This is a genomic window from Deltaproteobacteria bacterium, from assembly GCA_003194485.1.
GTDB lineage: Bacteria > Desulfobacterota > Dissulfuribacteria > Dissulfuribacterales > UBA3076 > UBA3076.
Genome location: PQXD01000004.1, coordinates 88,506 through 146,176 on the forward strand (window position 1 = coordinate 88,506; position 57,671 = coordinate 146,176).

At 47.1% G+C, this 57,671-nt stretch carries 55 protein-coding genes and 1 pseudogene (1 of these 56 only partly in view); 25 read left to right on the forward strand and 31 right to left on the reverse strand.

Going from position 1 to position 57,671, the window contains the following annotated elements; translation table 11 throughout:
• The 4 genes from C4B57_03460 to C4B57_03475 form a co-directional block, all read right to left on the reverse strand.
• On the reverse strand, positions 1-258 hold a 258-nt coding region (locus C4B57_03460), incomplete at its 3' end, for a hypothetical protein (GenBank protein PXF55317.1).
• Entirely contained in the window at positions 259-1,299 is a 1,041-nt protein-coding gene (gene cobT, locus C4B57_03465) for a nicotinate-nucleotide--dimethylbenzimidazole phosphoribosyltransferase (GenBank protein PXF55392.1), read from the reverse strand.
• Between the two features lie 20 nt (positions 1,300-1,319).
• Positions 1,320-1,853: a bifunctional adenosylcobinamide kinase/adenosylcobinamide-phosphate guanylyltransferase gene (locus C4B57_03470; protein ID PXF55393.1), complete on the reverse strand. Its 534-nt coding sequence runs from the start codon at positions 1,851-1,853 to the stop codon at positions 1,320-1,322.
• A gap of 95 nt (positions 1,854-1,948) precedes the next feature.
• Complete coding sequence (locus C4B57_03475) at positions 1,949-2,938, reverse strand: oxidoreductase (GenBank protein PXF55394.1); 990 nt, start codon at positions 2,936-2,938, stop codon at positions 1,949-1,951.
• Between the two features lie 175 nt (positions 2,939-3,113).
• On the opposite strand from C4B57_03475, the gene C4B57_03480 reads away from it, so the two are divergent.
• The 7 genes and pseudogenes from C4B57_03480 to C4B57_03510 all read left to right on the forward strand — a co-directional run bounded on the left by C4B57_03480 (position 3,114) and on the right by C4B57_03510 (position 10,292).
• Complete coding sequence (locus tag C4B57_03480; GenBank protein PXF55318.1) at positions 3,114-3,314, forward strand: hypothetical protein; 201 nt, start codon at positions 3,114-3,116, stop codon at positions 3,312-3,314.
• 105 nt (positions 3,315-3,419) lie between these two features.
• Positions 3,420-4,175: a 5'/3'-nucleotidase SurE gene (locus tag C4B57_03485; GenBank protein PXF55319.1), complete on the forward strand. Its 756-nt coding sequence runs from the start codon at positions 3,420-3,422 to the stop codon at positions 4,173-4,175.
• A 454-nt stretch (positions 4,176-4,629) separates the two neighbouring features.
• Positions 4,630-4,842: pseudogene (locus C4B57_03490) on the forward strand (MarR family transcriptional regulator).
• 860 nt (positions 4,843-5,702) lie between these two features.
• A complete protein-coding gene (locus C4B57_03495) occupies positions 5,703-7,133 on the forward strand; it encodes an Asp-tRNA(Asn)/Glu-tRNA(Gln) amidotransferase GatCAB subunit B (protein ID PXF55320.1) in 1,431 nt (476 codons plus the stop codon).
• Positions 7,130-8,233 carry an S-methyl-5-thioribose-1-phosphate isomerase gene (mtnA, locus tag C4B57_03500; GenBank protein PXF55321.1) on the forward strand — a complete coding sequence of 368 codons (1,104 nt, stop codon included), beginning with the start codon at positions 7,130-7,132 and terminating at the stop codon, positions 8,231-8,233. Before C4B57_03495 ends, mtnA begins: the two co-directional genes overlap by 4 nt.
• Entirely contained in the window at positions 8,202-9,122 is a 921-nt protein-coding gene (locus C4B57_03505; protein ID PXF55322.1) for a hypothetical protein, read from the forward strand. Before mtnA ends, C4B57_03505 begins: the two co-directional genes overlap by 32 nt.
• Before the next feature lie 126 nt (positions 9,123-9,248).
• On the forward strand, positions 9,249-10,292 hold the full coding sequence (locus C4B57_03510) for a rod shape-determining protein (GenBank protein PXF55323.1): 1,044 nt from the start codon (positions 9,249-9,251) through the stop codon (positions 10,290-10,292).
• A gap of 10 nt (positions 10,293-10,302) precedes the next feature.
• On the opposite strand, the gene C4B57_03515 is transcribed toward C4B57_03510, so the two are convergent.
• From C4B57_03515 to C4B57_03550, 8 genes are all read right to left on the reverse strand, one after another.
• Positions 10,303-11,292: a diguanylate cyclase response regulator gene (locus C4B57_03515; GenBank protein PXF55324.1), complete on the reverse strand. Its 990-nt coding sequence runs from the start codon at positions 11,290-11,292 to the stop codon at positions 10,303-10,305.
• Positions 11,293-11,320: 28 nt separating this feature from the next.
• A complete protein-coding gene (locus C4B57_03520) occupies positions 11,321-11,704 on the reverse strand; it encodes a two-component system response regulator (GenBank protein ID PXF55325.1) in 384 nt (127 codons plus the stop codon).
• 67 nt (positions 11,705-11,771) lie between these two features.
• Positions 11,772-12,773 (reverse strand): galactose-1-phosphate uridylyltransferase, encoded by a 1,002-nt coding sequence (gene galT, locus C4B57_03525; protein ID PXF55326.1) that lies wholly within the window; start codon positions 12,771-12,773, stop codon positions 11,772-11,774.
• A 10-nt stretch (positions 12,774-12,783) separates the two neighbouring features.
• A complete protein-coding gene (locus C4B57_03530; protein PXF55327.1) occupies positions 12,784-14,952 on the reverse strand; it encodes an alpha-amlyase in 2,169 nt (722 codons plus the stop codon).
• On the reverse strand, positions 14,952-15,314 hold the full coding sequence (gene dksA, locus C4B57_03535; protein PXF55328.1) for an RNA polymerase-binding protein DksA: 363 nt from the start codon (positions 15,312-15,314) through the stop codon (positions 14,952-14,954). The genes C4B57_03530 and dksA overlap by 1 nt, the downstream gene beginning before the upstream one ends.
• A gap of 14 nt (positions 15,315-15,328) precedes the next feature.
• The gene (gene moaC, locus C4B57_03540; protein PXF55395.1) at positions 15,329-15,811 is read right to left on the reverse strand and encodes a cyclic pyranopterin monophosphate synthase MoaC; all 483 of its coding nucleotides are present in this window, start codon (positions 15,809-15,811) and stop codon (positions 15,329-15,331) included.
• The gene (gene dnaJ / locus C4B57_03545) at positions 15,811-16,950 is read right to left on the reverse strand and encodes a molecular chaperone DnaJ (protein ID PXF55329.1); all 1,140 of its coding nucleotides are present in this window, start codon (positions 16,948-16,950) and stop codon (positions 15,811-15,813) included. The genes moaC and dnaJ overlap by 1 nt, the downstream gene beginning before the upstream one ends.
• Positions 16,951-17,025: 75 nt before the next feature.
• Positions 17,026-17,286, reverse strand: a complete 261-nt coding sequence (locus C4B57_03550; protein ID PXF55330.1) for a DNA-directed RNA polymerase subunit omega — start codon at positions 17,284-17,286, stop codon at positions 17,026-17,028.
• Between the two features lie 348 nt (positions 17,287-17,634).
• Between C4B57_03550 and C4B57_03555 the strand changes: the two genes are divergently transcribed.
• From C4B57_03555 to thpR, 8 genes are all read left to right on the forward strand, one after another.
• On the forward strand, positions 17,635-20,124 hold the full coding sequence (locus C4B57_03555; GenBank protein ID PXF55331.1) for a hypothetical protein: 2,490 nt from the start codon (positions 17,635-17,637) through the stop codon (positions 20,122-20,124).
• A gap of 463 nt (positions 20,125-20,587) precedes the next feature.
• Complete coding sequence (locus C4B57_03560) at positions 20,588-21,601, forward strand: nucleoside-diphosphate sugar epimerase (protein ID PXF55332.1); 1,014 nt, start codon at positions 20,588-20,590, stop codon at positions 21,599-21,601.
• Between the two features lie 103 nt (positions 21,602-21,704).
• Entirely contained in the window at positions 21,705-23,636 is a 1,932-nt protein-coding gene (locus C4B57_03565; GenBank protein PXF55333.1) for a hypothetical protein, read from the forward strand.
• The gene (locus C4B57_03570) at positions 23,614-25,047 is read left to right on the forward strand and encodes an aminopeptidase (GenBank protein PXF55334.1); all 1,434 of its coding nucleotides are present in this window, start codon (positions 23,614-23,616) and stop codon (positions 25,045-25,047) included. Before C4B57_03565 ends, C4B57_03570 begins: the two co-directional genes overlap by 23 nt.
• Before the next feature lie 26 nt (positions 25,048-25,073).
• Positions 25,074-26,699 carry an L-aspartate oxidase gene (locus C4B57_03575; GenBank protein PXF55335.1) on the forward strand — a complete coding sequence of 542 codons (1,626 nt, stop codon included), beginning with the start codon at positions 25,074-25,076 and terminating at the stop codon, positions 26,697-26,699.
• A 101-nt stretch (positions 26,700-26,800) separates the two neighbouring features.
• Positions 26,801-27,304, forward strand: coding sequence for a phosphatidylglycerophosphatase A (locus C4B57_03580; protein PXF55336.1), 504 nt, complete (start codon positions 26,801-26,803; stop codon positions 27,302-27,304).
• 49 nt (positions 27,305-27,353) lie between these two features.
• A complete protein-coding gene (locus C4B57_03585; protein PXF55337.1) occupies positions 27,354-28,628 on the forward strand; it encodes a hypothetical protein in 1,275 nt (424 codons plus the stop codon).
• On the forward strand, positions 28,582-29,151 hold the full coding sequence (gene thpR / locus C4B57_03590) for an RNA 2',3'-cyclic phosphodiesterase (GenBank protein ID PXF55338.1): 570 nt from the start codon (positions 28,582-28,584) through the stop codon (positions 29,149-29,151). The genes C4B57_03585 and thpR overlap by 47 nt, the downstream gene beginning before the upstream one ends.
• Before the next feature lie 509 nt (positions 29,152-29,660).
• Here thpR and C4B57_03595 read toward each other — a convergent pair.
• The 4 genes from C4B57_03595 to C4B57_03610 are packed head-to-tail and all read right to left on the reverse strand — an operon-like array spanning position 29,661 to position 34,389.
• A complete protein-coding gene (locus C4B57_03595) occupies positions 29,661-31,751 on the reverse strand; it encodes a type II secretion system protein E (protein ID PXF55339.1) in 2,091 nt (696 codons plus the stop codon).
• Positions 31,744-33,321: a hypothetical protein gene (locus tag C4B57_03600; protein PXF55340.1), complete on the reverse strand. Its 1,578-nt coding sequence runs from the start codon at positions 33,319-33,321 to the stop codon at positions 31,744-31,746. The genes C4B57_03595 and C4B57_03600 overlap by 8 nt, the downstream gene beginning before the upstream one ends.
• 46 nt (positions 33,322-33,367) lie before the next feature.
• A complete protein-coding gene (locus C4B57_03605) occupies positions 33,368-33,985 on the reverse strand; it encodes a gliding motility protein (GenBank protein PXF55341.1) in 618 nt (205 codons plus the stop codon).
• A complete protein-coding gene (locus tag C4B57_03610) occupies positions 33,976-34,389 on the reverse strand; it encodes a dynein regulation protein LC7 (GenBank protein ID PXF55342.1) in 414 nt (137 codons plus the stop codon). Before C4B57_03610 ends, C4B57_03605 begins: the two co-directional genes overlap by 10 nt.
• Positions 34,390-34,677: 288 nt before the next feature.
• Between C4B57_03610 and C4B57_03615 the strand changes: the two genes are divergently transcribed.
• Both C4B57_03615 and C4B57_03620 read left to right on the forward strand, forming a co-directional pair.
• The gene (locus C4B57_03615; GenBank protein ID PXF55343.1) at positions 34,678-34,887 is read left to right on the forward strand and encodes a hypothetical protein; all 210 of its coding nucleotides are present in this window, start codon (positions 34,678-34,680) and stop codon (positions 34,885-34,887) included.
• Positions 34,872-35,237: a hypothetical protein gene (locus C4B57_03620; GenBank protein ID PXF55344.1), complete on the forward strand. Its 366-nt coding sequence runs from the start codon at positions 34,872-34,874 to the stop codon at positions 35,235-35,237. Before C4B57_03615 ends, C4B57_03620 begins: the two co-directional genes overlap by 16 nt.
• A gap of 61 nt (positions 35,238-35,298) precedes the next feature.
• Here C4B57_03620 and C4B57_03625 read toward each other — a convergent pair whose 3' ends face one another.
• The 4 genes from C4B57_03625 to C4B57_03640 form a co-directional block, all read right to left on the reverse strand.
• Positions 35,299-37,248: a transketolase gene (locus C4B57_03625; protein PXF55345.1), complete on the reverse strand. Its 1,950-nt coding sequence runs from the start codon at positions 37,246-37,248 to the stop codon at positions 35,299-35,301.
• Positions 37,249-37,399: 151 nt separating this feature from the next.
• Positions 37,400-37,960 carry a hypothetical protein gene (locus C4B57_03630; GenBank protein ID PXF55346.1) on the reverse strand — a complete coding sequence of 187 codons (561 nt, stop codon included), beginning with the start codon at positions 37,958-37,960 and terminating at the stop codon, positions 37,400-37,402.
• A 182-nt stretch (positions 37,961-38,142) separates the two neighbouring features.
• The gene (gene pal, locus C4B57_03635) at positions 38,143-38,556 is read right to left on the reverse strand and encodes a peptidoglycan-associated lipoprotein Pal (protein ID PXF55396.1); all 414 of its coding nucleotides are present in this window, start codon (positions 38,554-38,556) and stop codon (positions 38,143-38,145) included.
• A 444-nt stretch (positions 38,557-39,000) separates the two neighbouring features.
• Positions 39,001-40,878 carry an N-acetylmuramoyl-L-alanine amidase gene (locus C4B57_03640; GenBank protein ID PXF55347.1) on the reverse strand — a complete coding sequence of 626 codons (1,878 nt, stop codon included), beginning with the start codon at positions 40,876-40,878 and terminating at the stop codon, positions 39,001-39,003.
• A gap of 355 nt (positions 40,879-41,233) precedes the next feature.
• Here C4B57_03640 and C4B57_03645 point away from each other — a divergent pair, with 355 nt between their 5' ends.
• The 3 genes from C4B57_03645 to C4B57_03655 all read left to right on the forward strand — a co-directional run bounded on the left by C4B57_03645 (position 41,234) and on the right by C4B57_03655 (position 43,789).
• Positions 41,234-42,244: an octaprenyl diphosphate synthase gene (locus C4B57_03645; GenBank protein PXF55348.1), complete on the forward strand. Its 1,011-nt coding sequence runs from the start codon at positions 41,234-41,236 to the stop codon at positions 42,242-42,244.
• 19 nt (positions 42,245-42,263) lie between these two features.
• On the forward strand, positions 42,264-42,989 hold the full coding sequence (locus C4B57_03650) for a hypothetical protein (GenBank protein PXF55349.1): 726 nt from the start codon (positions 42,264-42,266) through the stop codon (positions 42,987-42,989).
• A gap of 80 nt (positions 42,990-43,069) precedes the next feature.
• On the forward strand, positions 43,070-43,789 hold the full coding sequence (locus C4B57_03655; protein ID PXF55350.1) for a pseudouridine synthase: 720 nt from the start codon (positions 43,070-43,072) through the stop codon (positions 43,787-43,789).
• Here the strand turns inward: C4B57_03655 and C4B57_03660 are convergent.
• Genes C4B57_03660 through C4B57_03670 form a run of 3 tightly spaced genes read right to left on the reverse strand, consistent with a single transcriptional unit; the run spans position 43,786 to position 46,142 of the window.
• On the reverse strand, positions 43,786-44,571 hold the full coding sequence (locus C4B57_03660; GenBank protein PXF55351.1) for a prepilin peptidase: 786 nt from the start codon (positions 44,569-44,571) through the stop codon (positions 43,786-43,788). The two genes, C4B57_03655 and C4B57_03660, sit on opposite strands and share 4 nt — an antisense overlap.
• Entirely contained in the window at positions 44,568-45,005 is a 438-nt protein-coding gene (locus C4B57_03665; protein ID PXF55352.1) for a hypothetical protein, read from the reverse strand. Before C4B57_03665 ends, C4B57_03660 begins: the two co-directional genes overlap by 4 nt.
• A gap of 6 nt (positions 45,006-45,011) precedes the next feature.
• The gene (locus C4B57_03670; GenBank protein PXF55353.1) at positions 45,012-46,142 is read right to left on the reverse strand and encodes a hypothetical protein; all 1,131 of its coding nucleotides are present in this window, start codon (positions 46,140-46,142) and stop codon (positions 45,012-45,014) included.
• Between the two features lie 53 nt (positions 46,143-46,195).
• On the opposite strand from C4B57_03670, the gene C4B57_03675 reads away from it, so the two are divergent.
• Positions 46,196-47,542: a sigma-54-dependent Fis family transcriptional regulator gene (locus tag C4B57_03675; protein ID PXF55397.1), complete on the forward strand. Its 1,347-nt coding sequence runs from the start codon at positions 46,196-46,198 to the stop codon at positions 47,540-47,542.
• Between the two features lie 38 nt (positions 47,543-47,580).
• Here C4B57_03675 and C4B57_03680 read toward each other — a convergent pair whose 3' ends face one another.
• Entirely contained in the window at positions 47,581-47,802 is a 222-nt protein-coding gene (locus tag C4B57_03680; GenBank protein PXF55354.1) for a hypothetical protein, read from the reverse strand.
• 558 nt (positions 47,803-48,360) lie between these two features.
• Positions 48,361-48,582, reverse strand: coding sequence for a hypothetical protein (locus C4B57_03685; protein ID PXF55355.1), 222 nt, complete (start codon positions 48,580-48,582; stop codon positions 48,361-48,363).
• Here C4B57_03685 and C4B57_03690 point away from each other — a divergent pair, their 5' ends adjacent.
• Complete coding sequence (locus C4B57_03690) at positions 48,583-49,179, forward strand: 5-formyltetrahydrofolate cyclo-ligase (GenBank protein ID PXF55356.1); 597 nt, start codon at positions 48,583-48,585, stop codon at positions 49,177-49,179.
• Between the two features lie 10 nt (positions 49,180-49,189).
• Here C4B57_03690 and C4B57_03695 read toward each other — a convergent pair whose 3' ends face one another.
• The 3 genes from C4B57_03695 to C4B57_03705 all read right to left on the reverse strand — a co-directional run bounded on the left by C4B57_03695 (position 49,190) and on the right by C4B57_03705 (position 52,455).
• A complete protein-coding gene (locus tag C4B57_03695) occupies positions 49,190-50,200 on the reverse strand; it encodes a potassium channel protein (protein PXF55357.1) in 1,011 nt (336 codons plus the stop codon).
• A 6-nt stretch (positions 50,201-50,206) separates the two neighbouring features.
• Complete coding sequence (locus tag C4B57_03700; GenBank protein PXF55358.1) at positions 50,207-51,892, reverse strand: phosphoheptose isomerase; 1,686 nt, start codon at positions 51,890-51,892, stop codon at positions 50,207-50,209.
• A gap of 314 nt (positions 51,893-52,206) precedes the next feature.
• Entirely contained in the window at positions 52,207-52,455 is a 249-nt protein-coding gene (locus tag C4B57_03705; protein PXF55359.1) for a hypothetical protein, read from the reverse strand.
• Positions 52,456-52,526: 71 nt separating this feature from the next.
• Between C4B57_03705 and C4B57_03710 the strand changes: the two genes are divergently transcribed.
• The 3 genes from C4B57_03710 (at position 52,527) to C4B57_03720 (ending at position 54,130) form a co-directional block, all read left to right on the forward strand.
• Positions 52,527-52,994, forward strand: a complete 468-nt coding sequence (locus C4B57_03710) for a YbhB/YbcL family Raf kinase inhibitor-like protein (GenBank protein PXF55398.1) — start codon at positions 52,527-52,529, stop codon at positions 52,992-52,994.
• 132 nt (positions 52,995-53,126) lie between these two features.
• Entirely contained in the window at positions 53,127-53,348 is a 222-nt protein-coding gene (locus tag C4B57_03715) for a hypothetical protein (GenBank protein PXF55399.1), read from the forward strand.
• A complete protein-coding gene (locus tag C4B57_03720) occupies positions 53,345-54,130 on the forward strand; it encodes a hypothetical protein (protein PXF55360.1) in 786 nt (261 codons plus the stop codon). The genes C4B57_03715 and C4B57_03720 overlap by 4 nt, the downstream gene beginning before the upstream one ends.
• A gap of 10 nt (positions 54,131-54,140) precedes the next feature.
• Here the strand turns inward: C4B57_03720 and C4B57_03725 are convergent, their stop codons facing one another.
• From C4B57_03725 to C4B57_03735, 3 genes are all read right to left on the reverse strand, one after another.
• Complete coding sequence (locus C4B57_03725) at positions 54,141-55,790, reverse strand: hypothetical protein (protein PXF55361.1); 1,650 nt, start codon at positions 55,788-55,790, stop codon at positions 54,141-54,143.
• Positions 55,791-55,919: 129 nt separating this feature from the next.
• Positions 55,920-56,240 (reverse strand): sulfite reductase, encoded by a 321-nt coding sequence (locus C4B57_03730; GenBank protein PXF55362.1) that lies wholly within the window; start codon positions 56,238-56,240, stop codon positions 55,920-55,922.
• A 236-nt stretch (positions 56,241-56,476) separates the two neighbouring features.
• Positions 56,477-57,671, reverse strand: partial view of a hypothetical protein gene (locus C4B57_03735; protein PXF55363.1) — the 3' portion only. Its footprint extends 530 nt past the window's final position; the window shows 1,195 of its 1,725 coding nt (coding positions 531-1,725); its start codon lies beyond the right edge, outside the window — the gene reads right to left on this strand; the stop codon is at positions 56,477-56,479.

Below are 57,671 nucleotides of genomic sequence, written 5' to 3' on the forward strand. Positions count from 1 at the left end.
GAAAACTACGGGGGCTTCCGTTAAACTGTTCAAAGAAATATCCCCTTCCCGTGAACGGTTGCCATCCGTGCCCTGCCGCAGGAGCGGTTTGCCTTTTGCAGGGTTTCGATCGCGGGCCAAATTGCACTGCCTCTCCGGTCTGCGATGAGTGAGCTTTGAAACCCGGAAAAAGGCAACCGCTTCAAGGCAGGATATAGCAGGATATAAAGGGTTCATAAGAATATTTACAAGAGGGGCATCCGGAATCTGCGTTATCACTCAAACATTTCCGGATGAGACCTGTGCTCCTTGGAACGTGGCCATTTCAAGGTATATCTTGAGGCCGGCCTCTATAATTCCCATTGCCAGGGCTGCACCAGTGCCTTCCCCGAGACGGAGATCGAGATCCAGAACGGGCTTCAGTCCAAGGTATTCGAGTTGGACCCTGTGACCGCACTCGACTGACTGGTGAGAGGCAAACAGATAATCCCTGATCAGGGGTTGAAGGGCATAAGCTGCAAGGGCACCGGCAGTAGAAATAAAGCCGTCCGTCACTATTGGTGTCTTTCTTGAGGCCGCACCGATAATAACCCCGCAAATGGCCGCGATTTCAAGACCACCCACTGCGGCAAGCGTTTCGATAGGGTGATGATGAGGATCCGGTCTGTGCCTCTCAATGGCCTTTTCGACAATCTCTGTCTTGTGCGACAGGGCCTCAGAACTGATACCTGTCCCCCTGCCGGTTACATCACGTGCTGCCTTGTCACAAAACACGGCAGTGAGGGCGCTGGCAGGGGTCGTGTTGCCGATTCCCATTTCCCCTGCGGCAAGAAGAGTGGCCCCATTTGAAATGGCCTCTTCTGCCAATTCCGCACCTATCAGAATTGCCGAAACAGCCTCTTCTCTGGTCAAGGCAGGTCCCCTGATCATGTTCCTGGTCCCGTGGGCCACTTTGCGGCGAATTAATCCCGTCAGTTCCGGGAAATCGTAATCCACCCCTATATCCACCACCATAACTTCGGCGCCCACATGTCTTGCAAGGACATTTATCCCGGCGCCACCTGAAAGGAAATTGTAAACCATCTGGTAGGTGACTTCCTTTGGAAAGGCGCTTACGCCCTCTTCAGTTACACCGTGGTCTCCGGCAAACACTAAAATGGTTTTTTGGGGAAGAGGCGGCCTCAGGTCACCGTGAATCAGGATATATTTTTTTGCAAGCTCCTCCAGCCGGCCGAGGCTGTCTTTAGGCTTGGTAAGATTGTCGAGGTGAGACTGAATCCTGTGTTCTTGACCGTAGTCTATAGGATCAATCGATTGCAGAAGTTCCTCTAATCTCTGTTTCACTTATTGCTATTTCCTTTCAGTTTCAATGGCAACCCCGCCACGATAAGGATTACCTTGTCGCAGATTTCTGCAAGCTTCTGATGGAGCCGGCCGGAAAGATCCCTGTATCTTCTGCCCACAGCTTTCTCTGGTACCAGGCCCAGTCCAATTTCATTGGATACCAGAATCGCAGGTGTAGTTATTTCTGAGAGTGCTTCAAATAGATCCAGGACTGAATGCTCAACAGAATCCGGTTTGTGCTTCATAAGGTTTGACAGCCAAAGGGTCAAACAATCAACGAGAATCACCGGGCATATTCCTGAGCATTGACGTATAATTTTCGGGATCTCTGTCGGCTCCTCCACTGTCTCCCATTGAGGCCCGCGTTCCAGTCTGTGTCTCCGGATCTTTTCTTTCATCTCTTGATCCAGGGGCTGGGCAGTAGCCACATACAGTCCTCTGGCCGCACCCTTATTTGCCTCTATATACTCTTCACCCAGCCTCAAGGCATACTTGCTCTTGCCGCTCTGTGCCCCTCCGAGGATCAGGATATTAAATGCCATTGTGATAATGCCTGGGGTATTCCCGGCCTCATGTGGTCAAGTAAAATGGGGCCCCGAAGATATACTGGACATCTGTATCTGGATTAAGTAAATATCCCTTTTCCCTGATTCTTGAGCAGGTCTCCATAACGGGCCAGTATCCCATCTATTACCTTTTTACCTGAGTTGAAGGCCACCATGATAGTACCCTTTTGGGCTACCAAATCTCCTGCCAGGAATAATCTTGGAATATTGGTTTCGCCATATTCATCCGTCATCGCCCTGTTTCTATCAAATTTTATCCCTATTTTCTCGAGAAATTTCCTGGGAGTCATGCCTCCGAGGCAATAAAATACAGCATCAAAGTCTATATTCCTTCCATCTTTAAAGTTCACCAGGACCTTATCGCCTTGTGGCTCCAGACCTTTTATGTCCGTTGCCATCATCGTGTTGATGGTGCCCCTGCGGACGCATTCATTTACATTACATATGTTGATTTCATTCAGGCGAAAGAATTCAGGACGTCTGTAAGACAGAGTTACGTCATTATGTTTTGACAAGAAACACGCTATCTCCGCAGCGGTATCTCCACCTCCTACTACAAGGATTTTTCTTTTTTTTATGGGTGCTTCAGGCAGGCTGTAATAGATTTTGTCCTTTATTGCTTTTGGAATGGGATATCTGGGCTTTACCGGCTTTCCGAATATTCCAATAGCCATCACAACAATCGGGGCCTGAACCTCCAGCCCTCCTCCAGTACGAATGTGGAAATTTTCTTCACGCCGTATCACATCTTGCGCCTCATTCCAGTAGCGGATATCCAAATCATTTTCTCTTACGACCTTCTTCATTCTGTCGAGAAAGGCCTCTCTGGTCTCTGTATTGAAGGACAGCTTACCTATAGGCTCGACCTTGACTTTTCGGTGAACCGGATCTACCCGTTTCCCTGCCGGATATAGGCTTTCAATCGTATCACAAATATGACCTTTTTTTTCCAGGACCATAACCGGGCCAATGTTGGCCTCCTTTGCCTCGACAGCAGTGGCTATCCCGGCAGGACCAGCTCCTATGACAGCTAATTTTACCTGCTCCATTGCAACCATCTCTTGATTTTTCCTTTATATGAGGACATAATAAAAATTTTATATGATTTTAATCTTATCTATGACTGAGTATGAAAGAGCAAATTTTCTGCCAAAAAGACAGCCGCCGGACCGATATCAATAAAGGATGTCCACATCCCAAGAATTTTTGTCCCTATCGGCAGTCATGTATAATAAATTATTTAGACCAAGAAAAGATCAGTTCATCAAAAAAAACAGAAATCCGGAAAGTAAATATCCGGTGAACCCGTGGTCCACTGTGGAAGTTGCCATCCGTGCCCTGCCGCAGAAGCGGTTTGCCTTTTACAGGGTTTCAACCGCGGGCCGGATTGCACTGCCTCTCCGGTCTGCGATGAGTGAGCTTTGAAACCCGGAAAAAGGTAACCGCTTCAAGGCAGGATATAACGGGTTCACCGAATATTTACATCCGGAAAGTAAATATTCGTAAAATAGGCAAGTAGTCCTTGGTTAAATGAATATTCTTCTTACAAACGACGACGGAATATATGCCCAGGGATTGTACTCACTTTATGAGGTCCTTAAGGATGAGCATGAGGTGTTTGTTGTCGCTCCTGATAGCGAATGTAGTGCTGTGGGCCATGCAATTACCCTGGCAAATCCACTCAGAGTCCGTTCTGTAAAGCGCAAAGGTTCAGTTTTCGGATGGGCTCTGAATGGTACACCGGCAGACTGTGTTAAGCTTGCAGTACATGATTTAATTAAGAAGCCTATTGATCTTGTCATTTCAGGAATTAACCATGGTGCCAACATTGGTATAAACGTTCTTTATTCAGGAACAGTTTCTGCTGCTGCAGAAGCAGCTATACTCGGAATAAAATCTGCTGCTGTTTCCCTTGACACATATCGGGCCCCTGATTTTTGCTTTGCAGCAAATTTTACAAAACGGCTTATTGCATGGCTTAATGAAGTCGATTTATCATCCGGAGTAACGATTAATGTTAATGTGCCAGCCTTGCCCCCTGATCAAATATTGGGTGTGAGAGCAACTAGACAGGGAACTTCAGGATTTGTTGAACAATTTGATAAGCGAGTAGATCCCAGAGGCAATATCTATTATTGGCAAACTAATAGTGAGACATCAGCTATCCATAAAGACGATGACATAGACAGTATCGCCTTGAAGCAGGGTTTCATCACCATTACTCCTATCCATTTCGATCTCACATCTTACACAATATTAAATTCTCTCCCTGTACCGCAAATTTAGTGCGCTTCCTGTCTGGATGGTCACTTTTCGAAGACTTACTGAAACAAGATAAACTTGTATTAACAACATTTTTTATTTCATTTTTTCTATTCAATCTCTCAGCTACTGGTCCTTGATTTTAGCGTATTTCCATTATCTTAGCCTGGTGATCTACATTTGGTGCTGATATTTCATATCTATTGACAAGTCCGAATTATTTCTGTATTTATATTGTCGAGTTTGTTAATTGGCTAATCCATATCAAAATCTGGAAGGAAAGATTCTGTTGATTTATTTATATAAATTTTGCATTTATTTTGGACATATTTGACAATCATAATATTAAATTAGAAATTAAAATCAATACATTCAAATCTCTAAAATCACAATTTTCTTTGATGTAATCAGCAAAGGAATGGAATTTACTATACAATAAATGTATATTTATGCTTGAAAAATCAGAAAGGAGCTTATCATGACTGGAAGAAAGAGAAGCAGGCCCTATAATGTAGATGACGTACGATATGTACATAACCATTATATAGAAATGACGGCTTCCGAGATAGCCGATAAGCTTGGTATCAGCAGATTTCAGGTATCAAAGATTGTCAGTGAGCTCAGGAAGCACATAGATTTGCCCAAGAAGACTGTACGTCGGCCTAATCCCATTCTTAAGTTTCTTGAAGAAGAAGGTATTAAGCCAAAAGAGGTGACCAAGACAAAAAATACCAGGGGGAAGAAGAAATCTTAGCATCCTAATAAGCATACCTGAAAAATTTTAATGCAGCTGTATCATTATTTGACACAGCTGCTTTTTTTATTTATATGACTATTGAGTTAGCTCCGCTTCGATATATAGTCTTTGATTATTGGTTAATCATCCCTTGTCCCTCCAATGCTCTCATCCCTTGTTTTCTGAGGCTTTTGCAGCATGGGACCCTCCCTGTTCTCCTCCGCTGCGCTCCGGAGCCAGGGTTTTCCGTACTGCAAAAGCCAGGAAAACTACGGGACTTCCGCAAGTCGCTCCAAGGGATAATTACCCAATAATCCGTTACAATCAGCATATGATGCGGAGCTATACACGACGTCAGACATAGCTGCCGAAAATTGATAGATCCCTTTCAACAATTAATGTGTAATTCAAAATACTTATGCGAAATAGCAATTGCAAAAATCGGCAATTACTTATGACGCTGTATATAACTCAATAGTCATATTTATTTACCAAATTAGACCCGTGTTTGTATAATATCCCGGATTGCGTCCTGTTGATCGAGATAGCATGGCATGTTAGGTTAACTCAGTCTCGAAGTAAATATTCGGTGAACCCGTGGTCCACTGTGGAAGTTGCCATCCGTGCCCTGCCGCAGGAGCGGTTTGCCTTTTGCAGGGTTTCGATCGCGGGCCGGATTGCACTGCCTCTCCGGTCTGCAATGAGTGAGCTTTGAAACCCGGAAAAAGGTAACCGCTCCAAGGCAGGATATAACGGGTTCACCGAATATTTACGTCTCGAAGTGAAGATATATCCGTTGTGAAGGAGCCTGTTTTATGGAATATGAGGCGGTAATAGGCCTTGAGGTCCATGTTCAGCTGCAGACTGAAACGAAGATTTTCTGCCCTTGCTCAACTACGTTTGGTGCCCAGCCCAATACGCATTCATGCCCGGTGTGTGTGGGTATGCCCGGAGTTCTGCCTGTACTTAACAGGAAAGCGGTGGAGTTTGCCATGAAAATGGCGCTGGCTACTAATTGCAGAATAGCCCCTCTCAGTATTTTTGCGAGAAAGCACTATTTTTATCCTGATCTGCCCAAGGGCTATCAAATTTCTCAATATGAGCTGCCTCTGGCTGAGAGCGGTTGGGTCGAAATCACTATAAACGGACAGGCCAAAAGGATCGGCATTACACGCATCCACCTGGAAGAGGATGCCGGCAAATTGATACATGATGAAAACAGTCCTGTCAGCTATGTGGATTTCAATCGGACAGGTGTGCCTTTGATTGAAATCGTGAGTGAGCCTGATATCCGGAGTCCTGAAGAGGCTGCTTTATATCTCAGGAAAATCAGACAGCACGTCCGTTACCTGGAGATCAGCGACGGAAATATGGAAGAGGGCAGTCTGCGCTGTGATGCCAATATCTCCCTGAGACCCAGAGGCCGGAAAGACTTTGGCGTCAAGGCAGAGCTCAAGAATATGAATTCTTTCCGTCATGTGCAGAAGGCTTTGGAGTTTGAGATAAGACGCCAGACAGCTATCTTGCTTGACGGTCATGAGATAGTACAGGAGACCCGTCTTTGGGATGCGGCCAAGAGTATTACGGTCCCGATGAGAGGTAAAGAAGAGGCCCACGATTATCGATATTTTCCTGATCCGGATCTGGTTCCGGTCGAGATTGATAATGACTGGATAGCCGAAATAAAGGCGGAAATGCCTGAGCTGCCTGATGCAAAATGCACTCGCTTCAAGGAGCAATACGATCTTTCAGACTATAACGCAGGAACCCTCACAACCTCAAAGTCCCTGGCTGATTACTTCGAAGAATGTGTGGCCCTGTTTCCCGCCCCAAACATTGTCAGCAACTGGATAATGGTTGAATTGCTCCATCTTCTGAAACAGGATGAGCGGGAAATAGACGATTGTCCGATATCTCCCGCCGGCCTGGCAGAGTTGCTCAAGCTGATAGATGAAGGCACTATCAGCGGCAAGATGGCAAAAGACATCCTTGAGCAGGCATATGATTCAAAAAAGAGTCCCAAAAGGATCGTGGAAGAACAGGGACTTGCCCAGGTAAGTGATGAATCCACACTTGGTGCTGTGGTTGATAAAGTAGTGGAGGCCCACCCAAAAGAGGTGAAAAAATACAAGTCCGGCAAGACAAAGATCCTGGGTTTTTTAGTTGGACAGGTTATGAAGGCGACAAAGGGACAGGCCAATCCCAAAAAGGTAAACGAGTTGTTGCAAAAGGCCCTGGGCTTATGAAAGACATTGCTGCTGGAGACAACGACTCGCCATTAACCCTGCTCCAGAGAGAAGGCAATACATCTATAGTGCCGCTCCATTGGGAAAACCATGTTCTTTATTTATTGGACCAAAGGTTATTACCCCATGAGGAGACCTGGCTTGAGTATAGATCTGGAAGAGATGTTGCTCAGGCTATAGAAGATATGGTGGTAAGGGGAGCACCGGCCATAGGGATTGCCGCCGCTTTTGGCATGGTTTTGGACGCCTACTGGCTCAAGGACGAAGAATACAGGGACAACTTTGTGGAGAAATTGCTGGAGGAAGCGGCTTTCATGCTTCAGGCCCGGCCTACGGCAGTAAACTTGAAGTGGGCAATAGAAAAGCTTACAGGGCTTGCGCGCAGGCATTCCGGGTTGAATCCGGACGATCTCGCAGCCATTTTGGAAAAGGAGGCCATTTCTATTTGGACAGAAGACATAAAGGCAAACCTGGCCATAGGATTTTATGGTCAGGCCCTTTTACCGGAAACCGGCGGCGTACTCACTCACTGTAACGCAGGCGGCCTTGCTACCGGTGGATATGGAACCGCCCTTGGAGTTATCAGGGCCGCTCTTTCCGAGGGAAAGGAGATCGATGTTATTGCCGGTGAGACCCGCCCCTGGCTCCAGGGTGCCAGGCTTACCGCCTGGGAGCTTATCAAGGACGGGATAGCGGTTACCCTGATTGTGGACGGGGCAGCGGGTTTTTTGATGCAAAAGGGGCAGGTCAAGGCAGTGGTGGTCGGGGCCGATCGCATTACAGCAAACGGTGATGTTGCCAACAAGATCGGGACCTACACTATAGCTGAGCTTGCCAGGGCTAATCACATTCCTTTTTATGTGGCTGCCCCTGTCTCCACTATTGACCCTGTCACCCCGTCCGGAGATCAGATCCCCATAGAAGAGCGTATATCCCTGGAAATCACCACTTTTGCCGGAAAGGAGATCGCTCCTTTGGGTGTAAAGGTTCGCAATCCAGTCTTTGATATTACTCCTCACCATCTCGTAACTGCGATAATCACCGAGTTGGGTGTGCTCACCCCGCCATATGGTCCTGCAATTTATGCCTGTTTCTCTTGATAATTTTATCCGGTTGGTTGCAAACGTCTTTGATTCATTCACTGCTGCCCTGTTTATCCGCAGTGACCAGGGAGATGATCTCCGTCTGGTGGCATGGGAGAGTCTCAGCCCCTATATAGTGCCCGGATGCAATATCGGGATCGGACAGGGACTTATAGGCTGGGTTGCACGGGAGGGAAAGAGGCTGCATGCGACCTGTTTTGATAGAGATACCAGGACTCTTGGCATTTACAGCAGAGACATTGATATAAAGGCATTTCTCGCAACCCCCTTGCCAGGCGGTGCAGGGGTCCTGATGGTCGACAGCAAAAATCGCTATTCTTTTCCTGAAAAGAAACAGCGCATTTTAGAAGACTGTGCAGTAGTTGCTTCTGATTTATGGTCTTCATGGAAAAGCTCCCGTGAACTCAGGTTCTATAGTCGTTGGAACAAATGGCGCCACGGCCTTTCAGGGGAAATAGAGCATCTGTTAGCAAGCCTGAAAGAATTGTTGGGGCTTAAGTGCGGTCTTGTAGCCTTTCATGAAAGGGGCAATAATATCTTCATAATAAAGGCCACCATCGGACTGCCTCAAAAAGTTCGTCTGGAAGGTGAGAGTTTTGACATGAGAAAAGGCCTTGTCGGCTGGCTTCTGAGATACAAAAAGCACTTGATTCTCAGCCGTTATGGAGCGGATAAACATAAGTCTTATTTTTTATGGCCTGGTGAGCCTTTTGACAGAGGTCCGGTGGCAATAGGGCTTTTTCAGCCAATCAAAGCAGGTGCATTGGTATGGATTCTTACTGGAGACACGGACTTGTCAGGGTGGCCGGAAGGTCTTGCCGAACTCTTGGTTTTTTCTCTTGATCGAGTCATTAATGATTACACTGCAAAAATTCCTGAAATATGATTCCGCTCAAAATGCTTCAGATGCAAGGCGCGAGATTTCCGAGGAATGAGGCGTACTCAACGTACGTCGCAGTGACGAGGAAATCGAAGCAACGCAGCAGATGGGGCATTTTCAGCGGAATCATTAATGATTGGAAATGCCATGGCACTCAAATACCTTAAAAACATGATAAAACAGGATCTGGCCATGGATTTGGGCACTGCCAACACCCTTATTTATGTTCAGAGAGAGGGAGTGGTCCTGAATGAACCTACTGTAATCGCGTGTTCAGGTGACGGTCTTGTAATTGAGGTAGGGCTTGCTGCAAAAAGGTATCTTGGCCGGACTCCCAAGGGTATTACGGCCGTGCGTCCCATGAAGGACGGAATTATAGAAGATTTTGATGCCATAAGTCAGTTGATCAGGGTCTTTTTGAGCCGTGCACAAGAACGAAAGGGGATCTTCTCCCCGAGGGTAGTAGTTTGTGTCCCTTCTAACATCACCCAGGTGGAAAAACGGGCCGTACTTGAAGCGGCTCAGGAGGCCGGGGCCAAGAAGATATTTCTACTGGAAGAGACCATGGCTGCTGCCATAGGCGCAGGTCTCCCTGTCTATGGAGAACAGCCGCAGATGATACTGGATATAGGTGGTGGCACAACCGAAGTGGCGGTAATAGCTAATGGGTCGTATTTACACTGCGAGACTTTACGGGTGGCAGGGGATGAATTTGACGAGGCCATCGGACGATGGCTGACCGAAGAACGTGGTCTGGTGGTGGGACCCACAACCGCGGAGACTATAAAATGGGAAATAGGATCGGTCTGGGATGATAAAAACGGACTGGATCCAGAGTATAATGTAAGTGGAAAGCATTTTCTGCAAGGCATACCGGTAACGGCTGTAATTACCTCCCGGGAACTGATGCCTGCCATGGAGAAACCGCTACATGCCATTTCCAAGATGGTGGAGGATGTGTTTGACGTTATGTCTCCGGACATCAGGGCCTCGATAAAAGCCAATGGAATAACATTGACAGGAGGCGGGGCTTTGCTGAGAGGCATTATTCAATTCTTGGGCTCGAGGACCGGCCTCATGTTTAATCTTGCAAGTGATCCGCTGACAACTGTGGTCAAGGGTGCCGGGCGGACGATCGAGAACTTTAAGGATTACGAAAAGGTCTTTATCAATTAGAGGCGATATTTTATTCTTTTTTTGTTTCCTCCTGAAATATCACTCTGTTACCTCCTGCCCTTTTTGCGATATACATCGAACTATCAGCTTTGTATATTAATTCGTTGATATCCTCGCGCAATCCCTTGTTTGTTCTCCTGAAGCGTGAGATGCCCAAGCTGAGCGAAGTCTTACCTACGTCCTGTTCATTCAGGTAATTGCGCCGTATACGTTCTGCTATCTGTTTTACCTGCTCTGTACTGGCATGCGGAATCATTACGGCGAATTCATCTCCTCCATAGCGAAATGGGATATCAACATTACTCCTGACGGAATCGTTCAGCACACCGGCAAGGCGCCGGAGCACTTCGTCTCCTGCCTGATGCCCCAAGGCATCATTCAACTCCTTGAAATTGTCCAGATCTAACATGATCAGGAAGAGAGGATAGTTCTGGCGGGTAGCCCTCTGGGCTTCCTTTTCAAGCTTTATGTCGAGAAAGCGTCTGTTGTAAAGGTCTGTAAGGATATCTCTTATGGAAAGTCGTTTCAGCAAGGCCCTGTATCCACGTTCCCTGATTATCCTGTCGAGCTTGGCCTTTAACTCGTCCAGATTAAAGGGCTTTCGAATGAAGTCACTTGCTCCGGCCCTGATGACGTCTGAGTAATTGAAGTCACGACTATATCCTGTTATTGCTATTATGTTGATTTCGGGCCAGAGTTTTTTAATTTCCCGGATAAGCTCCATTCCATCCATTCTGGGCATAAGGAGATCGGTGATTACGATGGTTATCAAGTGCTGCTCCAGCAATGACATAGCCTCCAGGCCGTCACCAGCTAAATAATATTGGTACCCTAAACGGGAAAAGAATTCAGACAATAAATCCAAGATAAAAGGATCGTCGTCAACAATCAGGAGTTGCTGAAGTTCTTGTGGCAGGTCTTTTGGGGTAAAATATGTTTGGCTTTCAGGTAATTCTGATTTTTCTGACAATGTATCCTCCGGGGCAGGAAGGGCCTGCAAAGTAATTATTCAGAATTCCCTGAAAGCATCAACTCAATCTCTCTTTTCCGCTTGATTTCGCTAAATTTCTGCGAACAGAAGACTTGAGATCATCTAAATTGAAGGACTTGACTATATAGTCATCCGAGGCCCATGATGCCAGATCCTGCTTGTACTCAGGATAGGCTGAACTCAGAACGACAGGCACCCTGGGCTTTTTCTGCTTCATTTGACGCAGTACCTCTATACCGTCCATACCAGGCATATTGATGTCCAGTATGACAAGATCCGGCTCCAGGGCATCAAAGGCCTTAAGGGCCTCTTCTCCGCTCATCGCAGAGTGTACTTCGTAGCCTTCCTCTTCCAGCTCTTCCTTGTAAAGGAGATGAATACTCTCTTCGTCATCAACTACGAGTATTTTTTCTTTATTCATAGATCACCTTCTTGGCTGTTTACTTATTGACTATCCAGTAACGGTCTATTCGGGCAACATTACCTCATTAATCTAAATTGATTTCTCTGAGAAACTGAGCGGATTCTTCAGGCGGGGTAGGATTGATATAAAATCCGGTACCCCACTCAAACCCTGCTACCGTGGTTACCTTGGGCATTATTTCTATATGCCAGTGATAGTGTTCCAGAAAAGGACTGCGTAGCGGAGCCGTATGCAACATATAGTTGTAAGGGACGCCGGGAAGGGCCTTGTCGAGTCGCCGCATTGTCTCCAGAAAGAGTTCTGTCAAGGAGCGAAATTGATTATCGTCCATGGAAACGTAAGAAGATTGGTGTTTCTTAGGCATCAGCCACATCTCAAAAGGTGAACGGGGTGCAAAGGGGCAGATCGTAATAAAATCATTATTTTCACATGCTATTCTTATGTCTTGTGATTTTTCCTGACGGATGATGTCACAAAAGATGCAGCGTTCCTTATATTCGTAATAGTGCAAACTGCTCTGGATTTCTTCCTGTATCCTGTGAGGTACGATAGGAAGAGCAATAAGCTGGGAATGTGAATGTTCCAGAGAAGCACCTGCGGCCCGGCCGAAATTCTTGAAGACTATTATATAGCGAAAACGGGAATCCTTCGCCAAATCTACTATGCGGTCCCTATAGGCCCAAAAGCTCTGGATAAGCTGCTCATGAGACATCATGGGCATGGTCTCGTCGTGCCTGGGGGTATCTATTATGACTTCATGGGCACCAATGCCGTTCATCTTATCGTAAATACCTTCGCCCCGTTTGTCCAGATCTCCTTCTATAACCAGTGCCGGGAATTTGTTCGGAACTACCCTGAGGGTCCAGCCGGGTCCATTGGGTGAATGGCCCGGGCGTCCATAGGACAGGACTTCCGGCGGAGTGGTGTGTTCATTCCCGGGACATAAAGGACAAAACCCGCCCTTGGTTCTGTCTTTTTCTATGACAAAGTCGTAAGGGCGTTTCCCTCTTTCCTTGGCAATAATAACCCATCGGCCTATGATTGTATCTCTTCGTAGTTCGGGCATTTAGAATCCCTCAAATCAGCCAGAGCCTGCGTTCAAAGTCCTCATCAGGTGCATGGAGCACTATATAGCCCTCCCGAGGCCATCTATCCAGTACCAATTCATTTTTTTCTGTTTCAACAAAAAAAGTTAATTTATCTTTGGGGTTGGATCCCAGGAGTGCAAAAGGTATTGCCACTTCCGCCACCTCATTTACGGCACACTTTACACCTGTTTCGTTGGTATCGAAGGCCCTCCCATTTTTTAAAAGCCTGAATCTTTTATTAAGGGCACTGGCAGATCGGCTGGGAATCAGTTCGATAGTTATTGTAGCCTTGGATGAGACGATTATCCTGAGGACGAGACCCGGATCCCATGCATCAAAGCCCTTATCTCTGGGATCTATCCTCAGGTAGAGCCGTTCAAGGTCAAATCCATAGGCAATCTCTGCCAGAGAGCTCTCCCCGGAGTGCATAGCTCCCCCCTGGCCTCCCAAGGTCAGTGATCCCGCACCCCTCCATTCCCAATAATAGCTCAAATGCCCATCAATTACGGGATGTATAAAACAAGTTGGTTCAACAGCAGGTATCACCGGACTTGGAGTCCTTATCGGGCTCAGCAGTTCATCAGGAACTGTCATATTAAGACCCTTATAGACCTTTTTGAGATGGGCCCGGAAGAGGTGGTCAAATCCATAGGCATAATCAGTCTCAAATTTGTCTCCATACCACCAGAACCAGTCACTGCCTTCAGCGGCAAAAACGGATTCCATGGCCATATTCAAGGCCTCTTCAGTTATGTTTCCCCGTTTTTTGGCATCGTCGATAGCATTTCTCGCACGACCAAGGGTTTCCCATGCACGGTTTTCTTCCTCACCGCCTATCCAGATGCCGAAATCATGGTTTATCCAAGAGCCTGTATACAGCCCTGACAGGGTACTCGTCGGTGGATTATTTTCCAGATATTGACCAATGGTCACGAGTTCAAGCATTGGTTCCGTGATAATTGCATCATATAGGCCTGTCAAGAAGGATTCCCCACCGTCCCGATAATACTCCCAGGGATTTTCTCCATCCAGAATTATGGCAACAAAAGGGGAACGATCCATTTTCTGAAGGCCGATGCAGATCTCTTTCAGCTTTGAGACAAAATCATTTATTGCATACTGAGCGGGGTTTTTCTGGTAAACGAAACCTATCAGATCTGAAAGCTTATGGTGCCGAAAGACCATGTCTGTGCGGCTGCCGCTTATTTCCACTTTATAAGGCTGAAACAGGCTATGAGGTTCGGTTTTTTCAAGTGAATTGTACAGGATGGCTTCGTCTGTTGCCGTCCAGGAAAACCCGGCTTCTTCTATGAGAGGGATAAGCTCAGGGGCAACGGAACCTTCCGATGGCCAGAGTCCTGCAGGGGTTTTCCCTAAGATCTCTCTGCAATAGCGCCTGCCTTTATCCAGTTGTGCCCTGGCATCTTCCGGATATGTAAATCGCAGAGGGAGTCTGGTCTCCGGTCTGGGCCTTCTCCCGAGATCCGTATCGATAAGCAGGGGAAGAATGGGATGATAGAATGGGCTGGTACTGATCTCTATCTGTCCTTCGATCCATTTTGAACTATAACGGGGAATGAGCCCTTTCATGAGTTCAAGATGGAAGTCAAGGAGATCCATCTTTTCTTCTTCGCTGAACAACCGTCCTTTCTGAAAAAGAGAACTTATCAAAGGATGATTTCTTGAGGAAAAACCTATCCAGGCGAGATTAAACCAGACCTGAAGGTCTAAATAGTCCTGAGTCGAAAATTTTTTTCTCACTTGTGAGGTAAAAGATGGACCAAAGTCCCTTCCGCGCAACTCCAGCAGCTGCAGGTATCTCTTGTTGGGTTCCACCATAGTAGGCCATTGACAGCTGAAAAAATGTGTCAGGATGAACTCCTGATCTGAAGGGGAGAGGTCGGCGGCGGGACGGCGGCTCAATTCCATGAAATCGTCGGTTTTGCCCTGTAAGTAATACTGGATTTGCAGAAGAAGAGATGGAACAAGATTAAAAGTTACTTTTGCCTCAGGCCTGGAGTCCAGACATGCTATCATGTCAGAGTATGACTTGACGGCATGGAGCCTGACCCAGGGCATCGCAAAGCAATCCCTTGCCGGGTCAAGATACAGGGGCTGATGCATGTGCCAAAGGAAAGCAATATTTAATTGCAGCATTATAGGCCTCTGGCCTTCTCCTCCCTTTCCTGCCTGGACTTGCACTCAATGCAACGCGTTGTGACAGGTCTGGCCTTTAGTCGCTCAGCCCTTATCTCTCTGCCACAATCTTCACAAATGCCATAAGTCCCTTCTTCGATCCTGTCCAGGGCGTTATTGATCTTTTTTATGAGTTTTCTCTCTCTGTCTCTGATACGCAGCTCAAAACTACGATTAGACTCTACGGATGCCCGATCTGTTGGATCAGGAAAGCGGTCATTCATGTCGGTCATCTCTTCCAGTGTCTTGTCCGCTTCTCCCAAAAGATCATCGAGTTTTTTCTGGAGTAGGCTGCGAAAATATTCCAGTTGGGCCTGTTCCATTGCTATTATTCTCCTTAGAATTTTCTCTTCCAGGTCCCGCTCTTTCCGCCGGTCTTATATTCCAATCGCACTTTTTCAATAGTTATATTCTTCTCCGCAGACTTGCACATATCGTAAATGGTCAGAGCAGCAACCGAAACCGCTGTTAGTGCTTCCATTTCTACGCCGGTAGCGCCTTTTGCCTTTGCCCGCGCCAAAATCTCTATGGCATTTTTCTCTGAATCGGGAGTAAAGTCGATCTCTACTTGTTGCAAATTCAGAGGATGACAAAGGGGAATCAGGGTCTGCACCTTTTTGGCAGCCATGATTCCTGCTATCCTGGCCACGGCCAGAACATCGCCTTTAGAAATCTTACTCTCAATAAGAAGATTAAGGGCATCAGGTCCTATTATTATCCGTCCCGAAGCAACCGCTTCCCTTTGGGTCAAAGGTTTTGGACTTACGTCCACCATATGGGCTTGACCCTTCCTGTTCAGGTGAGAAAGAGAATCCTTTATCAAGACGTCTTCTCCTGACCGGGGTGTCCATGTACTTCGGATCGCCTAAACAGTTTACGAAAGAAGCCTCCTCCTTTTTTTTCTTTTTCGATATCTGCGAATTCCCGAAGCAGGGCACATTGACGTTCCGTTAAGCTGGTTGGTGTTACAACAGCAACTTCCACTACCTGATCCCCGGCCCCAAATCCTCTAAGATCAGGAACGCCAAGTCCTTTCAGCCTGAAGTGTTCTCCTGTCTGGGTCCCTGCTGGAATTTTTAAGTTGCGGGGTCCATCCAGGGTGGATACTTCAATTTCGTCTCCCAGGGCCGCCTGGACAATAGAAATAGGGAGGCGGAGATATATGTCATTGCCGCGACGTTCGAAAAGGTCGTGGGGTTTTACGTGTATTACTACGTAGAGATCCCCCCTTGGCCCATTCCTGAGACCGGCTTCACCCTCCCTCCTGAGGCGCAGTCTTGAGCCTGTATCTACACCTGCGGGAATACGCACCTTCACCTTGTGCCTCTCCCGGACCCTGCCTTTGCCTTGGCAGGTCTTGCAAGGATTTGTGATAATTGTTCCGCTTCCGGAACAGTGAGGACAGGTAGAGGAGATCCTGAAGAAGCCTTCCGACCTTATTATTTGACCCCTTCCATGGCAAGTGGGACAGGTAGCAGGATGGCTTCCTGGGGCCATGCCCGTTCCATGGCAGATGGAACAGGACTCAAGACGAACGATCTCGATTTCAGTCTCCGCACCCCTGGCAGCATCTTCAAAGGAAATATCAAGGTCGTATCTAAGATCTGCTCCTGCCTCCGGCCCCATATATGCATCTTGTCTCCGGTGAGCAGCAGAGAAACCAAACAGATCTTCAAACAGGTCGCCAAAGGTGCTGAATATGTCTTGGTGCCCTGAAAAACCCCTGAAGCCTGTCCCGGCTATTCCTTCGTGGCCGTAAAGGTCATAAGTTTGCCTTTTTTGGGGGTCTCTGAGCACTTCGTAGGCCTCCGCCGCCTCTTTGAAACGTTCCTCTGCCTTTTTATCACCCTGATTTTTATCAGGATGGTATTTTAGAGCCAGCTTCCGGTAGGCCTTTTTCAGTTCTTCAGATGAGCAGTCCCTGGAGACCCCCAAAATCTCGTAGTAGTCTCTTTTCATAGCAAGTGCAGCGCCTTAAAGGACTTTGAACCTTCGTTGTAAATATTTACCCTCTGCCTGTCAGGGATTGAACGATCAATTTGTCTGGTTGATATCTGTCTGCAAGGCCTGGAAAATTCGTTGTTCCTCTGCCTCCCGGGCCAATTCCTCCAGGTTTTCAAATTTTACTTTACCTTGAGCAATTTCCCTCAATGCCAGAACTATTTCCCTGTTTTTGCATTTGACCAGGGGCCGGGCCCCCTTGCGCAATCGCTTCACCCTCTCGATCGCAAGATGAACCAATGCAAAACGGCTAGGTACATTTTCCAGGCAATCTTCTACTGTTATTCTCGCCATTGTATATTCTCCAGTAAAAAAACAACATAACACTAATCACCAGATATTGCTTCACATTTCAATTCAACCTAAATTGAGCGATCAGCTGTTAGCCGTCAGAGTTTAGCTTTTGTCAGAATTCAACCTCTTGCCCTTTTGGAATATCCGGACGGCCTATTCCAGAGATGACCCGACGGCTGCCTTGCATTAGAACAAGATATGGCATTTTGCAAGTGCCTTTTAGAAATTTATTATTATAATATCAGTTTTAGTTGGCGCAATCCTTATTCGATTACAGAGTGACCATTCACACTCTCTGGCAGATGGGAAGTGGGCGATTATCAACACGGCTATCATAATAGACCCGGCATGAAGGACCTGCTTGCAGGCATTTTTTCATGTCTCCTCATTTTGGCAACGTCTGTCAACGGGCAGGATTTGGCAGGAATTCCTGAAAATAACCTGCCACAGGCCAAGATTCAGGTATCTCATGAAGCGGTTTCTCCTTCATGGCAGTTGGTTTGGAACGAAGCCAGGGAAATGGTGAAAAAAAATGAATTGGATGGTGCTATAGCTCTTTACAGGAAATTGATAAAAGATCGCCAAGGTCTGATAGAGGCCAGATTTGAATTGGCTTTGGTCTTAATGCGGTCTGATAAAGAAAATCAAGCCATACTGGAGCTTGAACATGTCGTAGAGGCCAGACCTCATGACATCCAGGCATTGTTCATTCTTGCAGAACTTCTGAGCCGTTCAGGTCAGTGTGATAAAGCCATAACCATTTATAAAAGTCTGGTGACAGAGCTTGATCTCCAGGGAAAAAACCACGGCATTGCAGGGAATGGATTACTGAATACCACTGAAGAGCTGTCCCTGGCAGAGGTTTTAGAAGGCATTGCCCGTTGTCTGGAATCCCAAGAGAGGTTTAATGAGTCAATAACATATCTGCAAAAGGCCTTGAGCATTGAACCTGACCGTAAAGGCCTTGAGCTTGATCTGGCCTGCAGGCTTCTGCGTTTAAAAAGAGCAAAGAGTTCCTTATCTCACTTCCAGAAATTGCTGCCTCAATATAAAGATGATCCCGGCTTTTTAACCAACTATGCAAAGGCCCTTTTAGCTGCAGGAGATCGAGATAAGGCTATTAGGACACTTGAGAGATTTGTAGCACTCTGCAAAGATAATACCGGGAAAGATTACACGGATAATCTTACATGGGGTGTTAACGAGCTTGTATCCTTATATCTGATGAACGGAGAGGTCCGGTCAGCGATCAACGTCCTTGAAAATTTGAAACATGATCATCCAACTATGCTTGATAAGCAAATCCTGGCAACTTTGGGACGCCTGTATTTTGCCTCACGTAATTATCTCAAGGCCCTTGAGGCATTCAGGGTCTTCCTGAGAGAAAAACCTGACGATAAAATGGGGTTGCTGTTTACGGCCCGCACATATGAACGCCTCCAGTTTCTTGCACCAGCCATTTCCATTTATGAAAAACTCTTACTGCATGAGCCCGATCCGGACATTGCTACGCATTTGGGTAAGTTGCTTTTAGAGACAGAAAGTTTTGACCGAGCAAACTCCCTGATTGCCGGGGATATTTATAATGGAGATGATATCAAGGGAAGAGAATTCCTGTTACGGATCTACCTGATGAACGGGGACAGAGAAAGTGTTGAAAAGCTTTTAAGCAGTGAAGGCGTTTTCCTCAAGGATAATGATATATCAGCCTTATATGTTTCTCTTGTCACATCGATTGGTTGTACTACGGGTGCTCGGATGAAATCTCATTTGTTAGGCAACGCCCTGTTTGCTCTGGCTGACCAGGTTGAGGAGAGGAGAGATCTCATGCAGGCCGGCGTGAAGCTGCTTTTGGATATTGGTCAACAGGACTTGGCAGAGAGGGTATTAAGGCGTTGTTGGCTTAAAGGCCGGTCCCTGTGGTCTGTTGACATGTTGATCAATAATTACCTTGAGAAGAATATGCGGGAAGAGGCTGTTGCTTTGCTTGAGAGGGCACTATCTGTTTATCCCTCATCAGCAAGGCTTAAACTTAGACAGGCCTGTCTGTTGCTTGACATGGGTGAGACTGACAGGGCAAGTAAGCTGCTTTCATCAATTAATACAGGAGATAATTGGAAGTGGATGAAAGAAAAAAGGCTGTTATATGAAGGCCGTGCCTTTGGCCTGGCAGGAAGATATGAAGAGGCACTCGATATTTACGGGGAAATAATTCAACAGGCACCAAATCATCTGGAAGCACATAGAGGCAGATGGACCAATTTTGCAGCCTATGGATTGGCACGGAAGGCCGATGCAGAGGCGCTGGGGTTAAAGATGATTACAGGGAATCCATCCTTTTTACATAATAATGGAGAGGGAAATGGAAATAATGAAAAACCGGTTCCAATTCTCGTAAAGAATGGGAGAATGATGCCGGCTCCCGGGGCCTGCCTGAAGGGATTGATGCAAAGTGAGGAATTGCTGCCACCTGAAGATATCCTTAGTTCTCCATTTTGCGAGATGGAAGGAGAGGCGTGTCCTTTACTGCTCGCCTTAGCCTACGAACGTTTTGAAAATTTTTCAGAAGCTGTTGCTATGTGGCTCTCTTTTTTAAAGAGACACGATACATACTGGCCCGGCTATGAACGTCTCGCCAAAATATACGAGGGCAGGGACAAGGCAAAATATGCAGAAAAATTACGATACAGGGCCTGTGACAAGATAAAACATCTACGATTGTATCACAGTGAATCAAAAACTGCCTCAGAAGAGGTTGGGCCTTCGGATCTGCGGATATGGCGAGAACTTGATGATATGGTTCTGAAATCCTGGGAGGGGGTATTCTGTTCCGATTAGGAAATTTCGTAAATATTCTTATGAACCCGTTATATCCCGCCTTGAAGCGGTTACCTTTTTCCGGGTTTCAAAGCTCACCCATTGCAGACCGAAAAGGCAGTGCAATCCGGCCCGCTACCCAAAACCCCGCAAAAGGCAAACCGCTCCTGCGGCAACCGGTCACACAGGGTGCTCCTTCTGAAAACGATTTGCGTCAGCCCTGTAGTTTTCTTGGTCTTCGCAGCATGGGAAACCCCCGGCTCCGGAGCGCAGCGGAGGAGAACGGGGGAGGGTCTCCCATGCTGCGAAGGCCTTAAGAAAACAAGGGGCGAGAGCATGTTGGAAGAAGGAGCACCCTGTGTGACCGGTTGCCGGTGGAGCACGGACGGGTTCACCGGATATTTACAAATCTTTTTTATTATTCCTTGATTTTTCCAAAGGTTATGGATAAAAAGGTAAAGCAAATATCTGGGGAGATGCGTGCATGAATATTTTGGTTACCGGCGGAGCGGGTTTTATCGGGTCCCATCTATGTGATCACCTTATTTCTGAAGGAGAGTATGTCTCAGTCATAGATGATCTTTCCACCGGTTTTTTTGAAAATATAGCCCATCTGCAGGGTAATTCGAGGTTTCAATATGTAAACGACACTATCCTGAATAAGGACAGGATGGATAGTCTTATCAGAAAGTGTGATGTAATAGTTCATCTTGCTGCTGCTGTAGGCGTTAAATATGTTGTAGAGAATCCGCTTTCCTCTATCGAAACCAACATTCGCGGGACTGAAATCGCACTTAATCTGGCCAATAAATACAAGAAAAAAATACTCATAGCGTCAACGTCAGAAGTCTACGGAAAACATATGCATGCCCCTCTTAAAGAGGATGATAACTTGATTTATGGTCCTCCCACCACCATGCGCTGGAGCTATGCGGCTTCCAAGCTTATTGATGAGTTTACCGCACTTGCATATCATCGTATCAAAAAGCTCAGGGTGGCTATGTTTCGTTGCTTCAATACAATAGGCCCAAGGCAGACAGGCCTCTATGGAATGGTGGTACCCAGGTTTATTCAGCAGGCACTGAGGAATGAGCCTATGACAGTTTTTGGTGACGGCCGGCAGACCCGCACGTTCACTTATGTTGGAGATGTAGTAGAGGCCATATGCCGACTCATGGAGTGTGAAAAGGCAATCGGTGAAGTAGTAAATATAGGAGGTACGGAGGAAATCTCTATATCAGAGCTTGCCGAGCGTATAAAGTCCCTTGCCGGGAGCAATTCCGAAATAATTTATATTCCTTACGAACAGGTCTATGGCAAAAACTTCGAGGACATGATGCGCAGGGTTCCTTCATCTGAAAAACTCGACAACCTAATAGGTTTTGTTCCACAAATGCCTCTTGATACGATTCTTGAAAGGACCATAGAATATTTTGGCAGTAGTAAAATTGGGAATTGGGAATTGGGAAAAATACAAAGATGTGAATGCGCTATCTAATTTCTAATTTCCTGTTTCGACACCGGCATTCAATTCGACAATACACACTTTTCGAAAAAAGTGTAAACTGATGAAGGGTGCCCCAATATTTTAATTATATCATATGTCAGTCACCCTCCTCAATGCAGGGCTTTTTTTTCTTTACTCCTTTGGGTTAAGTGCTTTCCTGACTCCGTGCGTGATCTGGATCTCGAGGCGCATCGGCTTTATGGCTCAGCCCAGGGAAGACCGGTGGCATAGGCATCCGACGGCCCTTCTGGGGGGTATTGCGTTATTCTTGTCATTTATGCTTCCCGGTCTGTTTCTGGGGAAGATGCCATCTCCTATGCTTGCCCTGACTCTGGGAGCAAGTGCCATATTCTTACTGGGGCTGATTGATGATCTCTACGAGTTATCGCCTCAAAGCAAATTTATGGGCCAACTGATCATCTCTGCCCTGATTGTGGCCGGCGGGATGAGAATACAAGGATTGGGCCATCCCGCCGTATCCATAATTGTAACGCTTTTTTGGTTCGTAGCTGTCACTAATGCGGTCAATATTTTGGACAACATGGATGGCCTGGCGGCCGGCATTTCGTTTATAGCCGCCTGCTCACTTTGGGCCTACAGTCAACTCGGAGGGCCGGCTCTATTAGGTCCGCCGGCCATGCTCCTCGCAGGGGCTACTGCTGGATTCTGGATTTATAACTTTAATCCCGCCAAAATATTCATGGGAGATTGCGGAAGCCTCTTCCTGGGATTTATCCTGGCCGGCCTGACCGTAACAGGTACCTGGATGTCAGGGTTGCCTCATCCAGCGGGTGGAGGTTATACCGGAGTCACCAGCCTGGTACTGGTGCTGGTGGTCCCTGTGGCTGTCCTGATCATACCACTCTTTGACACCGCTCTCGTGTCCTTTACCAGGGCCCAGACCGGACGGCCTATTTCTGAGGGAGGACGCGATCATACCTCTCATCGCATGGTTCTGCTGGGATATTCAGAAAAAAGGACCGTGTTAACACTCATGGCATGGGCTGGAGGCATATCGGCCATGGCCTTATACCTGTCATACCAGAGTGCACAGGGACTTCTGGTTATGCTGAGTGTGCTGGCAGTGATTTCCCTGTTTTTCGGAACATTTCTTACACACTTGAACGGCACTGTTTATGATGGCAAGGCAGGGAGTCCAGATACCACATCTCGACAATCCTTACTTTTATCCCGAGTGCTTAACAAAAAGCAAATTCTCCAGGCAGTTGTGGATACTGTGCTTATAACCATCGCCTATCTTACTTCTTATCTTCTTCGATACGACGGTGTTATTAATTTGTGGAATCAACAGCTCATAGAGAAATCTCTTCCCTTGCTTATCCCCGTCAAGCTGTGCTGCTTTTGGATCTTTGGGCTGTATAGGGGTCAATGGCGATATGTGAGTATTGGAGACATGTGGCAGATCTTTAAGGCAGTTATAGTCAGTTCTCTAATTATTGTCGGATTGCTTCTATATATCTACCGCTTCGATGGCTATTCCAGAGTTCTTTTCGTGAACGATGCCCTGTTGACTCTGATAATGATAGGCGGAGTCCGTCTGCTCATGAGACTCTTTAAGGAATATTTCAGTCTGCAGGCCGAGCGCAGCAATTCGATACCCATCCTAATAGTGGGAGCGGGCGATGGGGGAGATCTGTTTTTGAGGGAACTCAGGCATAATTCAAATCACGATTATCTGCCGGTGGGTTTTATTGATGACGATCCTGCGAAAAAGAACCAGGTAATCCATGGGATCAAGGTCTTGGGAGACAGGGAAGCCATACCCGGCCTTGTCAAAAGATACGGAGTTAAAAGGGTGTTTGTGTCTATTATGTCGGCAGCAGACAGCCAGATTGAAGGGATTTCTGATATCTGCGAAAAGAGTGATGTGAAATGTGATAGGGTGAGGCCGCTTCTGGCAACAGTGAAATCCATAGAAAAAAAACCGGCCTGCTCAAAAAAAGACAAGGTTGTACTCTTTAAGCCTGGAAAGAAGAGGAGAAATGAGCGAAAAGCGTCTTTCTAAAACCGAGTGGAAGCGTCTTGAAAAAGATCTATGCCGAAGCAGAAGACCTGTTTGGACACAAATCACGGCCAAAGACCGACAAAGGGTCCTTTCGTATTCGGACAAGTACAAGGACTTTATCAGTAAGGCAAAGACCGAACGAGAGTCTGTCGACATCATTGTAAGCATGGCACAGAAGAGAGGTTTTGTGCCGTTTGAACAGGCCGGGCCGGGTTCCAGCCGGATCTTGTGGACCTTCAGGGGAAAGACGGCTGCCTTGGCCGTAACAGGTAAGGCGCCTATTTCTGATGGAATCAGGATCATCGCTTCGCACATAGACGCCCCCCGTTTGGACCTGAAGCAGAATCCCGTATATGAAGATCTGGAGATGGCCTTTTTGAAGACACATTATTACGGTGGGATCAAGAAGTTTCACTGGGTGGCTCGCCCTCTCGCCATCCATGGCCTGGCACTGAAAAGAGACGGGAGCGCAATTCCTGTTGAATTTGGTGAGGATCCTCATGATCCTGTGCTTTCAATAAACGATCTTTTGCCGCATCTTGCCCACAAAGTGCAGGATAAGAAAAAGATGTCAGAGGCCATACCTGCAGAGAAGCTCAATGTGTTAATCGGAGGTTTTCCTCTTTTGGGCCCTGAAGACCTGAAGGAAGGCGTGAAATTACGTATCTTGAGGATTCTGAACGAAAGGTACGGCCTGGTGGAAGAGGATCTGATAAGTGCGGAACTGGAAATTGTCCCTGCAGGTGTCTCGAAGGATGTGGGTCTGGACGGCGCTTTTGTCGGCGGTTACGGGCAGGATGACAGGTCCTGTGCATATGCCTCTCTTCATTCCATCCTTGAACTTGAGGAACCCCAAGTTACTTCAGTTGCCCTTTTCCTTGATAAGGAAGAAATAGGAAGTGACGGAAATACAGGGGCCAAATCCAGCTTTTTTGAGGTAGTGCTATATGATCTCATGCGGAATGGAGGTCTTCGGATCGAAGCGGATAGCCTTGTACGAATACTTATTGTGTCCAAGGCGATTTCAGCGGATGTTACCGCGGGAATAGATCCCAATTACAAAGAAGTCCATGAGGAACGCAATGACGCACTTGTCGGACATGGAGTCTGCCTTACGAAATATACCGGCTCAAGAGGAAAATATTCAGCAAATGATGCCCATGCCGAATATGTTAACTGGTTGAGGTGCGTCTGGAACAATGCCAAAGTCGTCTGGCAGGCCGGGGAGTTGGGGAAGGTGGACGAAGGCGGAGGGGGTACTGTGGCCAAATATCTCGCCCAGCGCGGCCTGGACATAATCGACGCAGGACCTCCCGTGCTCAATATGCACTCGCCATTTGAGATAGCGCATAAGTCCGACCTGTTTATGACGTACAGGGCATACGCTGCTTTTTATCAGGCAGAGGATTGATTGATTTTCGAAAAGGATCTGTCACCATGCAGTTCAAGACTGATTTTCTGGTTATAGGGAGCGGGATAGCCGGGCTGAGTCTTGCAATAAAACTCGCCCCGCTGGGACAGGTAACAGTAGTTACCAAAAAGTCCGCATCTGATACGGCTACCAATTTGGCCCAGGGCGGCATAGCCTGTGTCTTTGGCCATGATGACAGCTTTGACCTGCACCAACAGGACACCCTGCGCGCGGGGGACGGTCTGTGTCACGAAGATATAGTCGAAATGATAGTCAGCCAGGGCCCGGACCGTGTAAGGGAGTTAGAAGGCCTTGGGTTGAAATTCAACAGGGATCCGTACAATCCTGACCTGCTGGATCTTGGAAGAGAGGGAGAACACTCTCGCCGCAGGATAGTTCACGTTGGAGATTTTACCGGTAGATCGGTGCAGAATGTCTTGATGGATAATGTCGGCAGGTTGCCTTCTGTTGAGGTTTTTGAAGACTATATTGCGATTGACCTCATCACCGAAAGTAAAGTCAGGGCACGCCTGCCAGGCAAGGTAGAGGAAGAGCGATGCCTGGGGGCCTATCTGCTTGAAGTGGCAACAGGTACGGTTCATACTTTCCTGGCCCCGATAACAGTACTCGCCACGGGCGGGTCCGGTAAGGTTTATCTTTATACCAGTAATCCTGATGTGGCTACGGGTGACGGTATAGCTGTAGCGTACCGTGCCGGAGTCAGGATCGCCAATCTGGAATTCGTTCAGTTTCATCCCACGTGTCTCTATCATCCTAAGGCCAAAAATTTTCTCATATCAGAAGCACTCAGGGGAGAGGGTGCCATACTCCTGGACCCTGAATACAGGCCTTTCATGGAGAAATATGACCCCAGACAGAAGGATCTTTCCGGAAGAGATATAGTCGCAAGGGCCATAGATACTGAATTAAAGAGCAGCGGAAAGGAATGTGTATATCTGGATATAAGTCACCGCTCTGCTGATTTCATACAGGGGCGTTTCCCAAATATTTATGAGACATGTCTGGACTTTGGGATAGATATCACAAAGGAGCCTATACCAGTTGTACCGGCAGCCCATTATATGTGCGGAGGGGTGGTTACTGACAAATACGGAGAGACAGACCTTGAAGGCCTTTTCGCTTTGGGAGAAACTGCATGTACTGGTCTGCATGGCGCCAACCGGCTTGCGTCGAATTCCCTTCTTGAAGCCCTTGTCATGGCCCACCAGGCTTTTTTGAAGATCAGTGAAATCTTCCCTGGCTTGAAGGCAAAATTATTTCCCCAGGTATCTCCATGGGAAACCAGGGGAGCTGTGGATTTAAAAGAGGCGGTTCTCATTTCTCACAATTGGGATGTAATCCGGCGTCTGATGTGGAACTATGTCGGTATTGTCCGCAGCACAAAAAGACTTAAACTGGCCGGACAGCGCCTTTTACCTATTCTTGAAGAGATCCAGCAGCACTACTGGGAATATATCCTCACCCGGGATTTTATAGAACTGAGGAACCTCGCACAGGTTGCTGAACTCATCATTATAGCAGCCAGCCAGCGGAAGGAGAGCAGGGGCGGGCACTTCACGATTGACTATCCTTTTAAAGATGACTGGAACTGGCGCAGAGATACAATTATTCAAAGGTTTGGAAGGCATTAATCAGGAGTTATATGGTTACTTAAAAAGAAATGCGGACAGAGATCCGGCCATTGGAAAAGGAATCGGCCATAGTATAGCTAAGGGAAAAGTTAGACTTCGGAATTCAGGCACTCAATCTTAATTTTGGCTCTAATACTTTGAATTTCAGAGACAAAATAGTCTTCTTTCTGGCAAGCGGACTATTTTTGGGATTGGTCCCCTTTGCCCCGGGTACATTTGGGAGTCTCCTTGGCATTCCTCTCCACTGGCTTCTCAGTCATCTTCCAATTTCTCTGGGAATATGTTCTCTTGTATTTGTTGTGCTGATATCTGTGTGGATAGCAGGCAGGACAGAGCTTTTACTGGGAAATACTGATCCATCTCAAATAGTGATAGATGAAGTGGCCGGCATGGCAGTAGCGCTTGCGGGTGCGCCCATTGAACCTTCTTTGATTATAATTGCCTTTTTGTTTTTTCGTTTTTTTGACATCTGGAAACCCTTTCCAATAAGATATATTGACAGATCTCTTCCCGGGGGATGGGGTATTGTACTTGATGATGTTGCAGCCGGTGTTATGGCAAACTTGTCCTGGAGACTGTGGCATTATATTGTACCTCTGATCTGAATATATGAGATTTGAATTGGAATTTCATGGACTTTCAAGGTAATTAGTCATGCATGGTGAAATTATAGCTATAGGAGATGAGCTTGTATCCGGCAAAGTGCTCAATACCACTGGCAGCTTTGCAGCCAATAAGCTTTTTTCTGCCGGTTGCCAGATAACCAGGATAACATCCATTGGTGACGATCCCGATGATATCGAGGAATGTCTGCTGACAGCAATAAAGAGATCAGAATACGTTATAATCACCGGCGGGCTTGGACCAACCAGTGACGATATAACTAATGAGGTAGCGGCCAAGGCCTTAGGGCGTCCTTTGGTACCGAATGAGGTAATTCTCGAGAAGATCAGGAGGGCGGAACGGCGATTTGTTAATCCTGTTTCTTTGAGTGAAAAGTTGGCTTGGTTACCTGAAGGTGCCGAAGTCCTGAATCCCGAAGGTTGCGCTGCAGGATATCTCTTGATCCACAAGGACATTCCTCTTTTTTTTCTGCCGGGAGTGCCAGGGGAGTTGGAAGATCACATGGTCCAGCGGGTTATTCCCAGGCTTAACGAGCTTATTGCCGGAAAATTATATGTAAGACAGCAGACCTTCAAGGTATTTGGCCTGACAGAGACAGAAATAAACACGCTTCTTGAAAAGCTGGAATCCAGCCGGGATGGCTTGAGTATCGGTTATTATCCCAACTTCCCCGAAGTCAACGTGACCGCCACTGTAAAGGGCGTAAATCCGGAAGAAGTTAACAAAATTTTTGAAATGGCATGCGATACAATCAAAAAGCATCTGGACAAAAATATAGTTGCCGTTAATGAGGAAACTCTTGAAGAGGTAGTAGGCAGACTTCTGTCTGAAAATCATGGCGTTCTCGTCCTTGCAGAGTCCTGTACCGGCGGCCTTCTGAGCCAACGTGTGACCAGCATTCCCGGCAGCTCCGGTTGGTTTGAAAGGGCAGTAATTACATATAGCGACAAGTCAAAGGAAGATCTCCTTGGGGTCTCCCGCGAGACTTTATCCTGTTATGGTGCAGTCAGTCACCGGACTGCCGAGGAAATGGCAGACGGTGTGAAACGATTGGCCGGTACTGGCTATAGTCTTGCTGTTACCGGCATTGCGGGGCCATCCGGTGGTACTTCTCAAAAGCCTGTAGGCACAGTCTATATTGCCCTATCAACCCCGGAACGAACAGTAGTGGAACGATTCCAATTTGCCGGGACAAGACACATGATACAGGTACTGGCAGCGGAAACTGCTCTTGACTGGCTGAGACGGTATTTGAGTTATGGTACGTACTTTCCTGGCTATAGATCTGCCGGGCAGGCAGCGTAAGATACTTGAAGAACATCAGGGCCGATGGAAGTCTGCCAAGGCAGATGTGAAGTGGATCTATCCGTCCAATATGCACCTGACACTGAAATTTCTGGGTGAAATTCAGGAATCAACCATAGAGAGCGTGATAGCTGTCTGCAGAGAGGTCTGTTGTCTTTACAGGAGTTTTTCTTTGTTTTTAAATGACACGGGCGTCTTCCCAAACCTGAGACGACCCCGGGTACTGTGGATCGGAATCGGAGGTGAAGCAGATATTCTGTGCAAATTGCAAGGCAGTATTGAAGCAGCCTTGGAGAAAAAGGAGTTCCCACGGGAAGGCCGTGTCTTTAAGCCTCACCTGACTGTAGGCCGAATTCGTTCCCCCCGCGGGCTTCCACGGCTTCTTGAAGTATTTGTAAAGGATAAGATTGTAATTGAACCTTTTGCAGTAAAAGAAGTAATTGTATATAAAAGCCGGTTGACTCCCAGCGGACCTTTATACAGTCCTCTGGCTCGATGCGGTTTAGGGCCGGGGAAGAAATGAACTGCTAAAAAAATGAACATCGAACATCGAACATCCAACATCGAATATTGAATGGGAAAAGATGAAGGAACAGAGGTCAGAAGCCGGAAGCCGGAGGTCGGAAAAACAGCAACCAAATATTCCTGAACCTTTGTTTCTCATTTGGTGTTTGTTTTTCATTCGACGTTGGGCGTTCGATGTTCGATGTTGGACGTTCATCTCTTGAACCTCTGAACCCTGAACCTCTGAACCTCTGAACCTCTATCTTATGCAGGCCGCCTTAACCTGTTTTAGTTCTGTATCTCCTTTTAAGACCTTCTGTATACCGTCCTGCTTCAGGGTAAACATTCCCTGCCTCATGGCATGCTCCCGTATTTCTTCCAAGGGGCATTTCTTCTGTATAAGCTTCTTAAGGTTGTCATCCGACACGAGCAGTTCGTGAATCGCGAGCCTGCCCCTGAATCCGGTCCTGTTGCAATGTTGGCAACCCTTTGGCCGGTATAGCTTTATGTCATTCAGGTCTGATGGTTCTAGGGTCGGGTTGGATGAAAACCATACTCGTGTAATATGTTTTCCTTCTCGCTGTCGTCAGGCTCGTAAGCCTGGCGACACTTGGGACAAAGCCTTTTTACCAGCCTTTGTGCAAGAACCCCCAACAGGGCGTCGGCAAAATTGTACGGGTCCATTCCCATACCCAAAAGCCTTGTAACTGTTTCCGGGGCGGAATTGGTATGGAGTGTCGAAAAAACCAGATGTCCGGTCAGGGACGCCTCTATTATTGTCCTGGCAGTTTCTTCGTCTCTGGTTTCGCCAATCATTATCACATCCGGGTCCGCCCTTAAAAAGGCCCTGAGAACCCGGGCAAAAGTCAGGCCTATATGTGGTTTCACCTGTACCTGACGCAATCCGTCCTGCACGATTTCTACAGGATCTTCTGCCGTCCAGATTTTTTTATCAGGCCGGTTTATATGACCTAGTGCGGCATGCAGGGTAGTTGTCTTTCCCGACCCGGTAGGACCAACCAGAAATATGAGCCCATAGGGCAACTGTAAAAGCTGTTTTAGCTGTTTCAGGTTGTAATCAAGGATATCTATGTGGTCAATCGGCATGGCCTCGGAAGAAGCCAGTAACCTGAGTACGATATCTTCGTTGCCTTCAATTGTTGGAAGTGTGGCTACACGCAATTCCAAGGTCTTGCCAGAGCGAGTCTTGAACTTTATCTTTCCGTCTTGAGGCAAGCGCTTCTCGGCAATGTCAAGGTTAGACATGATCTTGATCCTGGATATCATTGCACGCTTATAGTTATACGGAATGGTTTGATAACGCATGCAATCGCCATCAATCCTGAAGCGAACCAGGGCCCCCCGTTTGCCTGCCAAGGATTCAATGTGAATGTCAGAGGCCCGGCGCTGGTAGGCGTCCTCTATGGTTTTATTGGCTATCTGTACTACTACGCTGTCAGATTCTGATGCTAAACCTTCTTCATCCTCCTCTTCTTCTTCTGATTCCGCGCCCTCATCAACCAGTTCAAGTTGCTCAAATACGTGATCATCAGCTCCTTCTGCAGAATATTTTCCATAGAAATAATCTATGAATCTGTCGATATCTTCCTGCAGGGAAACCGCGAATTGAAAATCTTTGGCCTTAAGAACGCTTCTTATATTGTCTATCTTTGCCAAGTCATGGGGATTATCCAGCGCAACTATAATGGTCCCTGACTTTTCACGAATCGGGGCACAGGAATTGCTTCTAAAAAAGTGCTCTTTGATCCCTTGTACGCAAGATGGTGTGGCCCCCACTTCCAGTTCGTCAAATTCCACAAAGGGGCATCGATAGTATTCGCTGAGGGAGCGGCCGAGTTCTGTCTTGTCTATGCCAAACTGGTTTAGCAGGATACTTTCTATGGATTTTCTTCCCTGTTTAGCCAGTTCTCTGCTCCTGTTAAGCTGTTCTTCAGACAGCAACTGATTACGGATGAGATAGTAGAATCGGCCATACTTCTGGGCTGACCGGGAAAGTTCTTCAAGTCTCTGCTTTGCATTTCTGAATGCTGGATCAAGACGGATGATTTGTTCCAGTGAATCAACGGCCTTGGGAATCGCGCCGGTTCGTTCGTGGGTAAGTGCCAGCTTATATAGTATATCCAATCGTTCATCCCTGGACAGTTGCGGATCACCAAGCGCCTCCTGTAAATGTTCAAGTGCATCGAAGGGCATATCCAGCCGTAGATATGATTCCCCAATCTTTGCCTGAATTATCCCAGGCCTGTATCCTGTTTCATTTAAGGCCTTGAGTTCCTCTATGGCCTCTGAATAAAAGTCTGCCTCCATCAAACCGATGCAGCTGTTGAATTTTTTGTCTTGATCTTCTTCAATATCTTCAGGGCCGGAGGCTGAGTCCGCTCCTCCTGACCGGGCTTTTCCCCCGCTGCCATCAATCTGAATTTTTTTCAGCAGAGATTCTACCTCGGTATGGAGGGGATGAGATTGATCACCTGTCAGTTTCTGAAGCTCCAGGCAAATAAGAAGAGCCTCTTCGTTTAGGCCCTGACTATGATACAAATCGGCTTCTGCCAGCCTGTCTTTAATTGTATTGTCCGAAGTTGAATGGAGTTTATTCATTTGTCAGTGTATTTGAGAGGCTTTCCAGCGTTGCCACGGATATTTGTTTATTTTCTATCTCCAGATTACCAACCCATGGTCCATTTCTCTCTGCGGATGGTTCCCAGGAATACTCATGAGTTATGGAAATGTTCTCTAAAGAGGTATCCAGCATGAGGACCAGCCCCTTATCCGCACGGGACAGGACTAATACAGTCGGATTGCCTGAGGGCTGAGAGTGGCCGGAAGATGAATTCGATTTCTGCAGTACCGGAAATTCGAGTTTGATAAGCTGCGATTCTTCCTTATTCGACAGTTCCCCCTGCATCAATGACTTAAGCTTTGTCCATGGCCAGGTCTTGAGCTTCTTTAATTTAAAAGTATTTAGCTTATTAAGCCCGTTCCTGGCCCACCAGGGCGCAGTTCCAGCAAATGCTACATCTTCAGGGGCAAATGCCACTTGCTTTTGGTCCCATTGGGCAACTACAAGTTCATTCCATGGGCAGGAAATATCCCCTGAGGTTATTTCTTCTTTTTTATCAGTTTCCATCGGAATGTCTCGGGTACGTTTAGCAGCATAATCGGGCACACCAACGGATGGCTCGTAATCGCCGGTTAAGGCCTTTTCCAGTATTCTCTTTTGTTCTTCAAGCCTGCCCTTAATATTTTCCTGAAAATGATGTAACTTTTCCATCCCCGGAGTCCGGGCAAGGAGTCTTTCAACCGGCAAGATGTGACCTATACAGTCATCAAGGATTTTGATGTGGGATTTGACCGTATTCGCCAATGCCTGGTACTCGGGCTCAATGGGAGCCACCTTTTCTCGCGTTCCCGCCTCTAAAACTGAATCTGCCGGCTGTTCCTGTCGGCCGGGGAATTTTTCTTTCAGGGCAGTCTCTCCGGCATCTTCGCGGGCAACTTCAGGTACCTCCATACCTATAGCTGATTCAAGCTCTTTCTTGGCGGATTTGAAGAGTTCCTCTTCAGCCTTTGTGCTCTGCTCCCCGCTCCAAGCTACGGTCTTTAAGACATCAAGGCCTCTCTGCAGGGCAACGGGTCCGGAAGTGGGCATTTTCTCAGGATGGTCTGCTATCCCTTCAAGTGTCATTGACATGAGACAGAGCAGTTCGTGAAGGTTTTTATCTGCCCCTATCTCCGGATTTTCCCGGATTGTCTCTACCAGTTTTTTGGCTGATACTACTTGTGTTTGATCAAGCTCCCACTCAAGGGCCAACAATATTTGATTGAGCTGGCTGATCTGTTGTTCCAGGTTGACAGCCTTGGTCTCCTTGTCCTCAAGCCCCAGATCAAAACCTGATCCCAGAATTTCGTCAGCGGCGATCTCCATCTGTTCAGCGGGAGCCTCCAGCTCTTTGAAATCTGGAAGCCTGATTTCTTCCGGGCGTTTTTCTTCCTGGCCTTCAACCTGAAAGGATGGCCCCTGACCTGTTTCTTCTTGCGATAAGTCTTTTACTTCACCAGTTAATGGATCTATTTCTATCTGTCGTGATGCCTTAAACAGTTCGTCAATAGTACTTTCTACGTTTCTGGTGAAACTTTCGGGATCAGTGGTCTTTTTTGTCTGATCCATAGATATTCTCCTTGTATTTTTTCACAACTGACCCAAGAATATTTCCTTAGTAACTTGTCAAAAGATGCTTTTTTGCCACGTAGCGGATGGTTCTCTTGCTTATTTCTTTAAGGGTTTCAAATACCCCTAGGCCTTTAATAGCTGCTGCCTCAAAGACATCTGTATTAAGTTCCTTGTTCAGAACTGCTTCAAGCTCTTCCCTGGTCAGCGTTGGTATGGATGTATGCACAAGATCACATTTGTTAAATTGAAAAATAATTGGAATTTTTTCCAGGGTTAGATTGTGCTCAAGGAGGTTGTGCCGCAGATCTTGGAAGCTCTCTATGTTATTTTCATAACGTACTTTAAGATAGTCGGCAACAAAGACCAGGCCATCCACACCCTTTAGAACCAGTCTCCTGGTCGCTTCATAAATAGCCTGACCAGGTACGGTATAGAGCTGTATTCTCACATCAAAGCCATTTATCTTTCCCAAATTCAAAGGAAGCAGGTCAAAAAAAAGCGTCCTGTCTCCTTTTGTTTCAATGGTCAGCATTTTACTCCGGGCTTGATGGTTCATGGCATTATATATGTAGAGCAAATTCGTAGTCTTTCCGCATCGTCCGGGACCGTAATAGACTATCTTGCAGTGTATTTCCTTTTTGCTGAGATTTATCAGGGCCATATTGAATTATCTTTAGCCAAATGCTTTTCTATGATTTTTGACAGTCTTGTTATTCTCAACCTGACCAAACCCAGAGATACATTGTCTCCAAATATTGTTACCAGAATTAATTCAGTGCCTATTCGTGCAAAGTGTATGCTGTCTTTTTTGCCTTTGTGAAACAGGAGTGCAAAGTCGTCTTCTCCTATCAGTTTTGCGATCTGCGAAGTGGCGCCGAAGTTGGCTGCCGCCAGGGCTGCCAGGGAGGTCGTGTCAAGATCGCAGGTTTTATCACCGCAAGCCGCCACCACATTGCCCGTTTCATCAATCAAGAGGACGGTATCAACGCCTGCCTTAATAAGGGTATTTTCTATCTGTATTTTGGCCTCTTCCAGGAATGAAGCGGTCAGCACTAAATCGGCCACGTTTAAACCTCAAAAAATAAAAGGATATCTTGTCTCAAAAAGACGGATAAACTCTCAGCTGAGACTCCCGAATTAAAGAGACTCTAATGGTATTATCGACCAGATCATTGAAGATATTAATTCTATCCCGACGCTTGCGAGGTAACTCTCAGCCACTGCTCAGGACGTAGAATAGACAGAACTTGAATTTGATAAGGGCCACAGTAAATATTCTTTCCTGCCTTGAAGCGGTTACCTTTTTCCGGGTTTCAAAGCTCACTCATTGCAGACCGAAAGAGGCAGTGCAATTTGGCCCGCGATCGAAACCCTGCAAAAGGCAAACCGCTCCTGCGGCAGGGCACGGATGGCAACCGTTCACGGGAAGGGGATATTTCTTTGAACAGTTTAACGGAAGCCCCCGTAGTTTTCTTGGCTTTTGCTGTGGGGGAAACCCCGGCTCCTGAGCGCAGCGAAGGAGAACGGGGAGGGGGCAAGACTCCCCCATGTCAAAAGCCTTAAGAAAACAAGGGGCTGAAGTGTTAAGTGAAAAGAAATGTCCCCTGCCCGTGAACGGTCTGCACAGTGGATTTAAACTGATCACAGGGGAGCTTCTTTATGGAGACGATTTGCGTCAGCCCCGCAAGTTTTCCTGGCCTTTACAGCATGGGAAACCCCGGCTCCTGAGCGAAGCGAAGGAGAACGGGGAGGGGGCAAGACTCCCCCATGTCAAAAGCCTTAAGAAAACAAGGGGCGAGAGCATTTGGAAGAAGAAGCTCCCCTGTGACCGGTTACCAGTGGACCACGGGTTCATAAGAATATTTACGGTCGCAAATGGAGCAGTCAGTCCTTTATTCTACCTGTTGATGTAAATGAATTTGCCGAAGTTTAGGAAGGGGGCAGAGAGATTTATGGGGTATATCTGGGGAATAGTTATTTTAAGAGGTCTTTCATCTTCTCGGCAAGGCTTTCGGCATCAAGGCCCTGAAGGCGGTACAGATCATCTGGCTTACCTGAAGAACCATAGTTTGTCACTCCCAGGGTAAGAAGCTGCTGGCACATGCCTGCCCCTATAAGTTCTTGCGCCACCATGGCCCCCAGGCCCGTGCATACCACATGGTCTTCAACCGTTATGAGCGGACCTTTCTTAGCTGCCTCAAGTATTGATTTCCTGTCTATGGGCTTGAGAGAAGCCATGTTGAGCACCCCTACCGACAAGCCCTGTGAATCGAGAATTGACCATGCTTCGAGGACCTGAGAGGTAACCGAGCCATAGGTGATAAAAGTGGCCTCATCACCCTGCCTTAACCAGTCTGCCCTCCCTGGCTGAAATAAATAGTCCGCATCGAAAAACGGCCTTCCGTCCATTGAAGTAATTATTGGCAACTTGGACCTTCCCATACCCACAAAGCAATTGCCTGGATTGGCAGCCACATACCGGACTATCCTGTCAGTCTGATTTGGATCTGCCGGCATGAATACGGAGAAGCCGAAGAGGTTGTTGAAAAGTCCCACATAGTCGAGACTCTGATGGGTCGGGCCGTCTTCTCCTACGTCCAGCCCCAGATGAGTAGATACTATTTTGAGATGGGTCCTGTTTAGGTCATTTAGCCGGTGCTGGTTGTAAGTCTCTGCCGCGGCAAAGACCCCAAAGGTGCTGAAGAAGCTAACCAATCCTTCTCTGCTCACCGCTCCGGCGCAGGTAGCTGCATGGTGCTCCTGTATGCCTGTTTCTATGAATGTGTTGCGGGAAACGCTGTGAAAGCCCTGCATCTTTACTGATCCCTCCAGATCACAGCTAAATCCTACGATCTTCGGAACAGAATCCGCAACATTGTTCCTTTGGGCCAGATCCCTTAATGCTGTACCGTAAGCAGAACGGCAGTCTGTTTTGGTCCCGGGATCGTAGACAATGGGTTCTCCGGGATCAATGGATGGGAATTTTGCCTCTGGTGTCTTGCGATGCCTTTCTATTCGGTGTTCGATTCTATTCCTTGACCACAGCTCAAGTAGCCCCTGATCTTGCCCCAGTTCTCTTAATGCCGACCGGGCATCCTCGTTTGACAGCGGAGATCCATGATACTTTGCCTTATTCTCCATAAAGGAGATACCTTTTCCCATGACGGTGCGCATGACCAGGACGGTGGGTCGGCCTGTCACAAGGCGGTCATGTGTCCATGCCCTCTTCAGGGCCTTGAATACGGTCTGGAAATCATTGCCGTCAGGTACGTACAATACATTCCAGCCTGCGGAAGTATACTCATCCCTTACACGGACAGGCATTACCTCTTCGGTAGAACCTCCTATCTGCAGGTGATTTCTGTCGATTATACCAATCAGGTTCCCTTGACCGAACTTGATTGCAAAACGTCTGGCTTCGGATATCTGCCCCTTCTGTTGTTCTCCATCGCCCATGAGGACGATTGTTTTACCCGGCCGAGCGAGGAGATTCTGGGCAAGGCATATACCCGTACCCACTGAAAGCCCCTGGCCAAGATTTCCGGTATTCCATTCAACTCCAGGCATGGTTTGTTCTATATGGCCGGCACAGGATGAGCCGGCACGACGAAACTCGCTGAGGAAATCTTCTTCTGAGAAATAACCGAATTCAGCGAGTACGCTGTAGACGCCTGGAGAGATATGCCCGATGCTTATGACCACGCGGTCACGGTCCGGCCAACCGGGTTCTGTTGGACGATGTCTGATTACGCTGTAAAGGACAAGCAGGATGTGCAGGGAGGACAGAGAACCGCCTGGATGACCGCTTCCTGCCAGTGTGGTGGAAAGGATAACGCGCGTGGCACATCTGTTCCACATAGTGTGCAGCTTGGTGATCTGTTCCTGTGTAAGTTCGTTTTGTTTTTCTATGTCTATGTGAAACATAAGCCAATTCAGGGTTCAGGGTTCAGGGTTCAAGGTTCAAGGTTTATAGAGTTTGCTCTGGACCATACAAGACCGCGCGACGTATCGCAGAAACCGGATGAACTCCGTCTTCATTGCTCTCTAACTGTGAACCTTGAACCTTATTCAGGGCTTATTTTTTGTCCTTTTCCGTTTTGGATTTTACCTCATTATCGTAAGCTTTTATGACTTCGTTTGTGATATCCACATCAGAATCAATGAAATATATACCTGGCATGTTGTTTTCTAAAATGAGTGTGTATCCACCTTCCTCACCAATACGGTTCACAACCTTTTCAAGTTCCTTGAGTATTGGTTCCATTTTTTTGTTTTCTGCCTGGCGCATTTCAAACTGGGCATCGTCACTCTGGTCTTTGAAATCCCTAAGGGCCTTTTTATACTCACGTTCCTTTTCCGCCCTGGCGGCTTCATTCATCAAGGGCCCTTTTTTTTCAAGGTCTTCCTTAAATGCCTTGATCTCATCTTGTTCAGCCCTGAGCTTTTCCTTCAGACTCTCAAATTTTTTATTGAGCGCCTCCATTGCCCTTTGGCCAGCGATGGATTTTCGGACCACCTTTTGCATATTAATAACAGCTATCTTGACTTGCGGGGTTTCTTTAGCAGCTACATTACACCATAATACCGCAGTCAGCAGAAAAACCAGTACAGTTATTGAGCTTAGGCAACCTTTCATAAGGCGGTTACTACCTCCTCCTGAGCCCTATTCATAACTTCCATCTCCTGTCATTTATTGCACGCTAGCAAAACTCAAACAATATCAAGGGTTTTTAAAAGGCACTTTTTACAAAATAATGACCACAACGTTGCTATGCAGCGCGTGGTCATTATTTCCGGGATAATCAGAACCTTATCAGGCTACTTTATTATAACAAAGTCATCCCTACGATTTTTTGCCCATGCCTCCTCATTGTGTTCTGGTGCCAGAGGCCGTTCCTCACCAAAACTCACAGTATCTATACGATCCGGATTTACACCCAGATTGACGAGATATGCCTTGGCGGCTTTTGCCCTTCTTTCTCCAAGAGCCAGGTTGTACTCATTGGTACCGCGCTCATCACAGTTGCCCTGGATTTCTATCCTGAATTCCGGATAATTAAGCAAAAACAGGGCATTGTCTTCCATCACAGGCTTCATATCGTCACGGATGTTAAAACGGTCAAAGTCAAAGTATATGGGATGCATGGGGTCGCTAGTCCTGCCCTCAGAGATAGTTTCTCCAATGCCGGCGGCAGTGCCAATTGTTTCGCTCGGGATTTTTGTTTCCCCCATGCCAACCTCGACAGTACCGGGTATTTCTTCACCTGGTCCTACGGCCGCTTCTCCGATCTGCTCGGTTGGAAGCGCTGCTTCTTCACCGACTTTTATCGATTTTTTTGCACATCCGGCAAGAAGTCCCGGGACCAGTATTAAAATCAGTGCCATTAAATAATAAACTTTACCTTCCAGATTGCCCCAATACATATCCGCCTCCCGTAAAAATATTTTCTATCATAAAATACAACCAAAAAAGGTTTGCACCTGAATTCCGGAGATTGTGCTCCACTTTAGCAGAGTAGAAACAAAATTCAACCTGTTTTATTGGCATTCTCTTTGTAGTTTACACTTTTTTAACATAGACGGATGCCAGCCGTCAGCCGTTAGCTATTAGGTAAAAACTTTATATAAAAACGGGTTGTTAAGCTAAAAGCTGATGGCTAATCGCTCAACTTAGGTTCAAGGAAGCCAGGCCATCTTGGTATCACTGACATATGATTTAATTCCGTTTACAATGCCTTCGGCTACGCGGTCCAGATAGCGGTCACTTTTGAGGCGTCTTTCTTCCTTCCTGTTACTGATAAACGATACCTCAACCAGAACAGAGGGCATCCTCGCACCTATCAGGACAAAGAACGGGGCCTGTTTGACCCCTTTATTTTTTACGTTTCTATAATTTTTCCTGAGGTTCCTTACAACCTCCCTCTGCACGTAACCTGCCAGGCGTGAGGACTCATCGACCTTTGCATTTTTCATTATGTCATTCAGGATGTTTTTGAGGTCACCTATTCTTTTAGTGGATGTAGCGTTCTCTCTTGCCGCCACCCTCATGGCCTCTTCATCCAGTGCGAAGTTTAAAAAGTAGGTCTCGATTCCACTAACTCTCCTGCTGGGAGATGCATTTGCGTGAATAGACACAAAGATATCGGCCTTTCGGGCATTGGCAATGGCAGTCCTTTGTGTAAGCGGCAGAAAACTGTCTCTCTTTCTAGTCAAGATAACTTGACAGCCAAGATCTTTCTCCAGTCGTGCTGCCACCCTCTTTGCGATCTTGAGCACAACGTCTTTTTCCCTCAGGCCGGTGGGGCCGATGGCCCCTGGATCCTTCCCGCCGTGGCCTGCATCTATCACCACCCGTTTTACACAGAGCCCCAACTGTTGCGCGAGAGAAAGGCCGCTGCCGTTTAATCTGCCTTTTGTACTTTTACTGACTTCCAGAGACCGTGGAGGACAGGAAGCCCTCTGGAAGTAGTTCTCTCCGAAGACGTCCACCACTACCCTGAAAGGGTCTTCAAGGTAAAAGATCTTGGTCTTATGTATCTTCCCGAGGTCAAATACCACCCGGACTGTATCAGGATTGAACTGGGCTACCCTCACTCTCTTGAGTAGTCCATCCTGTATGGGAATATTGTCTTTGAATTTTTTTTCTATACGTGCCGGTTTAAGATCTAAATAAATACGTTCCGGAAGATGTTTTGTCTTATTGGCAGGAAGATATCCTTTATTGAAAGATACAGGGCCTGCCGTGTCAATTACTACCCTGGTGTAGTCCGAAGCAGACCAATGCCTTACCTCTTGCACTACGGCGGATTTTGCACCTGGAGCAATCCCCGGGCTGGAAAAGCCTGCATGCCCTCTTTCCTTTTGTATCGTCCACCTTGAAGGTTTTGTTTTCCGCGGCTGTTTAGGGCCCAAGATTTTCAGCCGGTCTCTGGCGTTCCTGGCCTTGTCGCCCATGGGATATTCCTCAACTATCCGCTCCCAGGCCTCTCGCGCCAGACTGACATTTCCGGTACGCTTGTAAAGTCCGCCAAGGGCATACAGGGCGTCATCTGCCAAACGGCTTTCAGGGAACCTCTCAACCAGGACCTCATATCGCTCAATGGCCTCTCTGATATCCTTCATGGCCCCTGAATATCCATATAATTCACTGTAGCAACGGGCCATCATGAAGAGGGCCTTGGGGGCAACCTTCTTGTCGTTGGGATAGGTAAGATAGACTTTCCTGAACTTCTTAATTATACGGATCCATTTTGTTCTGTGGGTGCGGAGCCGGGGACTTCTGGCAAGACGATCGTATTCATATTTGGCCTGACGATAGGCATATTCACCTCTGCTTACAGAAGAGGTGCTTGGCTTGGCGAGGGCATGGTCCGAAGCGATTAGCAGGGACGACCCTGACAGGAAAACAATGATAAACAGGGATAAAAAAACACGCGGCTGGATGCAGCAGATGTTTCCGTATAGCAATATGCTCATAGTTTCAGGAAACCGCATTCTTTTTATCTTTTTACTCAAGTTATCATTTAAGTGATGATTCTGCTGAAAATACACCATCTGCTGCGTTGCTTCAATTTCATCGCCATTGCGGCATACACTGAGTACACCTCATTCCTTGGGAATCTCACGCCTTGCATCCGAAGTATTTTGATCTGTAAACTCATGCAGGACTGCAAGGCTCCGGCCTTTGGCAGGATACCAGGACTTAATGCCTTTGTATTGTTGCAACATAGGAGTTATTTTTATATTCTGATTCCGTGCTGTCACCTGAAGGTCTGCAAAAGGCTCAACGTGGGCATGCAGCCGCGTTCCACATTTCCAGATACGGAATGATTAATTACGTGAATATAGCCCTTTGTCATTTTATATGTTATTTCCTTATTCAAGATTAAAAAAGGAGGGCTTTTCCTAGGTGGGGACTTTCCCTGAAAAGGTATATAGCCACAGATCTAATTCCAAAGGCATTTTGGATTCCTTTAAACCGGATTTTGAAAAAATTGAGCAGGTGTTGAGCAGGCATTTTGCTTCCCATATACCTTTTGTAAACGAAATAAGCCATTATATCCTTTTCGCCGAAGGAAAACGTCTAAGGCCTTTACTTACTGTATGTGCAGCAAGATTATGCGGAAGGGATGATGAAGCCGTGTTCGACCTTTCGGCAGTCCCGGAGTACCTCCATGCTGCCAGCCTTTCTCACGATGATATAGTAGATGGGGGTGTGATGCGTCGCGGCAGGTCTTCTACCTATAAAATCTGGGGAAATAAGGCCACGGTCCTGGTTGGTGATTTCCTCTATGCCAAGGCCATTGAGCTTGCCAGCCGGTTTGGGGACATCCGCATAGTGACAGCCATTGCAGAAGCAGTTGCCCTGATGTCTGAAGGCGAGATTATACAGCTTTTACAAGCAAAAAACCCGAGCTTTGACGAGGAGACCTATTTAGAAATCATTAAAAGAAAAACAGCATCACTGATTTCAGCATCATGTAAAATCGGTACCCTCCTTGCAGGTGCTGGAGAGTCCGAGATGCAGGCCCTCAGCGACTACGGCTTCTATCTGGGCCAGGCATTTCAGATGATTGACGACGTCCTTGATTATACTGCAGATGCCAGTGAGCTGGGAAAGACCATTGGGACAGATCTCGCTGAGGGGAAAATCACACTGCCTCTTGTTGTTGCCATTGGGAAGGCATCTTCTGCAGAAAAGGAGAGGCTGTTAAAGGTACTCAGCAATGGCAATCCCTCTGAGAAGGAACTTGTATGGGTGAAGAATCTGCTGTCCCGCGCCGGGGGGCTGGACTATACAAGAAGTCGGGCAAAAGCCCTGGTTGCTTTGGCCTGTGAAGGTTTAGAGACATTTGCTCCATCAGAGACAAGGGACTTACTCCATGACCTTGCACAGTTTGTTTTAGAGCGTCGCAAGTAGCGCAAGCAAAGTTAAGGCAGTGTCAAGATCTACTGTGATTTTTTCAAAAAGTGCCTTAAAACGATTTATTATTGTCGGAGGAGCAGGTGCTCTGGCAACAGGCGCATATGAAATTTTTTGCCCCAGAGCTACCTTGTGGGGCAAGGTATTAACCCATGGCTTCCGAAATGTACGTGCAATAAGTCTCGTGTTCGACCGAAGCCCGAATCCGTTAACAGGTCCAATCTGTAAACGACTACATGAGCTTGAGATCCCGGCCACATTTTTCATAGAAGGGGAGAAGGCCAGGAAAAATCCCAGGGCCTTGCGCTCCCTGCAGTTCTTTGAGATAGGGATTCATGGAGAAAACTACAGATCGCTTATTTTCCAGAACAAAACAGAACTGAGGCACATGCTCAAGTCATGCCTTGCCCTGGCAGGCGATATCCAGGGAAGGGACGCCCGCTTTCTCATGCCTCCTTATGGATGGAAGGATTTACGCCTTGTAAGAATAGCAAGAGAACTGGGTCTTTTAGTGGTCAATCCGTCCCTAAAGCTCGATTGGCGTGAGGGATTTCCTTTTAATACTTCAGTCGAGCGCATCCTGGCACGGGTGGGTCCTGGCGATATAATTCTTGTGAATAATGATCCATTGAGATCGCCTCCTGAGCCCCTTTTTATTGAGCTGCTCACATTGCTGATTATCGGGCTTAAAGATAAAGACCTCAGGATCTGGGGGCTAAGCCCTTTACTTCTTCGCCATTAATTTCATGTAAATATCCGGTGAACCCTCAGTCCACTCCGCAAACCGTTCACGGGCAGGGGACATTTCTTTGAACAGTTCAGATGAGACTGCAAAAATACCTCGCCAATGCCGGTGTATGCTCCAGGAGAGCCGCAGAAGTGCTCATCCGCTCAGGCCGGGTCACTATAAACGGTGAGGTTGCAAGGCTTGGATCCAAGATAGATCCATACACAGATATCATCTGCGTTGACAAGATCAGGGTTCTCTGTAAAAGACAACTCGTTTATCTTTTGCTTAATAAACCAAAAGGCGTCCTGACCACAGCTCGTGATCCCTATGGGCGAACCACTGTAATGGATCTGCTTCCGGGAAGAGTTCCGGAGCGGGTTTATCCTGCTGGGCGCCTGGATAAAGACAGTGAGGGTCTGCTCCTCCTCACAAATGACGGTGCTCTGGTTCACCGGCTATTGCATCCCAGCCATAAGATCTCAAAGACTTACCATGCAACAGTGAGAGGGAGACCTTCAAAAGCCGCTTTGGATCTGCTTCGACGAGGTATAGAGATAGAAGGAAAAACGACATTGCCCTGCGAATTGCGTGTGCTGAAAACCACGAGGCGTTCGACGATACTGGAAGTTACGCTGAAAGAAGGCAGAAAACGCCAGATAAGATTGATGTTCAATACGTTAGGCCATTCCGTCATCAGGCTGATACGTATCAAAATAGGTCCTATAAGGCTGGGGAAGCTGCAACCTGGCAAGTACAGGATATTGACCGACACTGAAGTGGAGCTGCTGAAGAAGTCAGCGGGATTGGTTTAAATAGCAATAAAACCCAGATACCAGTCTGTCAGTTCATGCCCCCAGAATAAGGTTATTAGGGCGGCCCCAACCAGAAAGGGACCGTAAGGTATGGCCATATGCCTGTTTCCTTTCTGTAACGACATTATTGTCAGGCCGGCAACTGAACCTGCTGCGGCACTCAATAGGATTACAAGCGGAATTGCCTGCCACCCCAAAAATGCCCCTATCATAGCAAGGAGCTTAATGTCCCCGCCCCCCATTCCCTCCTTGCGGGCAATGATATAATAGCCCCATGCCACAAGAAATAAAATGCCTCCGCCCATCAATATCCCCAGAAGAGAATCCCGCCATGACAGCCCGGGAAGCAGAAACGAAGACAGGAAGCCAACGGCAATCCCGGGCAAAGACACTGCATCCGGGATAATTTGATGTGCAAGGTCGACAAATGTCACAATTATGAGACATGCTGAAAAATAAAAATAAATAAATAGTTCAGAACTAAAACCAAACTTGTACCAAAGAACAAGGCACAAGAGGCCGCTCAGCAGCTCAACAAGTGGATACTGCATGGAGATCCTTTCCCCGCAAGAACTGCATTTTGCCCTAAGAAGCAAAAAACTCAGTATGGGGATATTTTCCCACCATTTCAGCCTGTGGCCACATTTCGGACAGGCAGAACCAGGCCTTACCACCGACCTGCCTTGAGGCAGTCGGCATATGCATACATTCAAAAAGCTACCGATACAGGTCCCCAGCAAAAAGGCCAGAAAGGGCCAGGCGAATGTCGGCAAGGTAATCATATCACTTCTTTTTCCCCTGACCCGCTCGGCAGGGTGTGAAGCTTCAATAGGCCCTGCCTTACCAGGTCCAGATAATTTTTCCTTACCTCCTCAAGCTGAGACATAATCTTTATAAATCGTAAATACAAATTATAGTATTCTGACTGATCAGGCTCAAACCTCACCTGAACGAACTGGAACCCGACCCCTGTCTTTGACCGGCCCAGATGTTGTATGTAACCCTTGAGGGCAATAGTTCCCACTACCGGCAACTCAATAAGCAGGTCAGTGATGAGCCCTATAGACACAGAGCAGTTTACTGCCACATAACATCCGCTTAGCGAGATATTGGAAGTGTATCCCGATATATTGAACTCTGGAAAATATACGCGGAATTTTGCTAAGTATCGGATTTCTTTTCGCTTTTCGTGCACGGAATTTCTCCTGTATTGAATGCCGGCTCAATAATCACAAAAGACCTGTCTACTGATACTTACTTTACTCTTCGGACATAACGAAGCATGAGAAAAATTTCCCCCAAGGGCTCGATTGCCCGTGGCAGCATGATCAGGGAGTATCGATGAACCGGCTTTTTTTATAACAGGGCCCTTGGACCAGCGTCCGGCAACACTTTCTTTTACGGCAAAGCTTGCAGGAGGAACGAGTACGGGTAAGGTCCTCACGAGTTGCACTTCTACAGTATCTTTTGTCATAAGTTTTTGTGCCCATTCGCCATCGAGCTGTACAGGAAGATTCTGCTTACCGGTGATTTTTACAGAACAGGCCTGAGAAGTGGCTCTGGGATCTGAAAGAGAAGTGATGCGACCTCTCAGCAGCAGCCCCAGATATGCTCTGATAGCGGGAATGGCATATACTTCTAACTTCCCATCGCTCCAGCAGGACACGGATGAAAGAGACCCGCCGCCAGCATAATACTCAATGTTAGAAAGGATCAAAGTGCCATGTCCTCTTAGCCTGATTTGATTCATATTCCCCTTTTTATCAAGGAAACACGCATCTATTTTATGGTAACTGGATTTGAGCTTAGCCGAAAGTATATATTTCAGGCCTACAGCTATAAAAAGAAACTGATTCCATCTCTTTCCAAGGTGACGGCAAAGACGTTTCAGGCGTATTCGTGAGACGGACGCCACTATCCTTGCATCCAGGCCAAAACCTGCATATCCTATAAATCTGCGGTCTCCGCAGGACCATAGGTCCATTGCTTCAACCTTTCCGGCACTGATCCCCGACCAGAAATAATCAAGTCCACCCTGATTCCATACTTCCCACCAGCCCAGGCTTCTGGCCAGATCGTTCCCTGTGCCGAGTGGCAGGATGGCAAGCGGCGGGGGCCTGTCAAGCTCGCCAAGTGCACGTGCAACCGCTGATACGGTGCCATCACCTCCTGCAACAACAGTAAGGTCACAGCCTGAAGCCAAGGACAACACCTGAGCCTCAAGATGTTCAGGATCAGTAAAGACAATATGCCTGTTGAGACTCCGGACATGCACGACACGCTTTAGTTCAGCGGCAATCTTTTTCCCCGCATGAGCGCCGGCTACGGGATTTATAAGAAAAAGACAATCCATAATTCCTTGCCAGGATAAGCTTAAATTATTAGATTAGAAACAAAAAAATGACCATGAAACCAAATAATTTCCGCATTCTGGTAGTAGACGACGAAAGACACTTGACGGCTCTCTTGGGCCGAATCCTTACACAGTCAGGCTATCAAGTAAAGACTGCCAGCAGCGGCATCAGCGCTATTGGCAAAATTGATGATTTTTCTCCCAACCTTGTAATTACGGACCTCAAAATGCCTGATATCAACGGACTTGACCTCTTAAGAAAGGTGCGGTCGGAAAGGCCGGAAATCGATTTTATAATCCTTACGGCCTATGCGACTGTGGAAAATGCTGTAGAGGCTATAAAGGAAGGGGCTTTAGACTATCTCATAAAGCCCCTCAAGGATCCGGATGAATTACGGATGGCGGTGTCCAGAGTGGTGGAACGCCAGAACCTCGTGGCAGTGGATACTCTATGGAGAAATCAGCTTTCCGAAGGTCTCCCGCCTACCGATGTTCTGTTTGCCGGCATGGAGGAAGTATGGATAGAAGTACAGCACGTGGCCGGGACAGACGCCACCATATTGCTTCAGGGGGAAAGCGGTACCGGAAAGAGCCTTGTAGCCAAAGCAATTCATCATTTGAGCGGACGAAAAGGTCCATTTGTTGAGCTTAATTGTGCTGCAATACCTGAAACCCTTATTGAGTCCGAACTCTTTGGACACGAAAAGGGTGCGTTTACCGGAGCGGTCAATGCCAAGAGGGGAAAGTTCGAGCTTGCCCAGAATGGGACCATGTTTCTGGACGAGATAGGTGAAATGCCCTTGTCTGCTCAAGCAAAGTTTCTTCGAATACTCCAGGAAAAGGCGTTTGAAAGGGTGGGAGGTACTACTACTCTCAATACCAGCGCCAGAATAATTGCCGCCACCAACCAGGACCTTATGGCTGGAATACGTGAAAAACGCTTCAGAGAAGACCTTTACTATCGTTTAAATGTTTTCCCAATAAACCTTCCTCCTTTGAGAAACCGCCTCGAGTCGGTACAGGTGCTTACTGACTATCTTGTACGCTCGATATCTATGCGTGTTGGGAAAAAGGTCTCTGAAATTTCCAAAGACACGCTGAGACAAATAAAATCCTATGAATGGCCCGGCAATGTGCGGGAACTACATAATGTCATTGAGCGAGCCATTATTTTAAGCCGGGACTCCAGGCTGACACTGCCTTCGTTGACAACCTCACCTGTCGAGATTGCACCTGGATCAGCTACTAAACGGCTTCGTAGTTTACGAGACCTGGAAAAAGAAGCCATTGAGGAAACTATCAGGGAAACAGATGGACATAGACGTAATGCAGCAAAAATATTAGGTATTTCAATCAGAACGCTTCAATACAAGCTAAAGGAATACGGTCTTCTTAAATAGATGGCACGATGTTTGCTTATTAGAATATATAAAAAATATTATCCCTCCCAACCCTCCTCTCCCCGAAGGCCTTCTTGGAATTCTCCAAAAAGGCCTTCTTTTTTATACTGGTATATCCTTCTGCACGGTCTTTCAGGGAGCTTTAAAGTCGCAATCCATTTATTACTGCTCCAGGATTTCATTGGTTTATCCAAAAGGCCGCTTATTTCCAGGCAAAAAATGCCGGGAATCCCTCCCTGGAGATATCGAAAAATAACCATGCAAAAGTCAGTGCAAAAATTGCATAAATTAAGTGCAAAAATTGCATAAACCCGCAAAAATTGCATATCGTGTCTACTGCAATCTTGATTGAAATTTCTCAAAATGGTAAAAATTTTTGATATTTTAGATAAATTGAGTCATTAATGCGTGGATATTCAAGAGGTACGCAATCTGCATATATTTTCTTGAGTAATCTTAAAAGACAAGAATTGTACAAACAATTAACAAAAATCAAAGAGGGCACTTCCGGTTTGTCCCCAAAGTCGACCAGAGGCACAGTTAAGTAGCCGTGAACGTGCATAGGGCAATCGAGTCAAAAGCTGCTTATCATCCCCTTTTTTTCTTAGTTGTCATTCTGTTATTGAACGGTGTCGGCTCTGCTCATGCCAGGAGTATAGGTTATGATGAAAACACGGAGATAGTAGCCAGGGGAATAATAAGACAGTGTGAGGCGAAGCCCTATATGAATTTTCAGTGTTTTACTCTTCAGTCCGGATCTCGAATTTTCAGGGTTATTGTTGCTCCTCGATGGTTTGTCAGGAGAATTCGACTTCAACTCAATAACGGAGTGAAGGTAGAAGTGGTTGGATCGAAATTCTTCGGCAGAGATGGACGCCTTTGTCTATTGGCAAGATACATAAGATTTCCTTCCTCAAGAAGAAACGTTGTATTGAGAGACAGGAACTGCAGGCCTGTCTGGCAAAATTCCTGCCTGAGAGAATCCTCCTGTCTGCGCATTTTTTATCAATCTCCATAGTAAATCTTATTTCTTTAAACACATGTCCTTTCCTGATCCTTCTTTTTACCGGAGCCAAATCCTGGCCAAACGCGACCGTCTTTCCTCCTTTAATCTGAGCCATCTTAGCGAAACAATAACTTACAGGCTCAGGGGGCTTGAAGAATACAAGAGCAGCAGGATGCCTCTTATTTATGTATCCTTCAGGAGCGAGGTGGAAACGCATCAACTCATCAAAGAGAGGCTCAATAGCGGGCTTGAAGTGGCCATTCCCAAGACGGACGTCAAAAACAGGCAGCTGGAAACTTACCTCTTGGAGGATTGGGGAAAAGATCTCAGGCCCGGGGCCTATGGAATATTAGAGCCGGATGCAGAAGCAGCCTCATTAATACAACCATCCCAAATAGACCTGGCAGTGGTTCCCGGCAGTGTATTCGACCGCAAATGCGGCCGATATGGATACGGAGGGGGATACTTTGACCGTTTCTTATCCATAAAGGCCCCTCAAGCCATTCGTATAGGACTTGCTTTCAGTCTTCAGCTGCTTCCGGAAATTCCCCTGAAAACCCATGACCAGAGAATGGACATTATCGTAACAGAAAGTGAGATACTGCGGTGCAATTACAGGGCAGATTCATGAACGCTTGCTCTCACTGGACAAACGTGTCCGTGCACAGTTCCCTTAAGGCATCCAGCCCTTTTCTGTTTCCCAGGGCAACAAGTATGTCACCACTCTTTATAACATAGCCAGGATCCAGAGATAATATCATCTCGCCCCCGGATTGCTGAACTGCCAGGACCGTAACGCCCAGCTTCTGCCGCAGGGCAGCATCCAAGAGACTCACACCATCCAGCGATGACTTGAAAACTATTTCCACCTGCTCGATAGCAAGATCAAGGGTGGACGAATGTACTGCCAGGTCCAGAAACTCTGTCACAGTAGGCTGAAGTACCGCAAGGGCCATGCGCCGTGCCCCTATCTCATATGGCGAGATTACCCGATCTGCCCCTGCCTGAATCATCATCTTTTCCGCATCGGCATCATCTGCTCTGGCCAGAATCAGCAAGCCCGGATTCAACGACCTGGCTGCAAGAGTGATGTACACGTTATACGCATCGGTACTTAATACGCAAACAATCCCTTTTGCACGCTCAATACCCGACTGAATCAGGATTTCATCATGGGTCGCATTGCCGGCTACATACAAAAAATCATTTTTCTCTATCTCCTGTATAGCAGCGGGATCATTTTCTATTACCACAAAGGGATACTTTCGCTCTTTAAATATCCTGCATATTGACGTTCCAATTCTTCCGTAACCACAGATAATAAAATGTTGTTTAAGCCTGGAAATGGTCTTTTCCATTTTCCTTTTCCCCAAGAGTCCCTTAAGATGCCCTTCTATAATTGCCTCTGCCAGTACCCCAAAGGCATAGAAAAAAAAACCTACACCCATGACGATCAGCAGGGCGGTAAATATGCGCCCTGCCTGACTTAAAGGGTGGACCTCATTGTAACCGACAGTAGTCAATGATATGGTTGTCATGTAAATGGCGTCAAGGACATCCCAGCCCTCAATGATCACATAACCGGCGATGCCAAATATCCAGAGGCCGATGAGAAGTGCAGCTACTGTTAGTAGCCTGCGTTTGCCGTACATCCTTCCTTACTTCATGCGAACTGATCTTGAAAGGACCTTGCTGAAATTCCTTAATCCCAGCCGGTAATCAGGAGGCAGGTGCACATGGATAGCTCTAAACCTGGCATCAGAAAGGGCCTCGAAGTCTCCAACCGCCTGGGCAAATTGGATATGCCAGAAAGAGACACCGAAGTCCGGGATTACCGGATAGTCTTTTGCCCTTTTACGAGTAAAGATCAAAAAAGCTGCGGAAGTCGGTCCGCCTTTGTAAATCTGGCCCGTAGAATGGAGATACCTCGGACCATAACCCATGGTAGTAGCGCATCCCTTCTCCTGTCTCACAAAATAGCGCATTTCCCCTACCATTGCTTCCATTTCCGGATCATAGGGCAGGTAAGGGAGAAATGCCAAATAGCCCCAGGTCGGCAGGACATGGAACATGTCTCTCATGGCCCTTGAAAGGCTCTTCATGGATACAGCCAGCATCTCTGAAGTACGAAAATGAAGTTGACTATATGGATCTACCCAGAATTTTATAGGCATCTTGCCTTCGGCGCGGTAGACATCGAGGATTGCTCCGGTCTTTTCCTTTGAACGCCTGACATCCGGCTCATCAAAGGGATTAACTGCCAGGAAGTGAGAGGCCAGGGCGGTCGCCATTTCCCACAGGAAGAACTGGGCCCCGAGATCATACAGATCTTCGAGCCACAACTCATAGACGGGGAATTGGGCCTCCCGCAGCTCTGACACAAACCCTTCCAAAGAGTCCTTTTCCGGAGCCCCTTTTACTCTCAGGTAGACAAAAATACGTTCTCCACCATAAAATCCAGGAATCCCGGTAGATTCGCCGATAATTGGAACCAGACCCCTGGTCTCTTTACCAGTACTCTCTGCCACAAGCTGTTCCAGCCAGAGGCCAAAGGCCTTGATGGGCAAATCGGCCAGGATGGTCAGTTTGTCCCTGCCCTGAACACCGAATTCCCCTAAGAATTCTCCCAGCTTATACCCGGGATTTATATCGCATGGTATGTTAGGGCCGCATTTATTGACCATCTCTTCGGCCCTTTGAAGTATCCTGCCGATATCAATCCCCAGCAGGGCCGCCGGGACCAGACCGAAGTAAGAGATTGCTGAATACCTTCCTCCTATGTCGGTGGGATTAAGAAAGATCTTCAAAAAACCACGCTCATTCCCGAGTTTTTCCAAGGGAGTTCCAGGGTCTGTAATAGCCACAAAGTGCGATCCGGGATCAGACAGCCCATTCTCCATTAATGGCCAAAAGTAATTAAACATGGCATTAGGTTCCAGCGTAGTACCGGATTTGCTGGCCATTAAAAATAGTGTTGAGTTCCAGTCTTTATTCTGGACGACGTTCTCTATTTCGTCAGGGTCGGTGGTATCCAGCACCTTCAGTGCAGGGAATCCTTCTTGAGAGCCGAATATTTGACTCAAAACCAGGGGGCAGAGACTGGACCCTCCCATACCAAGCAGCACTATCTGCTTGATGCCTCGCTGCTTTATATCTTGCGCGAAATCTACTATATCTCCTTTGGCCTCTCTCATCTTTGGAATAACATCCAGCCAGCCAAGACGATCTGTGATCTGCTTTTGAACTTCCGGGGCCTTGGCCCAAAGAGACGGGTCCTTTTCCCAAAAACGAGAAAGTACAGCTTTTTTTTCAACATTTGACAGATGTGATGGACGATAAAACACCCGCGATCCTCCTCTCCACGATTCTTTAACCAGCCTTAATTGATTGTAGAACTCTAAGTCATATACCCCGGCGCTGCAAATAATTTATGCGGAATAAATGTAAATATTCTTATGAACCCGTGGTCCCATGTGCGTAACCGTTCACAGGAAGGGGATATTTCTTTTCACTTCACACTTCAGCCCCTTGTTTTCTTAAGGCCTTTGACATGGGGTATGTCCTGCCCCCTCTGCATTCGCCTTACGCTGCGCTTAAGGCGATGCAGTTTCCCCCACAGCAAAAGCCGAGAAAACTACGGGGGCTTCCGTTAAACCGTTCAAAGAAATATCCCCTTCCTGTGAACGGTTGCCATCCGCGCCCTGCCGCAGGAGCGGTTTACCTTTTGCAGGGTTTCGATCGCGGGCCGGATTGCACTGCCTCTCCGGTCCGCGATGAGTGAGCTTTGAAACCCGGAAAAAGGTAACCGCTTCAAGGCAGGATATAACGGGTTCACCGAATATTTACAGAAACAGTAGATTTTTTTCTTGCAGGACTTTATATTAATAAAATATGAAAATGTTATCAAAGGCCTTTAATCGGCTCCTGATTACCGTGTTTTTTATAAGTGCGTCAGTACTTCACGCAAAGGATGTAACTATGATCTTATCTTCTCCTGCATTTTCAGATGGTAAAAGGATACCGGTTGTCTATACCAGACCGGCTGTGGGCGGAAAAGATATCTCACCACCTCTTACATGGTCGGGGATACCTGAAGGGACCAAATCCCTTGCATTGTCTGTAATAGATCCACATCCAGTGGCCAGAAACTGGGTCCACTGGATGGTAGTGGACATATCACCGGAGACAGAAGGTTTAGCAGAGGGGGCATCAGGAAAGATCATGCCGCAAAATTCCAGGGAAATCGTCAACTCCTTTGGAAAGCCGGGATATGGAGGACCACAGCCCCCTTCCGGCACAGGTGATCACCCATATGTATTCACTCTCTATGCGCTGGACGTGGAAAGTCTCGATCTTCCTGAGGACGCCAGCCTGTCTTGGTTCCTTGAAAGGCTTCAGGGACACATACTGGCCGAGTCGAGCTTAACCGGTTACTTCGGCCGCTGATCTGTCAAGCACCTTGATTCTCAGATCAAACAGGATAGGAGTGAGATATCAAACATGACCGCAATAATTACCAAAGGCAAGAGCTCTCAAAGGCATGAGCACATATCTATCCATACTCGATTAAGCCCGCGCCTGGGGCATCGTATAATTTGTCCGCACTGCGGGAACGAATGGAACTTTTACCAAATAGCAGAGGAAGTAAAGCTCACTACACGGTATATCCAAAACGCCGACGGCAGTTTTACTCCCATTAGCGATGATTCCAGGATCCTGGGAGAAGTAAAACTTTACTGTGGAGAGTGCCAGGCAGACCTGAGTAAATTCCATAACAGGTTTTTGGAGATGCTTTTTTGAATCCTGACCGTCCTCCGCTCATCATTACAGACAATCGCTCTTTCAGAACACATCTTTCAGAGCTGTCTTCCGGAGACACAGTGGTCGGGTTATTGAACATCAAACCCACGGAGCAGGTCCTGTTCCTGGACCTTGTGGAGCGAGGTATCCGGCTGTTTCCTCCAGCACTGGCCCAGCAACTAAGCAGGTCAAAGTGCTTGCAGGCCATGGTATACAGAGAGTATATGGTGCCCCATACATTTGTGGCCAGGGACCGCCACGACATGATCAAACAAATAAATGTCTATGGCCGGGAAGAAATCGGACCGGTGGTTACCAAACAGGATCGCTTTAATTGCGGCCTTGGCGTGCACCTGTGGTCATCAATTGAAGAAGCTCACAATCAGGCGTGTTTTGGCTCTCTCAACTACCCCTTTGTTGTACAGCCTTATGTAGAGACAGCAATCGATGTGAGGGTCGTGATAATAGGAGATTATTCCGAGGCCTATTGGCGGCGCAACCCTCACTCCTTTCGTAATAACATGTTCTTCGGCGGAGATAGCGGCGAACACGAACTTTCATCTGATCAATGGGACCTCTGCCGTAATGTAATGGAACGGGGAAGATTTCCCAATGCCCACATAGACCTGATGGTTACTACGGACGGAACCACTTATTTTGGTGAAATAAATCTCAGGGGAGGCCTGAAAGGGGCCAGGATCTCCGGGCCTGAATATCAGGAGCGGATAAAGGCTATGGAGAAAGCATTCGTTAAGTCCGTAAAAGAAGAAGAAAATGGATGATATTCATCCGTCAGTCAGTGCTCATGCCGAATTGGCCAAGCGAATACAGAAAGCTCTCGCCCTTTCCGCCAGGCTTTTGGGCCGGCCGGGCAATTCCTGTTATCAGTTGATCTTGAACCGCAACAAGACCGCAGATGCTTGCATCAACAGGCTGCATCATTGATTTAAGGATATATTCCCCGTCCACCCAACCAAGAAGCATAAGCCAGTCCCCTGCCAGGGCGCTTTTCTCTCCTGGCACCCCGGGAAACAGCAGTTCCGGTAGGCCGTTCCCATCCACATCAGCAGAAATAAACCATTTCGCAAAACCACCTGCCGGTAACTGCGGGGAAACCCGATTTGAGGAAGACCAGAGCAATTGTCCTGTCTCATAGATACAGAGTTTGCCGGCATAGTCAATCGTACAGATCTCTGTATCGCCATTCCCATTCAGGTCTGACCAGCTTGACCTGATTACGGAGAAATTCTTTGGGCATGCTATGCGATCCCTATATTCAAGGCCCTCATTGCCGGGTTCCATAAGATAGACCTTTTGTCCAAACATGATACCGGCATCAAAACTCTGCCCCAGAAGCGATTCCTTTAAACCATCTCCATCCCTGTCTACAAAGGCAAGCCACAAGTTTATCTCATCCTGTATCAGGTTAAGCGTAAGATCCTGATAGCTTAGCAGTATTGAACGCATGCCAGCTCCATACAGCAGTACATTCAGCGCTATCCATCCATGAGTTTTTACAGCAGAAAAACCGACCGGGTGCCCAGGTCCGCCAAACCGGTGAGAGGCAAGCTCTCCCGTACTTCCATAGCGGGCAACATACAGGCCTGACGGCAAAAGATATATTATCTCAAGCTTACCGTCTCCATCAAGGTCAATGATATCAACCTGGATCGCGCTTTCTGGAAGACGTCCTACAAGACGCGCATTGCCCAAATCAAATGACCTGATGTATGTCTTGAGTTTTCGGCCCCCCATATCATACCGGTGTTCCGCATGATCTGCTTCTTCAAAGATATCTGTACCGCACTTCCGTCTTTCAGTGTCCTCTGTTCTAAAAACAGGATACTCATGCAAGAGGGCCAGATCAGGACCATAGACCTTTAATCCCTCCTGCTCTAAGGCAAAGAGTAAAACAATACCCAGTGTCTTCATTGACTGGGGATCCAGCACATCGGAAGGGACATCAGAAGGATCCAGCCAGACAAGATCCGGAAAGGTCTGTTCCAAGTCCCGGCGAAACTCATGGGCCGGTCCAAGACATGATCTGACCACAAAGGCCGCTGCCATGTCGCTATAGCGCATTGCAGGCTGCCCCACGCTCAAGGGTCCCTGGGCAGATAATACTTCACATACAGATTCGCCATCTTCAGGTCGTGTTACTCGAATGGTCGCCAGCGGTTTCTTAATATAACCAATTATCTCACCGTTATCGGGGTCAAGAACCTGGGTCCCTTTGCCATATACCTCAAAAAGATCCCCTGTGTTCACACCATGGTTCCTCCCCCTGTCCAGTATCAAGGAGTATCCGGATACTCCCGCAACCGAAGCAGATAGCGGAGCGAAGTCTTTTAACAGTTGATCGTATGAATATACAGGATATGATCCGGAATAACCTGAGACAGCCTGCAAAAGGACACAGGGAATTGAAAACGCGATAATCATTGCGTAGCAAAGGGTCTTACCAGAATAATTTGACACAACAGAACCTATTGGATTCAATAAAAAAAGCCCTCACCTTTTGGCAAGGGCTCATCAGTAACCCGGATCGCCTTACGACGAAAGGATTAAAGCCTATACGCAACCAGTCGGCTTCGGAAGGCCAGCCATCTTACAGGCCCCCTTACCAGGACCGGATGGAAAGAGTTCATAGACTTTCTTTAAGGAAAAGCCGGTCACTTTCGAAAGAATACGTACCATGGGTGCGATGCCGTTCTTCTTGTAGTAGTCCTGGAGCACATTTACAATTTTCCAGTGTTCATCAGTTAATTCCTCAATACCCTCTGTCGATTTCACATAGTCAACCCACGTACGGTCCCATACGTCAATTCCCCCCAGGAGAAAACCGTCCTCGTCAACTTCGTATTTTTGCCCTCCAAATTCAATTTCCGCCATATCGTCCTCCTTAAATTAATTTACATAATTACAAGCAGCATGGCATCTCCATGCATAAAAATATATTGTGCAGAATCCATACTATAACATAAAATTTTTGTCAAGAAATCCTGGCGCAACTTTCATACAAAAACTTTTCGCAAGGTATTTTTCCATGATTAGAGATAGTTATGCCAAAAAAACTACTTAAATATCTCCTGAACAAGAAAAATAAATCCATTAAATTTGCACTCAAGCTAAGATTGAAGTTCCTGCATCTTATCTCTGGCCCAGCTCAGGTCCGGATCTAACTCAAGGGCCATCTCGTACCAGGTGATTGCCGCCTCCTTCATGTTCATATGCTGGAGGTTGCTGGCTATATTGGCATAATCTATTGCAGATCCCGGGTCGATAGATATTGCCTGCTCAAAGGCCTCTATTGCCTTGAGGTGTTCTCCTGCACGATAGAAGCAATATCCGAGGAGGTTGTGGATCTCCTTGAGCTCCGGATTCGAGTCCCTGGCACCCTCAAGCTCTTTAATTGCCCTGGGAAAGTCCTCCAATTCCTTATAGCATAACCCCCGGTGACAATAGATGCTTGCCACTTCCTCAGGGGCAGGATTGAGCTGAAGTGCCTTGTTATACCATTTAAGCGCCTCTCTATAATCCCCAAGCTGTTCATGTACATGTCCGGTATAAAAGGCTATATCAAACCGTTGCGGGTACAGATCATCTATGGCAGCCAATACAGATAACGCCTTTTGTGGATGCTCTATCGAGTCGACCAGGCGGGCACAATGAAATGCTACATCAAGATTTCTGGTGCGGTCCCTGAAGTGATTACCTGGGACCACCGCATATACTGCGGGAACACCCAACTCAGGGTGTGTAATGTCCACCAGATATGCCCTTAAGCCGACGTCTGCCAGGGCCTTGCACAGCCCTTCGACCTCCTGCCTGAAATTTTCAGAGCTACAATTCGGCATTGATTCTACAGAGACTCGAAAGGGTTCATCAAGCACGTATGAGGCCTCATCCAGATTGGAAAATTTAGGAAGTCCGCTCTCTACATACTCACCTTCTCTGTCGAAGTCTCCGGCCAGCTGCGCTACCTCTGTGAGCGCCCTTATTACTGCCCGCTGAGGATCAGGAGCTGTCCCGGCAGTGTATACTATTTCGCTCCTGGATGGAAAAGTCGATGTATCCCATGCAATGGCTCCGACCGTAGGAATGCCGAGATCGAGAGAAAAATCTTTCAGTATCAGCTCTATGTTCAGTCGATGGAATTTGGCCAGAAGCTCTCTGGCCACAGGATTTTTAATGGTATTAAGCTCTATGGTCGGGGTAGACAACTTTTCATGAGTAATGACGGAACAGACATGACGTTCAACTACCTCCGAAAGGGCCTGGACGGCCGCCTCTTCAAATGAATTCCCTGAAGCTGAGCCATTA

Bases quoted from the DNA above. Each gene is read 5' to 3' on its own strand.
- C4B57_03475 (PXF55394.1), bottom strand. From the start codon at position 2,938: ATGGAGCAGGTAAAATTAGCTGTCATAGGAGCTGGTCCTGCCGGGATA.
- C4B57_03480 (PXF55318.1), top strand. From the start codon at position 3,114: ATGTATAATAAATTATTTAGACCAAGAAAAGATCAGTTCATCAAAAAA.
- C4B57_03485 (PXF55319.1), top strand. From the start codon at position 3,420: ATGAATATTCTTCTTACAAACGACGACGGAATATATGCCCAGGGATTG.
- C4B57_03495 (PXF55320.1), top strand. From the start codon at position 5,703: ATGGAATATGAGGCGGTAATAGGCCTTGAGGTCCATGTTCAGCTGCAG.
- mtnA (PXF55321.1), top strand. From the start codon at position 7,130: ATGAAAGACATTGCTGCTGGAGACAACGACTCGCCATTAACCCTGCTC.
- C4B57_03505 (PXF55322.1), top strand. From the start codon at position 8,202: ATGGTCCTGCAATTTATGCCTGTTTCTCTTGATAATTTTATCCGGTTG.
- C4B57_03510 (PXF55323.1), top strand. From the start codon at position 9,249: ATGATTGGAAATGCCATGGCACTCAAATACCTTAAAAACATGATAAAA.
- C4B57_03520 (PXF55325.1), bottom strand. From the start codon at position 11,704: ATGAATAAAGAAAAAATACTCGTAGTTGATGACGAAGAGAGTATTCAT.
- galT (PXF55326.1), bottom strand. From the start codon at position 12,773: ATGCCCGAACTACGAAGAGATACAATCATAGGCCGATGGGTTATTATT.
- C4B57_03530 (PXF55327.1), bottom strand. From the start codon at position 14,952: ATGCTGCAATTAAATATTGCTTTCCTTTGGCACATGCATCAGCCCCTG.
- dksA (PXF55328.1), bottom strand. From the start codon at position 15,314: ATGGAACAGGCCCAACTGGAATATTTTCGCAGCCTACTCCAGAAAAAA.
- dnaJ (PXF55329.1), bottom strand. From the start codon at position 16,950: ATGAAAAGAGACTACTACGAGATTTTGGGGGTCTCCAGGGACTGCTCA.
- C4B57_03550 (PXF55330.1), bottom strand. From the start codon at position 17,286: ATGGCGAGAATAACAGTAGAAGATTGCCTGGAAAATGTACCTAGCCGT.
- C4B57_03555 (PXF55331.1), top strand. From the start codon at position 17,635: ATGAAGGACCTGCTTGCAGGCATTTTTTCATGTCTCCTCATTTTGGCA.
- C4B57_03560 (PXF55332.1), top strand. From the start codon at position 20,588: ATGAATATTTTGGTTACCGGCGGAGCGGGTTTTATCGGGTCCCATCTA.
- C4B57_03565 (PXF55333.1), top strand. From the start codon at position 21,705: ATGTCAGTCACCCTCCTCAATGCAGGGCTTTTTTTTCTTTACTCCTTT.
- C4B57_03570 (PXF55334.1), top strand. From the start codon at position 23,614: ATGAGCGAAAAGCGTCTTTCTAAAACCGAGTGGAAGCGTCTTGAAAAA.
- C4B57_03575 (PXF55335.1), top strand. From the start codon at position 25,074: ATGCAGTTCAAGACTGATTTTCTGGTTATAGGGAGCGGGATAGCCGGG.
- C4B57_03585 (PXF55337.1), top strand. From the start codon at position 27,354: ATGCATGGTGAAATTATAGCTATAGGAGATGAGCTTGTATCCGGCAAA.
- thpR (PXF55338.1), top strand. From the start codon at position 28,582: ATGGTACGTACTTTCCTGGCTATAGATCTGCCGGGCAGGCAGCGTAAG.
- C4B57_03595 (PXF55339.1), bottom strand. From the start codon at position 31,751: ATGAATAAACTCCATTCAACTTCGGACAATACAATTAAAGACAGGCTG.
- C4B57_03600 (PXF55340.1), bottom strand. From the start codon at position 33,321: ATGGATCAGACAAAAAAGACCACTGATCCCGAAAGTTTCACCAGAAAC.
- C4B57_03605 (PXF55341.1), bottom strand. From the start codon at position 33,985: ATGGCCCTGATAAATCTCAGCAAAAAGGAAATACACTGCAAGATAGTC.
- C4B57_03620 (PXF55344.1), top strand. From the start codon at position 34,872: ATGTCAAAAGCCTTAAGAAAACAAGGGGCTGAAGTGTTAAGTGAAAAG.
- C4B57_03625 (PXF55345.1), bottom strand. From the start codon at position 37,248: ATGTTTCACATAGACATAGAAAAACAAAACGAACTTACACAGGAACAG.
- C4B57_03630 (PXF55346.1), bottom strand. From the start codon at position 37,960: ATGAAAGGTTGCCTAAGCTCAATAACTGTACTGGTTTTTCTGCTGACT.
- pal (PXF55396.1), bottom strand. From the start codon at position 38,556: ATGGGGGAAACAAAAATCCCGAGCGAAACAATTGGCACTGCCGCCGGC.
- C4B57_03640 (PXF55347.1), bottom strand. From the start codon at position 40,878: ATGGTGTATTTTCAGCAGAATCATCACTTAAATGATAACTTGAGTAAA.
- C4B57_03655 (PXF55350.1), top strand. From the start codon at position 43,070: ATGAGACTGCAAAAATACCTCGCCAATGCCGGTGTATGCTCCAGGAGA.
- C4B57_03660 (PXF55351.1), bottom strand. From the start codon at position 44,571: ATGATTACCTTGCCGACATTCGCCTGGCCCTTTCTGGCCTTTTTGCTG.
- C4B57_03670 (PXF55353.1), bottom strand. From the start codon at position 46,142: ATGGATTGTCTTTTTCTTATAAATCCCGTAGCCGGCGCTCATGCGGGG.
- C4B57_03675 (PXF55397.1), top strand. From the start codon at position 46,196: ATGAAACCAAATAATTTCCGCATTCTGGTAGTAGACGACGAAAGACAC.
- C4B57_03680 (PXF55354.1), bottom strand. From the start codon at position 47,802: ATGGTTATTTTTCGATATCTCCAGGGAGGGATTCCCGGCATTTTTTGC.
- C4B57_03690 (PXF55356.1), top strand. From the start codon at position 48,583: ATGTCCTTTCCTGATCCTTCTTTTTACCGGAGCCAAATCCTGGCCAAA.
- C4B57_03695 (PXF55357.1), bottom strand. From the start codon at position 50,200: ATGTACGGCAAACGCAGGCTACTAACAGTAGCTGCACTTCTCATCGGC.
- C4B57_03710 (PXF55398.1), top strand. From the start codon at position 52,527: ATGATCTTATCTTCTCCTGCATTTTCAGATGGTAAAAGGATACCGGTT.
- C4B57_03725 (PXF55361.1), bottom strand. From the start codon at position 55,790: ATGATTATCGCGTTTTCAATTCCCTGTGTCCTTTTGCAGGCTGTCTCA.
- C4B57_03730 (PXF55362.1), bottom strand. From the start codon at position 56,240: ATGGCGGAAATTGAATTTGGAGGGCAAAAATACGAAGTTGACGAGGAC.